Raw genomic sequence first — 56729 nt, 5'->3', positions numbered from 1 at the left:
AGACCCGGCGGCTGTAAGGAGTCGACGGGTCAGCTCGCTACGCGTACGGCGAGCGCGTCGCCGATCTCGTCGGTGGTACGGGCAGCCGCCGCCGGGGTGTCCCGGCCGGCGAGATCGGCCACGACGGCCTCCTCGATCCGGCCGGCCTCGGCGTCGAAGCCCAGGTGGCGCAGCAGCAGGGCGACGGAGAGGACCGTGGCGGTGGGGTCGGCCTTGCCCTGGCCCGCGATGTCCGGCGCCGAGCCGTGGACCGGCTCGAACATGGACGGGAACGTACGGTCCGGGTTGATGTTCGCGGACGCGGCCAGGCCGATGCCGCCGGTCACGGCCGCGGCCAGGTCGGTGAGGATGTCACCGAAGAGGTTGTCGGTGACGATCACGTCGAAGCGCTGGGGCTGGCTGACGAAGAAGATCGTCGCGGCGTCGACATGCAGATAGTCGGTGGTGACTTCGGGGTACTCGCGGCCGACGCGGTCGAAGATGTTCTTCCAGAGGTGGCCGGCGTAGACGAGGACGTTGTTCTTGTGGACCAGCGTCAGCTTCTTGCGCGGACGGGCGTCGGCCCGCGCGTACGCGTCACGGACCACCCGCTCCACGCCGTAGGCCGTATTGACGCTCACTTCGGTGGCCACCTCGGCGGGCGTACCGGTGCGCAGGGAACCTCCGTTGCCCGTGTACGGGCCCTCCGTCCCTTCCCGTACGACGACGAAGTCGATGTCCGGGCTGCCCGCCAGCGGAGTGGCCGTATGCGGGTAGAGCTTGGACGGGCGGAGATTCACATAGTGGTCGAAGGCGAAGCGCAGCTTGAGCAGCAGCCCGCGCTCCAGGACACCGGACGGCACGGACGGGTCGCCGATCGCGCCGAGCAGGATCGCGTCATGGCTCTTGAGGGCCTCCAGCTCCGAGTCCGGGAGGGTCTCCCCGGTACGGTGCCAGCGGCCGGCGCCGAGGTCGTACTCCTTGGTCTCCAGCTTCACATCCTGGGGCAGGACGGAACGCAGGACCTTGAGGCCCTGGGCCACGACCTCCTGACCGATGCCGTCACCGGGGATCACTGCGAGATTGAGGCTGCGAGACATGACGGCACCCTACTCCGCGTCCCAGCCCATGACATGGCGCGTCCACTTAGTGGACAGGCCGCGTTTCGTTCGCCGCGTGTACGCCGAGGGTCCACCCGTGGGCCACTCTCCGGTGTCACATTCTGTCCATGGATACCCCTCGCGTCGGGATCCCCGACGGTCTCGCCTCCCGGATGAGCATGGCGGAACAGCACGAGTATCTGCGCGGGCGGATCGGGCGTGGTCGCTTCGGGGGTACGGGCGGGGGCTCCGGGGCCGGCTTCGGTCGGCGCGGTCTGCTGCGGGCGGGGTCGGTCGCGGTGGGTACGGTGGCGGGGGCGGGGCTGCTGGGTTCGAGCGCGGCGCCGGTCGCGGGCCCTGTGTTCCTGCCTTCATCGGCTGCTGCCCGGGTGGACGGATCGTTGGTGGCCCCGTTCGGCCGGCATCTCGCCTTCGGCGCGGACCCGAAGACACAGATGACGGTCTCGTGGCAGGTGCCGTTCCCGGTGCGGAAGCCGTTCGTGCGCGTGGGGCTGAAGCCCTGGGAGCTGAGCCGGAAGATCGAGGCGGAGGTACGGCCGCTGCACACGCCGTCGCTGACGGACGAGCTGCCCGCGGTGGACCAGTACTACCTTCATGTGCCGCTGGAACGGCTGCGCCCGGGCACGACGTACTACTACGGCGTGGGCCACGAGGGCTTCGACCCGGCCGACCCGCGCCATCTGACCACGGTCTCGACCTTCCGTACCGCACCGGCCGCGGCCCGTACCGATGCCTTCGTCTTCACCGCCTTCGGCGACCAGGGCGTCTCGTACGACGCGCTCGCCAACGACCAGGTGATCCTCGGTCAGAACCCGGCCTTCCATCTGCACGCGGGCGACATCTGCTACGCGGACAGCAGCGGGCAGGGCGACTCGTCCGACACGTATGACGCGCGGGTCTGGGACCAGTTCCTGGCGCAGACCGAGACGGTGGCCTCTCGGGTGCCCTGGATGGTGACCACCGGCAATCACGACATGGAGGCGTGGTACTCCCCCGACGGCTACGGCGGCCAGAACGCCCGCTGGACCCTGCCGGGCGGCGGCCTCGACCCGGTGAAGTCGCCGGGCGTGTACTCGTTCACGTACGGCAACGTGGGCGTGGTCGCCCTGGACGCCAACGATGTCTCCCACGAGATCCGCGCCAACACCGGCTACACGGACGGCACCCAGACCCACTGGCTGGACCGCCGCCTCGCCGCCCTGCGCGCGGACCGGGACATCGATTTCATCGTGGTCTTCTTCCACCACTGCGCCTTCTCGACGACCAACGCACACGCCTCGGACGGCGGCGTACGCGAGGCCTGGGTCCCCCTCTTCGACAAACACGGCGTCGACCTGGTCATCAACGGCCACAACCACGTCTACGAACGCACCGACGCGCTCAGGTCGGGTACGGTCCGCCGCCGCGTCGACATCGGCGCGAGCGTGGACTCCGTACGGGACGGCATCGTGTACGTCACGGCAGGTGGCGCGGGCAAGGCGCTGTACAGCTTCCCGGCCCCGGACAGTTACGAGGGCAATGCGTCCGAGGTCGAGAGCGTCTCCTCGTACCACTGGACCGAGGACGGCACCAAGACCTCGGAGACGGTCGAGTGGTCCCGGGTCCGCTACACGGGCTTCTCGTTCCTGGCGGTGGAGGTGACGGCTGGGACCCGACCGAAGCTGGAGGTCACGGCCCTGGCCGAATCGGGCGCGAGGGTGGACCACTTCAGGGTGACCCGGTAGGGACGGATGCGACCCGGGCGCCGGATCTTGGTGCCGGCCGCGTACGCCAACGGCCTGCAGATGAACGTCCTCGACGTCGTCCCCTGAGCAGGCTGGTGGCGCTGCGGAAACGCCGTGCCGCTCCCGCAGCGCCACAGTCGGCCGGCCAACAGGCCCAAGTACCAGTGCCACTACCGCGCCCTGGCGCGGTGAGCACGGCACGTAGACTCCCTGACCCATGAACGTGCTGATCTCTGTTGACATGGAGGGCATCTCGGGGATCGTGCATCCCACCGAGACGAATCCGGATCGCTACGACTACGAGCGCGGCCGGGCGTTGATGACGGCCGAGGCGAACGCCGTGATCGCCGGCGTCCTGGAGGCCGAACCCACCGCCGCAGTCCTTGTCGCCGACGCACACGGGCCTTTCCGTAACCTGCTGCCGGAGGAACTCGACCGACGGGCACGCCTGGTACGCGGCAAACCGCGCCCGCTGGGCATGCTCGGCGGGCTCGACGAACACACCGACGCCGCCATGTTCATCGGCTACCACGCCCGCGCCGGCGGCGGGCCCGCCGTGCTGGCGCACACCATGAGCGACAGCATCCTCGATGTGCGCGTGGCCGGACGTTCCTTGGGTGAGATCGGTCTGAACGCGGCCATGGCCGGGTACTTGGGCGTACCGGTCGTGCTGCTCAGCGGCGACGACAGCGCCTGCGCCGAACTGACTGATCTGGTCCCGTCCGCGCTCACCGTCGCGGTCAAACAGGCCCTCGGCCAGGCCGCCGCCATCGCCCTGCACCCCGAAGAAGCCCGGGAGCGCCTGCGCCAAGCGGCGGCGGAAGCCATCACGCAACGTGCCCTCGTCTCGCCGCTGACCATCGCCGGACCGCTGGACGTCGAGGTCGACCTTTCCGGGCCGTACATGGTTGATCTGGCGACACTCGTACCAGGCGTCTCACGCGCCGACAGCGGCCGTACGATCGCCTTCACCGCCACCGACATCGCCGAGGCCTACCGGCTGATCCTGCTGCTCGTACAACTCTCCGGCATCAAGCCTGGCTAGGGCCTTGTCCGATGGGTCTCTTGGGGCGCCTCTCAGTGCCCCGGGAGGGTTGAATGCCCGGTTACTTGACGGTGAAGCGCGCCGCCTTTGTGGCCAGGGTGGTCGTGCCGTCCTCGGCGGTGGCGAGGACAGCGACATGCCAGGGACCGTGAGGGGAAGACTCGGCCTCGGCGCCGGGCACCGCGATCGTGTAGACGCAGCGCGTAGTGTCTTCGCGGGCGGGCTCGCAGGTGGCCGACTCCGCAGCGGCCATGTCCTTGGCGGTCAGCTCCTGCTGGGCGAAGGCGGAGTCAGCCGGCCAGGCCAGGACCTTCAAGCTCTTGACGCCGGAGGACGCCGTGACGTCGGTGGTGAAGGTGAACGAGCCGTCGCGGTCGCCGTCGGGAGCGATATAGCGGGCGGTGCTGTGCGCCAAGGCGGGGGGCTGCTCCCCGGCATAGGCGATGGCGAAGGCTCCGGCGCCTCCGAGGACGACGACACCGGCGGCTACGGCCAAAGCGATACGTCGGGACATTAGAGGTTCTCCGCAACTGTCTCAGATGGATGAGATCGGCGCTCTCGGCTGCGCCGCTGCGACCATGCTCGCGGCGCGGGATGCGCCGGGCATGAGCACATGTGCTCAGCTCGACCTGAGTAGGCGGATCCGTGAGAAGTGGCCAAGTACCACTTCCGGTGGGTCGACGCGACCGGAGCCCCCTCCGACGACCTGTCGGACCTCCTCGAACCCGTGGATCAGTCCGCGGACGGCCTCGCGTCCGATCTCCGCACGCGCCGTGTGACGGCCGCGGTCGCCCACGCCCTGCAGACCCCCGGAACCGCGCAGAACCGGATCCGACCGGGCCGTCTCGCTGCTGCCCGAGATCATCGACGACAGAGACGTCCGCACAACCGCGGAGGCGTTCATCCACGTCCTGTGCACACCACATCAACAGGTCCAGGCTCTGGACTGATGCGGCAGGCGGGTCAGTGGATGCGGAGGCTCGGGGCCGGCGCAGCCCGCCGAAGCAACGGCGTCAGTGGCCCGTCGCGCCGCCGTTGTCGCGGCGGTCGAGGGCGCGCTGGAGGGCGGCCGCGGCGTTCTTGCGGTCGGATTCGCTCGTACGGGAGGTGTGGCGGACGCGGCGGACGGTCGTCTCGGCCATGGTGATCGACTCCTTGAGATAGCTGAACCACGCGGTGGGGTCACGGGATGCATCTACGAGGCGCCGGGTGGGGCGGGGGGCGTACGCCGCAGGGGTTGCCTGCCAGGGGCGGTGCCCGCGTCCGCCATTCGCTGGATGGAGCGAGACGTTCGGCTCATTCCAAGCTAAGCGAGCGGCGCCGCCCTGTCTCTATATTTACTCGGACTTCCTACTATCTGAGACGGGACCCCCTCCGACCTGCGGTGTCACTCACGCTTGCGGCGGTATCGACGGACCGCCGGCCGGGCGGACCCTCCAGCTCAATCGGCCGCCACCGCGCGGCGGACGCTCTCGCGCAGCAGGGCTCGGCGTTGCTCGTGCACCTCGGGAGGCTCATCGGCGGTTGCCGCGTAGACGTTGCTGACCGGGGACCAGGCCATGGACATGGCGATGACCATGGTCATCACGTCGAACGGGTCGCCCTGGCGCACCAGGCCGGCGGCCTGGGCTTCGGCGATGGCGCGCAGTTTGCGGTCGTCGCGGCGGTCGCGGCTCTCCACCAGGTGGCCGGACGGGCGGCGCTCCAGGCGTACCCAGGTGGCCAGCCGGATGAGTTCGGGACGGCGGAGGTATTCGTCGTACAGGCGTACGGCCCAGTCCGCGAGGTCGGTGGCGTTGATCGGGACGACGTTCACGATCCGCTCCAGCGAAGCGAAGAAGATGGCGTCGAAGAGCCCTTCCTTGTTGCCGAAGTACGCGTAGAGCTGCGCCTTGTTGGTGCGTGCGGCGGCCACGATCCGCTCGATGCGTGCCCCGGCGATCCCGTGCTCGGCGAACTCCTGGGTCGCCGCATCGAGGATGCGCCGGTACGTCGCCGCTCCACGCGGGTTCAGGGGCAGCTCAGCCATGCCGTCACGCTACCAACATGCGGCCCAGCTGCCAAACAGAACAGTTGGTTTGCCCGGCGGGGCAGATGCGTCTACTGTGAGGCAGACCGAACAGTCTGTTTAACAGTCTGAGGAGATGTTCTGTGCGGACCACAACTGGCTGGCAGGCGGACGGCGCGACAGCGACGCTGCGACGCACGGCGCTGAAGCGGCGCGACCTGCGCCCCGACGACCTCGCGATACGGGTGGACTACTGCGGCGTCTGCCACACCGATCTGCACGCCGTCCGCCGCCACGACGGCGGCAACGGTCACGACAGTCACAACGGCGGAGAAAGCCGTGCCTTGGTACCGGGGCACGAGTTCACTGGCGTGGTGACCGAGACCGGGCCCGCGGTCACCCGCTTCTCCGCCGGCGACCCCGTGGCCGTCGGCAACATCGTCGATTCATGCGGCGAGTGCGCCATGTGCGTGGCCGGCCAGGAGAACTTCTGCCACACCTTCCCGACCCTGACCTACGGCGGCACCGACCGCCACGACGGATCGACCACCTTGGGGGGCTACTCCCGCGAGTACGTCGTCCGTGACCGGTTCGCGTACCCACTTCCCGCCGGTCTGGACCCGGCCGCCGCCGCTCCCCTGCTCTGTGCCGGGATCACTGTCTGGGAGCCCCTGCACACCCTGGGCGTGGGCCCCCACAGCCGCGTCGCCGTGGCCGGACTGGGCGGCCTGGGGCATCTGGCGGTCAAGATCGCCGTGGCGCTCGGCGCCGACACCTCGGTCATCAGCCGCTCACCCGGCAAGGCCGACGACGCCCGTCGTCTCGGCGCCCACGGCCTCGTCGTCTCCACGGACCCGGAACAGATGGCCGCGGCCCGTGACCGGTTCGACGTCGTCATCGACACCATCTCCGCCCCGCACGACCTCGGCCCGTATCTGCGCCTGGTCGCCATGGACGGCACGCTCAGCCACCTCGGGCACCTCGGCCCCGTCACCGTGGAGACCATGGACCTGCTCCTGGGGCGCAAGAAACTCAGCTCCGCGGGCAGCGGCGGCACGCCCGCGACCGCCGCCATGCTGGAGTTCTGCGCCGAGCACGGCGTCACCGCCGATATCGAACTGCTCCCCTCGGCGCGTGTGAACGAGGCCCTCGACCGGCTCGGACGCAACGACGTCCGCTACCGTTTCGTACTCGACATGTCTGACCTGAGTTGACCGCATGTCCGACCTGAGTTGACCGCGAGGCCGCCCCGGAGCAACGCGGCCCAGGAGCGCATCAAAGCGTCAGAGCACGTCCCCCTCACGCCAGTCGAAGACCAGCGCCCCCGCCGGGCCGGGCAGCGGACGCCCCGCGGCCGGCCACAGGAACGCGGAGCCCTCCTCTTCCGGAAGGCGCACCACGCCGCCCGGGGCCAGGGTTTCGATCGTGCCCTGCCACTGGTGCCAGCCCCTCGCGCGGTACAGCCGCTCGCCGTCGTCCGAGGCCGAGAGCGCTCCCAGCTCGTACGCTCCGTCGATCACGCGCTCCAGGGCGGCCATGACCCGGCCGCCGAGTCCCTGCCGATGGTGGTCGGGCCGTACCGCCACGGCCTCGACGAAACCGACGCGGTACGAGCGGCCCCCGTACAGCACCCGCCGCTGGATCACGCTGCCGTGCGCGAGGAACGTACCGTCCGGTTCGCGTACGTACGCGTGGACGCCGCCGAGTCCGTGATCCCAGTCCTCGTCGGTGAATCCGCCCCGGAACGCCTCGTCCATCAGGGCGCGGATCCCGGCGAGGTCGGCCGGGTCCAGTTCGAAGGTGTGCGCTGTACGCAAGGGCTCCGTCATACGCGCCACTCTCGCAGGGCGGGGCCGGCGGACGTGGATCGCCCCCGTACCGGAAGGGGGAGCCGGTACGGGGGCGGGTCTGTGGGGCGGAAGCCGGGCAGCCGGCGCCAGAAGCGCCGGACCTCAGGCCTCAGCCCATGTGCGGGCAGCGGCAATCAGCCCATGTGCGGGTAGCGGTAGTCCGTCGGCGGCACCAGCGTCTCCTTGATCGAGCGCGTCAGCGTCCACCGCATCAGGTTCTGCGGCGCCCCCGCCTTGTCGTTCGTACCGGAAGCGCGCCCGCCGCCGAACGGCTGCTGCCCGACCACCGCGCCCGTCGACTTGTCGTTGATGTAGAAGTTCCCGGCCGCGTACCGCAGCTTCTCCATCGCGTCGGCCGCCGCCGCCCGGTCGTTCGCGATGACCGAGCCGGTCAGGGCGTACGCGCTCACCGACTCCATCTGCGCGAGCACCGACTCGTACTCCGCGTCGTCGTACACATGCACCGCGAGGATCGGGCCGAAGTACTCGGTCGTGAAGACCTCGTTCTCCGGGTCGCCGCACTCGATCACCGTCGGCCGTACGAAATAGCCGACCGAGTCGTCGTACGTACCGCCCGCGACGATCGTGCACGTCGGGTCCGCGGCCGCGCGGTCGATCGCCGCCTTGCTCTTGGCGAAGGCACGCTCGTCGATGACGGCGCCGATGAAGTTGGACAGATCGGTGACATCGCCCATGGCGATCCCGTCGGTCTCGGCGGCGAACTCCTCCTTGAAGCCGTCGTTCCAGATCGACGCGGGAATGTACGCGCGCGAGGACGCCGAGCACTTCTGGCCCTGGTACTCGAAGGAGCCCCTGGTCAGCGCGGTCTTGAGGACGGCACGGTCGGCGCTCGGGTGGGCGACCACGAAGTCCTTGCCGCCGGTCTCGCCGACGATCCTCGGGTACGAGTGGTACTTCTCGATGTTGGCGCCGACCGTCTTCCACAGGTGCTGGAACGTCCTGGTCGAGCCGGTGAAGTGGATACCGGCCAGGTCCGGGTGGGCCAGGGCCACCTCGGAGACTGCGATGCCGTCGCCCGTCACCAGATTGATGACGCCCTTCGGCAGCCCGGCCTCCTCCAGCAGCTCCATCAGCAGCACGGCGGCCAGCGTCTGCGTCGGGGACGGCTTCCAGACCACGACATTGCCCATCAGCGCGGGCGCGGTGGGCAGATTGCCCGCGATCGCGGTGAAGTTGAAGGGCGTGATCGCGTAGACGAACCCTTCGAGCGGGCGGTGGTCGAGCCGGTTCCAGACACCCGGCGAGTTGGCCACCGGCTGCTCGGCGAGCAGGTCACGGGCGTATGCGACATTGAACCGCCAGAAGTCGATCAGCTCGCAGGGCGTGTCGATCTCGGCCTGCTGGGCGGTCTTGGACTGGCCGAGCATGGTGGCGGCGGCGAGCGTCTCGCGCCAGGGGCCCGCCAGCAGTTCGGCCGCGCGCAGGATGATCGCGGCGCGGTCGTCGAAGGCCATCGCGCGCCAGCCGGGGGCGGCGGCGAGCGCGGCGTCGATCGCGTCCTTGGCGTCCTGCTGGGTGGCGCCCGCGAACGTACCGAGCACGGCCCGGTGGTTGTGCGGCTGTACGACATCGACGCGCTCGCCGCCGCCCATCCGCTTCTCGCCGCCGATGGTCATCGGCAGGTCGACGGGGTTCTCGGCCAGCTCCTTGAGCTTGACTTCGAGCCGGGCGCGCTCGGGCGAGCCGGGCGCGTAGCTGTGCACCGGCTCGTTGACCGGCGCGGGAACACGGGTCACAGCGTCCATGGTTGCCGAATCTCCTTCATCAGTGGGTCAGTCGGGGGCGGGTGGGCGGTCCGGGCGCGCGATTCGGCGCCCTAGCCGCGGCTGACCAGCGAGCGCAGGAAGAACGCGAGGTTGGCGGGGCGCTCGGCGAGGCGGCGCATGAAATATCCGTACCAGTCGGTGCCGTACGCGATGTAGACCCGTATCCGGTGTCCCTCGGCCGCCAGCCGGTTCTGCTCGGCCTCGCGGATGCCGTACAGCATCTGGAACTCGTACTCATCGAGCTTACGTCCGGCGCGGTGCGCGAGATCCTGGGTGATCGCGATGAGGCGCGGGTCGTGGGTGCCGGCCATGGGGTAGCCGGAGCCGTTCATCAGGATCCCCAGACACCGGACGTACGCCCTGTCGACCTCGGCCTTGTCCTGGTACGCGACGGAAGCGGGCTCCTTGTAGGCGCCCTTGACCAGGCGTACGCGCGAACCGGCGGCGGCGAGCGCGCGGCAGTCGTCCTCGGTGCGGAAGAGGTACGACTGGACGACCGCGCCGGTCTCGGGAAAGCGTTCGCGCAGCTCGGCGTGGATGGCGAGCGTCGAGTCGACGGTGGTGTGGTCCTCCATGTCGAGGGTGACCGTGGTGCCGATCTCGGCGGCGGCCTCGACGACGGCGGTGATGTTCTTGAGGGCGAGGTCGTGCCCGCCGGGGAGTGCCTGGCCGAAGGAGGAGAGCTTGACGGACATCTCGGCGCGGGGGCCCAGTTCGAGGGGGGTGAGGGCCTCGATCAGACGGAGATAGGCGTCACGGGCGAGCAGGGCCGCGGCCGGGTCGGTGATGTCCTCGCCGAGGACATCGAGGGTGACCTCCAGGCCGCGGGCGGCCATCGCTTCCACGACGGGGGCGGTCTCCTCGATGGACTCACCTGCGATGAAACGGTTCACCACGGGCTTGGTGACCGGAGCCGCCGAGACGACACGGCGCATTCTGTCGCTGCGCGACGCGGCAAGGATCACGGGACCCAGCACTGGGCACCTCCACGGTGGCACGGTGAGATCGAGGGTGGAGACGGCGGGCTTTCGGGGGCCGGCGCGGTATGGCGGGTCACGGAGAGCCACTGTGAAATTTACGGATCGTCCCGATCGTCGACCATCGACAGGTGTCACGCATCCGTGGCCGGGATCTCAGACATCTGTCTGAAGGCGGTGCGAGAATGGCTGGATGAAGGGCGATTACCAGGAACTGGTCGACGAGATCACGGCGCTGCTCGGCGTGCCCGCGACGCTGGAGAACCGGGATTTCGGGCTGATCGCCTTCGGCGCGCACGACAGTGACGACGACTCGGCGATGGACCCGGTCAGGACGCGCTCGATCCTGACCCGGAAGTCGACACCGGCGGTGCGCGCGTGGTTCGAGGGCTTCGGCATCACCCGGGCGCGGGGTCCGGTCCGTATTCCCGCGGCTCCGGACGCGGGTGTCTACCGTGGCCGGATCTGTCTGCCCGTACGGCACCGGGGCGGGGTCCTCGGGTACGTCTGGCTCCTCGACGACTCCGATCCTGGACCCAGCGATGCCCGGCTGGCGGCGGCCATGGAGGTGACGGCCCGGATAGGCGACCTGCTGGCGGAGGAGGCGAAGGCGGGCGCGGACCTGTCCCGCGAACTCCACGCGGCGCTGACGGCGGAACGCGGCTGGCAGCGCGACATGGCCCTGACGACCCTCCGCACCACCTTGGGCCCGAGCGCGGAAGGCCTGCATGTCCTGCTGTGCGTGGCCCCGTGGCGGAACGAGACCCCGGCGCTACGAGCGGTCCCGGGCACGGCGGCGGTGTGCGGGGTGGCGTACGGGGGGTGGGGCGGGGCGGCACCGGCGGGCAGCGGGCCGGGCGATGGGTCCGGTCGCGTGCAGGGCTCTGTGGGCGGCGGAACTGACCGTACGTACGGACTCCACGACACCGCGCCCTCCGGCCACGCGTCCGCGCCCGCACAGAACGACGTACCGCGCGCGGCCGAGCCGATGGGCCGTATGCCCTCGGGCTCGGAGCACGACGGACCGCCGCACCCGGCGACGAGCGGCGCCGGAGCCCGGCGCACCGCCGCAGACGCACGAGCCCACTCGGCACCCGGCGAACCAGCGCCTGCGGACGGGCCGACCGAACGGGCGGCGATCGCCGGTCCGGCCGGGCCGGTCCCCGCGGGCAGGCCGACGGGGCGGGCGGTGGCGGACGGGCGAGCCGGCCGGGAGCACGCCGGTCCGGAGACCGTCGGTTCAGCCGCCCGCGCAGCGGCGTTCGGCGCGGGCTCCGAGTGGGCCGAGGGCGGCGCGGAAGCTGTCGCGCTGCTGGTGCGGCTTCGGTCGGGGGACGCGCTTGCCGCTGTGCTCGCCGCCGTCGCGCGCCTCTGCGAGGGGGCCGGGCCGGCGGTCGCCGCAGGCGTGGCCGTGCCGCGCCAGGGGCTGGGCGGGCTGGCCGACGCCTGGCGGGAGGCGGTCGCGGCGGCCCGGGCGGCCCGCGCCCAGCCCCGGTTCGGGCCGGTCGCCGAATGGGCCTCGATCGGCCCGTACCGCCTGCTCACCGCCCTCCCCGCCGCCCCCGACCCCGCCGTCCGCCCGCTCCTCACCCCGGCCCATACCGAACTCGCCCACACCGCCGAGGAGTTCCTGGACCACGCGGGCCAGGCCGGCCGTACCGCCGCCGCCCTCGGCATCCACCGCCAGACCCTCTACTACCGCCTCTCCCGCATCGAACAGCTCACCGGCCTCGACCTCGACTCCGGCGAGGACCGCCTCCTCCTCCACATGGCCCTCAAAGCCGCCCGCCTCTGACGCCCTCGTAAGGTCTGTTCGTTCAAGTGAGCACGGCCGGAGGGCCGTTCAGGGAGGGGACACATATGAACGACGCGACGGCGGGGGACAGATCATGGTCGCTGACCGACGAGGAGGGCGGGGTGCTGTCGGCCCGCTGGTGGAAGTGGGCGCTGTCGGCTCCTAGGAGGCGCAGCCCGGTCCTGGACCGGACCGGCGAGCACGCCGGCTGGAAGCAGCCGAAAGATCTCTGGTTCCTCGCCGGGACCTACGGCGGCCGGGTGGAGCGCCGGTGTGAGGTGCCCACCGACCGGCCGGTCTTCTTCCCCGTTCTCAACGTCCAGTATCTCCGGCAGACTTCGCGGAAGCCGCTGACTTTGGCGGTCGCGCGGGCCGAGGCGTATCTCAACGGCGCCCCGCTCCCCCTGCGGGAGTTCACCGCCAAGCCGTTCTGGGCGGCACTGACCCCTCGCGACGGGTGGGGTATCTGGGCGGGCATCGCGCCCCTGGCTCCGGGCCAGTACGTCCTGGAGATCAAGGCGAGCACAGTGGAAGGCTTCTGGGTCGACACGACGTACCACCTGAGCGCCACGGACCGCTGAGGCCCGTCAGCCACCTCGTCCCGTACGGCCGCCGGGGAACAGCCGTCGCCCGGCGGCCGGCCGTGGTCAGCCGTCACCCATGATCGCCCGCAGACCGTCCGTCAGGTCCTGTGCGCTGGGGGCCGTTTCCGGGTCGATCAGGCACTGGGCCATGACGCCCACCAGCATCGCGTGGTAGACGATGCCGACCACCCGGGTCTTCTCCGGGTCGTCCTTGACGTCCGCGCCCTGGAAGCTCTCCGCGAGACCGGTGCGGCCCTCGATCTGGGCGCCGGCCAGGGCCGCCTTCAGTTCGGGTTCCTGGTCGAGACGGGAAATGATCTCGAACTGGAGCCTCCACAGCGGTCTGCTCGCCTCGAACGTACCGACGATCCGCTCCCACAGCTCACGGAAGCGTTCCAGCGGTTCGTCGGGCAGGGGCTCCCCCGCCCGTTCCTGGTCGATCGAGTCGCCCCAGTCCTCCGTCACCGCGAGAACGGCCTGGTTGAGCAGGGCCTCCTTCGAACCGTAGTGGTAGCCGATGGAGGCCAGATTGGTGCCGGACGCGGCCACGATGTCCCGGGCCGTGGTCCTGGCGTACCCCTTCTCCAGCAGGCAGCGCTTGGCGCCTTCGAGCAGATCCTCACGGTGTCCCATGAGCGGCAGCCTAGCGCGCGTGCATACGCCCGTCACAGACGAACGTCCCACACAGGCGTCACACACAGATGTCCCACACAGGCGTACTACACATTCGTACTAGACAAGCGTTTATGACGTCCGTACAGTCCTGTCCATGACGCATCCCACGCCCAGCTCCGCCCCCACGCCCGCCGCAGCCCCGCGCGTCGGCCGCCGCGAATGGACCGCGTTCGTCGTCCTCCTCCTGCCGCTCCTCCTCGTCTCGATGGATGTCTCCGTCCTCTACTTCGCGATCCCGGCCATCAGCAGGGAGCTGGACCCGAGCAGCACCCAGCAGTTGTGGATCTTCGACATCTACGCCTTCGCCCTGGCCGGGCTGCTGATCACCATGGGCTCGCTCGGCGACCGCATCGGCCGCCGGAGGCTGCTGCTCATCGGCGCCGCCGCCTTCGGTATCGCCTCGGTCGGCGCGGCATACGCGCAGAGCGCCGAGATGCTCATCGCCGCACGGGCGCTGCTCGGGATCGGCGGGGCCACCCTGATGCCGTCGACGATGGCGCTGGTGCGCAACATGTTCCGCGACGACACGCAACGCACCCGCGCGATCGGAATCTGGTCGGGCGCCATGGCCGGCGGGATCGCGCTCGGCTCGGTGCTGGGCGGGTTCCTGCTGGAGCACTTCTGGTGGGGCTCGGTCTTTCTGATCAATGTGCCCGCGATGGCGCTGCTGCTGGTCCTGGCACCGCTGCTGGTACCGGAGTTCAAGGATCCGGCGCCCGGCCGGTACGACCTGCTGAGCGTGCCCCTGTCCATGGGGGCCGTCCTGCCGCTGGTGTACGGGCTGAAGCAGATCGCCGCCGACGGCCTCACCACGGCGGGGGTGCTGTGCGTGGCGGCGGGGTTCGTGGTGGGGGCGCTGTTCGTACGGCGTCAGCGCGGCCGGGACGACGCGATGATCAGCCGCGCGCTGTTCCGAAGCGGGGCCGAGGACGGGGACGGAGACGAGGGCGGAGGCAAGGGCCTGGGCCGAGGAATGAACCGGGGCCGGGGAAAGACACAAGGGAGAGGCCGGGGCGGGGTCTTCGGCTACGGGATCGTCCTCAACACCCTCGCCACCTTCGCCATGATGGGCTCTGCCTACTTCACCACCCAGTACCTCCAGTCCGTCCTCGGCATGGACTCCCTGGAGGCCGCGCTGTGGAGCCTGGCCCCTTCGCTCGTCGTCGGCGCCGCCGCACCGGCCGGCGCCGCGATCGCCGTGAAGGCCGGCCGGACGCAGGTCATCGCGGCCGGATTCCTCATCGGCGCGGCCGGGTTCGCCCTCATCGCGCTGGCCGGTACGGACTCGCTCCGGCTCGTCCTGAGCGGCGCCGAGCTCCTGGGCTGTGGCATCGTCGTCGTGATGACACTGGTCTCGGACATGGCGCTGACCGCCGCGCCCGCGGAGAAGGCCGGTTCGGCCGCCTCACTGCTGGAGACTGGCCAGGAGTTCGGCGGCGCGCTGGGCATGGCGGTCCTGGGCAGCCTCGGTACGGCGGTCTACCGGCAGGACCTCGCGGACTCCACCCCCGCCGGACTGTCGGCCGACGCGCTGGAGACCGTACGGGAGACGCTGGGCGGGGCCACGGTGGTGGCGGCCCAACTGCCGGGAAAAGCAGGGGAATCGGTGCTCGAACTGGCCCGCGAAGCCTTTGTGCACGGGATGCGGATCGCCTCGGCCGGCGGGGCACTGCTGCTGATCGCCGCCGCCGTACTGGCCGCCACCCTGCTCCGTACGGCCGTCCCGAGCGCCACAGCGCAAGCGGAAGCGCCAGAACCGACGCCAACACACTGACCGCACGGCACTCGCTGACCGCACAGCACCCGGAAAACACGAAGGGCCCGGCAAATACCGGGCCCTTCCCCCTTCAACCCCTCAACTCAGCCCCGCGACAGACCCGCTCAGTCCGCCAGATTCACCGAGCGCGCCGAAGCCGCCCCGATCTCCTGCGCGATCTCCGCGAGCACAGCCGGCGGTACGGTGTCGTCGACCGTCAGCACGACCAGCGCCTCGCCGCCCTCCTCGGCCCGCGAGACCTGCATCCCCGCGATGTTCTGCCCGGCCTCGCCCAGGATCCGGCCGACCGTGCCGACCACCCCGGGGCGGTCCTCGTACCGCATCACGATCATGTGGTCCGCCAGCGCCAGATCGATGTCGTACTCCCCGATCGCGACGATCTTCTGGAGGTGCTTGGGGCCCGCCAGCGTGCCGGAGACCGAGACCTCCTCGCCGTCCGCGAGCGTGCCGCGCACCGTGACCACATTGCGGTGGTTGGGCGACTCGCTCGACGTGGTGAGCCGCACCTCCACACCGCGCTCCTGCGCGAACAGCGGCGCGTTCACATACGACACCGTCTCGGCGACGACATCCTCGAACACGCCCTTCAGCGCGGACAGTTCGAGCACCTTCACATCGTGCTGGGTGATCTCGCCGTACACCTCGACATCGAGCCGTACCGCGACCTCGCCCGCCAGCGCGGTGAAGATACGGCCCAGCTTCTCGGCGAGCGGCAGCCCCGGGCGTACGTCCTCGGCGATGACGCCTCCCTGCACATTCACCGCGTCCGGCACCAGCTCGCCGGCGAGCGCGAGCCGTACGGACCTGGCGACCGCGATACCCGCCTTCTCCTGCGCCTCGTCGGTGGACGCGCCGAGGTGCGGGGTGCAGACGACCTGGTCGAACTGGAAGAGCGGGGAGTCCGTGCAGGGCTCCTTCGCGTACACATCAAGACCGGCGCCCGCGACGCGGCCCTCCTTGAGGGCGGAGGCCAGCGCCTCCTCGTCCACGATCCCGCCGCGCGCGGCGTTCACGATCCGTACCGTCGGCTTGACCTTGTGCAGCGCCTCGTCGCCGATCAGACCCAGAGTCTCGGGGGTCTTCGGCAGATGGACGGTGATGAAGTCCGACACTTCGAGCAGTTCGTCGAGCGTCAGCAGCTTGACACCCATCTGGGCGGCGCGGGCGGGCTGCACATAGGGGTCGTACGCGACGATCTTCATACCGAAGGCGGACATGCGCTGGGCGACCAGCACGCCGATCCGGCCCAGACCGACCACACCGAGGGTCTTCTCGCTCAGCTCGACGCCCGTGTACTTGGAGCGCTTCCACTCGCCGTTCTTCAGGGCGGAGTTGGCCTGCGGGATATTGCGGGCGGTGGCGACCAGCAGACCGCAGGCCAGCTCGGCGGCGGTGACGATATTGGACGTCGGCGCGTTCACCACCATCACGCCGGCCTTGGTGGCGGCGGCGACATCCACATTGTCCAGGCCGACCCCGGCCCGGGCGACGACCTTGAGCTTCGCGGCCGCGGCCACCGCCTCGGCGTCGACCTTGGTCGCGGAACGGACCAGAATGGCGTCCACATCGGCGATGGCGGGCAGCAGCTCCGCACGGTCGGCGCCATTGCAGTGCCGGATCTCGAAGTCCGGACCGAGCGCGTCGACGGTGGCGGGCGAAAGCTCTTCGGCGATGAGTACGACAGGTTTCGAGCTCACGTGAGTCCTCACAAGTCCCATTGCGGACGGCCGTCCCGACGGCCGCAGGCGGTGGAGGGGTCCTAGGGCACGCCCGGTCGGCATGACGGACAGGTCCTAGCCGCGTGGAAGACGCACGACATTGTGGGCCTGACGCGTATGTGCTGTGCAGTGTAGTGCTGTCACGGGGCGCGTGATCCTCCCGAGCAGCAGGATCACTCATACGTGCGTACGGGGCGGCCCCGGCCGTCGGCCGGTCTTCCGGAAGGAGGACCGAAGACGACCGGAACCGCCCCGTGAATGTCACGCGTCGTCGTTGTCGACCCAGCTCATCAGCTTGCGCAGCTCGGCGCCGGTGGTCGCCAGCAGGCTGTCGCTGTCGGCCTTCTTGTACTCGTTGTACTTCTTCAGACCGCCGTGGTACTCGTCCATCCAGTTCTGGGCGAACGAGCCGTCCTGGATCTCGGCCAGGATCTTCTTCATCTCGGCCTTGGTCTGGTCGTTGATGATCCGCGGGCCGCTGACGTAGTCGCCCCACTCGGCGGTCTCGGAGACCGACCAGCGCATCTTCTCCAGGCCGCCCTCGTACATCAGGTCCACGATCAGCTTCAGCTCGTGGAGGCACTCGAAGTACGCGATCTCCGGCTGGTAGCCGGCCTCGGTCAGCGTCTCGAAGCCAGCCTTGACCAGCGCGGCCGTACCGCCGCAGAGCACGGCCTGCTCACCGAACAGGTCGGTCTCGGTCTCCTCCTTGAAGGTTGTCTTGATAACGCCAGCGCGGGTGCCGCCGATGGCCTTCGCGTACGAGAGGGCCAGCGCGAAGGCGCCGCCGGAGGGGTCCTGCTCGACGGCCGCGATACACGGAACGCCGCGGCCCTCCTCGTACTGGCGGCGGACCAGGTGGCCGGGGCCCTTGGGCGCGACCATCGCGACATCGACATGCGCCGGGGGCTTGATGAAGCCGTAGCGGATGTTCAGGCCGTGGCCGAAGAAGATGGCGTCGCCGTCGTCGAGGTTGTCCTTGATGGACTTCTCGTACACCTCGGCCTGGATCGGGTCCGGCACCAGGATCATGATCACGTCGGCCTCGGCGGCGGCCTCGGCGGGCGTCACCACGCGCAGGCCCTGCTCCTCGGCCTTGGCCTTGGACTTCGAGCCCTCGTGCAGGCCGACCCGGACGTCGACACCCGAGTCACGGAGCGACAGCGCGTGGGCGTGGCCCTGGCTGCCGTAACCGATGACCGCGACCTTGCGGTTCTGGATGATGGACAGGTCGGCATCGTCGTCGTAGAACAGCTCGGCCACTGGGTCTTCTCCTTGGTGTGCACTTCTGTGAATTCGCAGCTTGCGTCCCACCGTACGGCGGGGCGGGCGGGGGCGGGTGTCCGGTCTCGCCATACGGTCCCGGCTCCCCGGTCAGGGGCGGCAGGGCGGTCTACGCGCTGCGGTCGAGCGCGCGCAGGCTGCGGTCCGTGATGGACCGCGCGCCACGCCCTATGGCGATCGTCCCGGACTGCACCAGCTCCTTGATGCCGAACTGCTCCAGCATCTTGAGCATGGCGTCGAGCTTGTCACTCGATCCGGTGGCCTCGATCGTGACGGCCTCGGGCGAGACATCCACGGTCTTGGCGCGGAAGAGCTGGACGATCTCGACGATCTGGGAGCGGGTCTCGTTGTCGGCGCGGACCTTCACCAGGACGAGCTCGCGCTGGATCGCGGCGCCGGGCTCGAGTTCGACGATCTTCAGGACGTTCACCAGCTTGTTGAGCTGCTTCGTCACCTGCTCCAGGGGCAGTTCCTCGACATTGACCACGATGGTGATGCGGGAGATGTCGGGGTGTTCGGTGACTCCGACGGCGAGGGAGTCGATGTTGAAGCCGCGGCGGGAGAACAGGGCGGCGATCCTGGCGAGGATGCCGGGGGTGTTCTCCACCAGGACGGAGAGCGTGTGCCTGGTCATGTGTGGGTCTCTTCTCTCGGGCTCTCGTTTTCTCGGGCTCGCGGGTTCCGGGGCTCGCGTGCCGCGGCTCAGTCGTCGGCGCTGTCGCCGAAGTCGGGGCGGACGCCCAGGGCCGCCATGACCTCGTCGTTCGAGGTCCCAGCGGCGACCATCGGCCACACCTGGGCGTCCTCGTGGACGATGAAGTCGACCACGACGGGCCGGTCGTTGATCGCGTTCGCCTTGGCGATCACCGCGTCCAGCTCGGCGGGCGACTCGCAGCGCATCGCGACACACCCCATGGCCTCGGAGAGCTTCACGAAGTCGGGGACGCGGGTGCCGCCGCTGGGGCCGCCGTTCGTGTCCTCGCCCGAGTGGAGCACCGTGTTCGAGTAGCGCTGGTTGTAGAAGAGGGTCTGCCACTGGCGGACCATGCCCAGCGCGCCGTTGTTGATGATCGCGACCTTGATCGGGATGTTGTTGACCGCGCAGGTGGTCAGTTCCTGGTTGGTCATCTGGAAGCAGCCGTCGCCGTCGATCGCCCAGACGGTACGGTCCGGCTGTCCGGCCTTGGCGCCCATGGCGGCCGGGACGGCGTACCCCATGGTCCCGGCGCCGCCCGAGTTCAGCCAGGTGGCGGGCTTCTCGTACTGGATGAAGTGCGCGGCCCACATCTGGTGCTGGCCGACGCCCGCGGCGTAGATGGTGTCCGGCGGGGCGAGCCGGCCGATGCGCTCGATGACCTGCTGCGGGGAGAGGCTGCCGTCCTCGGGCTGGTCGTAGCCGAGGGGGTAGGTCTCGCGCCAGCGGTTGAGGTCGGTCCACCAGGCGCTGTAGTCGCCGACGTTGCCCGCGGTGTGCTCGGCCTGGACGGCCTGCACCAGATCGGCGAGGACCTCCCGGGCGTCCCCGACGATCGGCACATCGGCGGCGCGGTTCTTGCCGATCTCGGCCGGGTCGATATCGGCGTGGACGATCTTGGCGTACGGCGCGAAGCTGTCGAGCCTGCCGGTGACCCGGTCGTCGAAGCGGGCGCCGAGGGCGATGATCAGGTCGGCCTTCTGGAGCGCGGTGACGGCGGTGACCGAGCCGTGCATACCGGGCATGCCCACATGCAGCGGGTGGCTGTCGGGGAAGGAGCCCAGCGCCATCAGGGTGGTGGTGACGGGGGCGCCGGTCAGCTCGGCGAGGACCTTCAGCTCGGCGGTCGCGCCGGCCTTGATGACACCGCCGCCGACATAGAGCACCGGCCGTTTGGCCTGGGTGATCAGCTTGGCGGCCTCGCGGATCTGCTTGGCGTGCGGCTTGGTCACCGGGCGGTAGCCGGGCAGGTCCTGGGTGGGCGGCCAGGAGAAGGTCGTACGGGCCTGGAGGGCGTCCTTGGCGATGTCGACGAGGACGGGTCCGGGGCGTCCGGTCGAGGCGATGTGGAAGGCCTCCGCGATGGTGCGCGGGATGTCCTCGGCCTTGGTGACCAGGAAGTTGTGCTTGGTGATCGGCATGGTGATGCCGCAGATGTCCGCCTCCTGGAAGGCGTCCGTACCGATGGCCTTGCTGGCGACCTGGCCGGTGATCGCGACCAGCGGCACGGAGTCCATGTGGGCGTCGGCGATCGGGGTGACGAGATTGGTGGCGCCGGGGCCGGAGGTGGCCATGCAGACCCCGACCCGGCCGGTGGCCTGGGCGTATCCGGTGGCCGCGTGGCCCGCGCCCTGCTCATGGCGGACAAGGACGTGCCGGACCCGGGTGGAGTCCATCATCGGGTCGTAGGCCGGCAGGATCGCGCCGCCGGGGATGCCGAATACCGTGTCGGCGCCCACTTCCTCAAGAGAACGGATCAGGGACTGCGCGCCCGTGACGTGCTCAACGTTGGAGGGCGTCGATCCGCCGTTACGGGCCCGCGGCTGCGGATGGTGGGCCCCGGTGGCCTGCTCGGTCATCGGCATTCTCTTCTCGAAGCTGAGGGTCATCGCGTGAGGGTTTCGCGAGGTTTGCGGTGTGCCGGTGCAACAAAAAACCCCTCGTGCCGTGAGGCAAGCGAGGGGAGCGCGTCGGTGCGGTCTGCAGAGCGGGTGAGGGGCTCTGCTTCAGCCGACGCGCTTTCCAAGTACGAGGATTCGGGTGCGCATGGCTCAGACCCTCCCTCCGGCGCGCCCCGGCTGTCAAGCGGGTGGGACGGGAGTCTCATTATTTGAGCGGATCGAGGGGTCGGGGGATCCGGTCGGAGACCTGCTGCCGGGTGTGCCGTACGGGCAGGGCGCTGCCAGTTAGGACGGGCAGCGCGCCACCGCTGGGGAGCTTGTACGGGCCCGCCCCCAGGGTGCGGCGGAGCCGGTACTCGTCGAGCGGTCCGGAGAAGGCCATGCCCTGCCCATGGGTGCATCCCATGGCGCGCAGGGCGAGCACCTGCTCGGGGACGTCGATGCCGTCCGCGACCGACTGCATGCCCAGGTCGCCGGCGATCCGCAGCAGCCCGGCGGTGATCTTGTGCAGCCGGGCGGACTCCACGACGCCCTCCACCAGTCCGCGGTCCAGTTTCAGTACGTCGAGGGGGAGCCTGCGCAGGGCGTTTATCGCCGCGTAGCCGCTGCCGAAGCCGTCGAGCGCGATCCGTACGCCGAGCCGGCGCAGCGCCACGAGGCGGCGCTCCAGCTCGTCCAGGGAGGCGCGCGGATCGGTGTCGGCCAGCTCGATCACCAGGGCTCCGGAAGGGAGCCGATGGCGGGTCAGCAGGGTCTCGATGGAGCCGAGCGGCATGGATCTGTCGAGCAGCCTGCGGGCCGGGAGCCGGACGGCCACCGGCACGGAGAGCCCGGCCCTGGTGCGGTCGGCGGCCTGGGCGACGGCCTCTTCGAGCAGCCAGCGGCTGAGTTCCGCGGTGCGGTCGTTGTCGTCGGCGACACGCAGGAACTCGGCGGGGGTGAACAGTATCCCCTGGGCCGACCGCCAGCGGGCCTGGGCGGCGACGAAGGAGACCCGGCCGCTGGCGAGATGCACCACCGGCTGGTGGACCAGGGCGAACTCGCCGTCGTGCAGAGCGGTGCGCAGCCGGGCGGCCAGCTCGGTCCTGCGGACCACATCGGCCTGCATCTGCGGCGCGTACAGCTCGACACGGTCCTTGCCGCCGGCCTTGGCGCGGTACATCGCGAGGTCGGCGTTGCGCATCAGATCGGTTGGGGTTATGCCCGGTTCGGCGAAGGCGACCCCGATGGAGGCGGCGACCCGGACATCGTTGCCGTCGATGCGGTACGGCTGGGAGAGCTTGAGGCGGAGCCGGTCGGCGATCTCATGGACCTGGTACTGGCGGGCGGTCCGGTCGGGGTCGCCGTCTCCGAGGACGATGGCCGCGAACTCGTCGCCGCCGAGCCGGGCCGCGGTGTCCCCGGCCCGTACCGACTCCTGGAGCCGGTGGGCGGCGAGGATCAGCAGCTCGTCCCCCGCCTGATGGCCCAGCCGGTCGTTGACGCCCTTGAAGCCGTCGAGGTCGATGAAGAGCACGGCGGTGCCCGCGTCGGTCGTACGGCGGCCGGCCAGGGCCTGGCGGACGCGCTCGGTGAACAGGGCGCGGTTGGGCAGGTCGGTGAGCGGGTCGTGCTCGGCGTTGTGCTGCAACTGGGCCTGGAGGCGCACCCGTTCGGTGACGTCCCGGCTGTTGAAGATCAGCCCGCCCTCGTGGCGGTTGACCGTGGACTCGACATTGAGCCAGTCGCCGACCCCGGACCTGAAGCGGCACTCGATCCGGGTCGTGGGCTCCTCCGAGGGCGGAGCGGCCAGGAACCGGCGCACTTCGTGCACGACCCTGCCCAGGTCGTCCGGGTGGATGATCGAGGCGAGTTCCGCGCCGACCAGGTCCTCGGCCTCGCGTCCGTACACCCCCGAGGCGGCGGGGCTGACATAGCGCAGTATCCCGGAGGGCGCGGCGATCATGATCACATCGCTGGAGCCCTGGACCAGGGAGCGGAAGTGGTTCTCCTTCTCGGCCAGTTCATGGGTGAGCGCGATGTTGTCGACGAGCATGATGCCCTGCCGTACGACCAGGGCGAGCACGACCGTACAGCCGGTGAGGACCACGACCCGGTCGACCTGGCGGCCCTCGATGACGTTGTACAGGATCCCCAGGGTGCAGACGGCCGCGGCGAGATACGGGGTGATCGCGGCCAGCGAGCCCGCGATCGGGTGGCCGGAGTGGCGGCTGCTGCGGCTCTGGCGGGGATGCGGCGCGTTCTCCGGGATCCTGCGCACCCCCCAGGGCGCGTAGGCGAGGAGCAGCGAGCCGGCGAACCAGCCGGCGTCCAGGAGCTGCCCCGAGCGGTAGGTCTCCCGCAGCAGCGGGGAGGTGAACAGGGCGTCGCACAGCACGGTCAGGGCGAGCGCGGCGATCGCGGTGTTCACCGCGGAGCGGCTGCCCGTGGCCCGGCGGAAGTGCAGCGCGAGGACCATGCTGACAAGCACGATGTCAAGCAGGGGGTACGCGAGGGAGAGCGCGGCCTGGGTGACGCTCTCGCCGTCCCTGACCTGGGTGGTACGCGCGAGGGCGAGGCTCCAGGAGAGGGTGAGCAGCGAGCCGCCGATCAGCCAGGAGTCCAGCGCCAGGCAGACCCAGCCGGCTCTGCTGACCGGGCGTTTGGCGAGGACGAGCAGGCCCACGATGGCGGGCGGCGCGAAGCAGAGGAAGAAGAGATCGGCGAGGGAGGGGCTGGGCACGGGCTCGTCGAGCACAACTTCGTACCACCCCCAGACCGCGTTCCCGCCGGAGGCCATCAGCGAGGAGAACGAGAACAGCAGCCAGGCGGGCCGGAACCGGCCGTCGCGCCCTCGTGCGTAGAAGAAGCAGGAGACGGCGGCGATCATGGCGGCGAGACTCAGCCCGAAATCGCCCATGAACAGGGCCAGTTTCTCCGAGCCCCAGCCGAGCGCGGCCCCGGCCGCGTACCCTCCGCAGATCAGGGCGAGGAGGAGCTGGGCGAGCAGCCCCGTACCGCTGCCGGGGACCGTCCGCCGGCCGATGACCACGCCCTCGGCGCTCACCGGATCGCCCCAGAAGTCGTCGCCGTCACCGCCGGCGGGACCGGGGCCGGCCGCTTCGCCGGGATGTCCGGAGGCCGCCGACGGCGTCCCTGCCGCGTCGGATCGCTGGTCCATCGGCCGTGCATCGCCCGTCGCCCCCCTCGGATTCTGATCGCTCCGCCGCGCCGTGCCAGGCGTGGCGCGGCCCCCAGATCGGGACGATACACCAGTCTCGTCACTCAGGGACATAGTTCTTCTACTCTCCGTGACGACCTGGTCTGTTGTCGGCCACGAGGGTGTCCGTACGGCTGCGAAGAGTGGCCGAAGACCGGTAGGGCCGGTTCCGGGGTCCTTCCGCTTACGGGGTCCTTGGGCGGGGGCTCATCCGGTGATGAGGACGGTGTTGAGCGGCTCGTCCCCGGCGGCGAACCGGGTGAGCTGCTCGGCCAGGAGACGCTTGGCACGCGGCAGGAAGGCCGAGGTGGATCCGCCGACATGGGGGCTGATGAGGACACCCGGAGCATGCCAGAGGGGATGGCCCGCGGGGAGGGGTTCCGGATCGGTGACGTCGAGGGCGGCCGTGATCCTTCCGCTCTCCACCTCCGCGAGCAGCGCCTTGGTGTCGACGACCGGCCCGCGCGCGACGTTCACCAGCAGCGCGCCGTCCTTCATCCGGGCCAGGAAACCGGCTCCGGCCAGGCCTTTTGTCCCCTCGGTGAGCGGGGTCGAGAGAATCACCACATCGGCTTCGGGGAGCAGCGCGGGCAGTTCGGTGAACGCGTGCACCGCCCCGCGCTCCGTAGTGCGTGCGGAGCGCGCGACGCGCGCCACCCGCGCGCACTCGAAGGGCGCGAGCCGGTCCTCGATGGCGGCGCCGATCGATCCGTACCCCACGATCAGTACGGATTTGTCGGCGAGCGCGGGATAGAAGCCGGAGCGCCACTCCTCGCGCTCCTGGCCCCGGACGAAGCCGGGGATCCCGCGCAGGGAGGCGAGGATCAGGGCGAGGGTGAGTTCCGAAGTGCTGGCCTCGTGAACGCCCTTGGCGTTGCAGAGGCGGACTCCGGCGGGCAGTGAGCCGAGGCCGGGGGCCACATGGTCGGTCCCGGCGGAGAGGGTCTGTACGACGCGTACGGAGGTCATCGCGGCGAGCGGCCGTATCGCGACTTCGGGGCCCTTCATGTACGGCACGACGTAGAAGACGCAGTCGGCCGGGTCGCCGGGGAAGTCCTGGGCGCCGTCCCAGAAGCGGTGGCTGAGCCCCGGTGGCAGCCCTTCGAATTCGTCGGCCGGAAACGGGATCCACACGTCTGAAGTCATGGTCAGGAGGCTATGCGAAGCGTGCGCGACGATGCGGTTAGCTTGAGGAGGGCACAGGGAGGGGTACGGCGTTGGAGCGCAGGACAATCGGTGCGGCGGCGCTGGAAGTGGGAGCCGTCGGGCTCGGCTGTATGCCGATGCACTGGGCGTACACCGGCTCGCAGCAGCGCGGCGACCGCTCGTTCCGTACGGTGCACGCGGCGCTGGACGCCGGTACGACCCTGCTCGACACGGCGGACATGTACGGTCCGTTCACCAATGAGCTGCTGCTGGGGCGGGTGCTGGGGCAGCGGCGCGCGGACGCCTTCGTCTCGACCAAGTGCGGGCTGCTGGTGGGCGATCAGCACATCGTCGCCAATGGCAGCCCCGGTTATGTGCGGCGGGCCTGCGACGCCTCGCTGCGCCGGCTCCAGACCGATGTGATCGATCTGTACCAGTTGCACCGCGCCGATCCCGAGATCCCGGTCGAGGAGACCTGGGGCGCGATGGCGGAGCTGGTGAGCGCCGGGAAGGTGCGGGCGCTGGGGCTGTGCGCGGTGGGTGCGCGCGCGTCCCGGCGCAGATCCGGCGCGCATCTGCACGAGGCGACGATCCGGCAGCTGGAGCGGGTGCAGCAGGTGTTTCCGGTGAGCGCGGTGGAGGCGGAGCTGTCGGTGTGGTCGCCGGAGGCGCTGGAGCGGCTGCTGCCGTGGTGCGAGGCGCGAGGCATCGGTTTTCTGGCGGCGATGCCGCTGGGCAATGGTTTCCTCACGGGCACGCTCACCCCCGGGCAGGGGTTCGAACCGGACGATCTGCGGGCCCGGCATCCCCGGTTCACGGCGGAGATGATGGCCGCGAACCAGCCGCTGGTGGCCGGGCTGCGGCGGACAGCGGAGCGGCACGGGGCGACTCCGGCGCAGGTGGCGCTGGCGTGGGTGCTGAGCCGGGGGCGGCATGTGGTGCCGCTGCCGGGGACGAAACGGGAGCGGTGGGCGGTGGAGAACGCGGGGGCGGCGGGGGTGGAGCTGACGGCGCGGGATCTGGCGGAGATCGCGGCGCTGCCGCCGGCGCGGGGGTCGTGGGACTGAGACCCGGGGGCCTTGTCACAGGCTTCCCGGCGGGCGGCGCGGTGCGCGGCGGATTGGCCGGATCCGCATGATCGGCCGGGCGCGGCCCGTCAGTTGGCCCCCCGGACGGCGCGCCGGGGTAAGAACGGCGGTGTAAGAACAGGGGTGACGCCGTCGTCGAAGGGATCGGAACCGTGCATCGTTCAGCGCTGACGGCCGTGGGGGCCGCCGCCGCTCTTCTTGTGGTCACCGGCTGCTCCTCCGACGGCGGTGGTGCCGTTCCTGTCCCGGGGCTGAGCACCGCGCCGAAACCGGCCGCCTCGCCCGGGGAAGGGGCGCCCAGCCCGTCGGCCGCGCCCGCGAAGGGCTCGGTCAGGGTGGTGTCGACCCTGGCCGAGGGGCTCAACTCGCCCTGGGGGCTGGCCGCCCTGCCCGACGGCGATCTGCTGGTCTCCTCGCGCGACGAGGGGACGATCACCCGGATCGACGTGGACAGCGGGAAGAAGACCCTTGTCTCGACGGTCCCCGGGGTCGCGGCGGCGGGCGAGGGCGGGCTGCTGGGGATCGCGCTCTCCCCCACGTACGCCTCGGACCATCTCGTGTACGCGTACTTCACCACCGAATCGGACAACCGCATCGCCCGCATGGTCTACGACGAGAAGAAGCCGTCCGGGCTGCAGATGGGCGCGCCGGACACCGTACTGCGCGGTATTCCGAAGGGGACCGTCCACAACGGCGGGCGGATCGCGTTCGGACCGGACAAGATGCTGTATGCGGGCACGGGCGAGACCGGTGACGCGGCGCTCGCCCAGGACCGGAAATCGCTGGCGGGCAAGATCCTCCGGATGACTCCGGACGGACAGCCCGTGCATGGGAATCCGGAGGCCGATTCGATTGTGTATTCCTACGGTCACCGCAATGTGGAGGGCCTGGCCTGGGACTCCGAGCGGCGGCTGTGGGCTTCGGAGTTCGGCGAGGACAAGTGGGACGAGCTGAATCTGATCGAGCCCGGGAAGAATTACGGCTGGCCCGAGGTCGAGGGGAAGTCGGACAGGCCCGGCCTGACGAATCCGGTCGCCGAGTGGCCGCCGAGTGAGGCGTCACCCAGCGGAATCGCCTATGCGCGGGGATCCATCTGGCTGGCGACGCTGCGCGGTGAGCGGCTGCTGCGGGTTCCCCTGGCGGGACGGGAATCCGCGGCGCCTTCCCAGGCGTTCCTGAAGGGAAAGTACGGCCGCCTGCGCACGGTGCTTTCGGTGGGCGGCGACAAGGTGTGGCTGGTGACGAACAATACGGACGGCCGGGGCACACCGAAGCCGGGGGACGACAGGATCCTCCTGCTGGAGGTCGCGTAGCGACACGGAGTCAGAGGTGAACCGTCTGTGTTCAATATGATCGAGGAGATCTTCGCCCCGGGCCGTAAGCACACCGATGACGAGAACAAGCGGCTGGAAGTCAGCCGGGTCGATGTCGATGACAACGACCCGGGCCGGGGCCCGATAGATCTGGCTTCCGGGAAGGTCACGATCAGGGTCCCGGTGGAATCCCCGGAAAAGCCGCAGGCCCCGGCGGAATCCGAAGACTGAGCCACCGGCCTGAGGACCGGCCTGAGGAATGCGGGCGCCTCAGGAATTCCTGGGCGCGTCCGCCAGGTCGGGGAAGAGGCGCAGGCGGTGCGAGAGCGCCGCCGCTTCCGTACGGCCCGAGACACCCAGCTTGGCCAGGATGTTGGACACATGGACGCTCGCGGTCTTGGGCGAGATGTACAGCTCGGTGGCGATCGCGCGGTTGCTGTGACCGGCCGCGACCAGACGGAGGACATCCTGCTCACGGGGCGTGAGGCCCAGTGAGCGGGCGGGGTCCTGCCCGGGGCCGGCGGCTGTGTCCGGCGCCTGGGCGGTGCCGGCGCCCTGACCTGCGGAGAGGCTGATACGGGCCCGGCCCGCGAGCAGCGCGAGGTCCTCGGCAAGAGGCCGCGCCCCGAGGCCCAGGGCCGTTTCATGGGCCTGTACGAGCAGCCGCGCCGCCTCCGCGCGGTCACCGTGCGCGTCCAGCAGGGCGGCGGCCAAGCGCCCGCGGGCCAGCGCCAGTTCATAGGGGCGCCCGGTCTCCTCGAAGGCCTTGACGACCCGCGCCCACGTCTCCGGAGCCGCGGTGCCCGCCGCGCGGGCCAGCTCGGCCTCCAGCATCACGCCGTACGCACGCCAGACCGGTACGAGCGTGGGCAGCCGCTTGCCGTGCGCGCGTATCGACGCGAGCACCGCGGGCCGGCCGGCGTCGGCACCCGGCAGGCCCCTGGCGTCCGCCTCCATGGCTGCCGCCGCGCACAGCAGCGGAAGCGCGTACCGCTGGGTGCCCGGCGGGAAGCCGCTTGCGCCATTCTCGGTTATCCGCTCCAGCTCGGCCCTGGCCTCGGCCAGGGCGCCCCGCGCGGCGGCGACACCGATCATCACCCGGGCCGGGGTGATGAAGTGCTGCGGCTGCCGGTCATGGGTCCCGATGAAACCGCGGCCCAGCTCCACCTGCCGCGCCGCCTCGTCGAGTTCGCCGCGGGTCAGGGCCAGCTCCGCGCGGCGTACGGCGACGATGCCGCGCGCCTTGCCGGAGTGGGCGAGCCCGGCCGCGATGTCCAGGACGGCGTCCGCCTCGGGCCAGCGGCCCAGGGCGTAGAGCGACTGGGCCTGATTGCCCCGGACCCAGGCCTCCGTGTCGGCAAGCCCGCGCTGATGGGTGACGGCTATGCCCCAGTCCGCCGCGGCCACCGCCTCCTCGGAGCGGCCCATGCTCTCCAGGGTGGAGGGCAGATTGATGCTGGCGCGGCCCAGGACCGCGACCGCGCCCAGCTCGTCGGCCCGGTCGCGCACCTCGTACATCTCGGCTATGCCCTCGTCCACTCCCCCGGCGTCGGCGGTGAGCCAGCCGCGGGTGAGCCGGGCGTGCAGCTCGGTGTGCCCGGCGCCGACCAGCCTGGCGTACTCGACGGCCCGGTTGGCGGCGACCAGGCTGTCGGGCCCCGGCCGGTGCAGCGCGCCCCACGCGGCCACACTGGCCAGAACCTCCGCGTGCACGGCAGAGGGCTGAAGGCCGCGTACGAGTTTCTCGGCGATGGCGAGTTCCGGCCAGCCGTCGCCGCGCGAGAGGTCCTGCATCAGCTTGGAGCGCTGGATCCAGAACCAGGCCGCGCGCAGCGGATCGCCCTCGCCGTCCTCCCCGTCCAGGGCGCGGAGGGCCTTCTTGGCTATCGCCAGGGCCCGTTCGCGCTCGCCACCGACCCGGGCGGCGACCGTCGCCTCCGCCATCAGGTCCAGATACGTGAGCGGATTGGACGGGGTGGCGGCGCAGAGCGGATAGACCTCGGTGTCGGCGTCGTCCGGTGGCCGCAGGGTGTTCCGTACGGCCTCGGGGGCGTCGTCCCACAGCTCCATCGCCCGCTCCAGCAGCCGCAGTTGCTCGGAGTAGGCATACCGCTCCCGCGCCTCGACGGAGGCCTTCAGGACGGCGGGGAGCGCCTTCGCCACATCGTGCGCGTGGTACCAGTGGCTGGCCAGCCGGGTGGCGCGCTCATCGGCCCGTACGAGCGAGGGCTGGGCCTCCAGCACCTCCGCGTACCGCCGGTTGAGCCGGGACCGCTCGCCGGGCAGCAGATCGTCGCTGACCGCCTCGCGGACGAGGGAGTGCCGGAAGCGGTAGCCGTCGCCGTCCGCGGTGGGCAGCAGGATGTTGGCGCCCACGGCTGCCCGCAGCGCCTCGATCAGGTCGTCCTCGGCGAGCCGGCCCACCGCCAGCAGCAGCGGGTACTCGACGGTGGTGCCGCCCTCGGCGACGATACGGGCGACCCGCTGAGCGTCCTCGGGCAGCGCCTCGACCCGTACGAGCAGCAGATCGCGCAGCGAGTCACTCAGCCCGGAGCCGCAGCCGAGGGAGCAGGCCAGCTCCTCCACGAAGAAGGCGTTGCCGTCGGAGCGTTCGAAGATGTCGTCCAGCAGGGCGGGGTCCGGTTCGGCGGCGAGGATGCCGGTGAGCTGGCGGAGCACCTCGGTCCGGGTGAACCGGGACAGCTCGATGCGCCGGACGGACCGCAGCCGGTCCAGCTCGGCGAGGAGCGGGCGCAGCGGATGGCGGCGGTGGATGTCGTCGGCGCGGTAGGTGGCGAGTACGACGAGCCTGCCGCGGCGCAGCGCGCGGAAGAGATACGCGAGGAGATGGCGGGTGGAGGCGTCCGCCCAGTGCAGATCCTCCAGGACGAGCACGACCGTACGATCGGCCGCCAGCCGCTCCAGCAGCCGCGCGGTCAGCTCGAACAGCCTGGCCGTGCCGTCCTCGCCGAGCGCGCCCCTGTCGGGCAGGCCCAGCTCGGGCAGGATCCTGGCCAGCTCGGCCTCCTGGCCCTCGGCGGCCGCCGCCAGTTCGTCGGGCAACTGGCGGCGCAGGGAGCGCAGCGCGGTGGAGAAGGGCGCGAACGGCAGCCCGTCCGCGCCGATCTCCACGCATCCGCCGACCGCGACGACCGCCTTCTCGGCGCATGCCACAGCGCACAGCTCCTCGACGAGCCGGGTCTTGCCGACCCCGGCCTCCCCCGCGATGAGCAGCGCCTGGGGCTCGCCCGCGGTGGCGCGGGCGAGCGCTTCGGTGAGCGCGGTCAGCTCGCCGGCCCTGCCGACGAACACCGGGCTGACGGACCTGGTCTCCACGGGCCAGAGCATCGCACAGGGGTCTGACAACGCGGCACTCGTTATCGGGGCGGCCGGGACGGCCGCGATCCCGGCGCCGGTGACCGGGGCGCTGGTGACCGAGGTGCCGACGACCGAGGTGCCAGCGACCGGAGCGCCGACGTCCGGAGCGCCGGTGGCCGAGGTGCCGGTGATCGCGACGGGTCTGGCTCGCATGGCGTCAGGCCGCGCGGACGAACCGGTCGCCGGGCCCGTCCTGTCGGCCCTCCGGGCCCTGGGCCGTGTCCTCGGCGGTCCGGCCGGCCCGTCGGCCGGCCTGTCGGCGGGCCTCTCGTCGGGCCGCACGGACCTCGCGTACGAGCCTCTCGCGCTCGGCACTGCGGATCAGCTCGGCGACCCGGATCTTCTGGAGTTCGTACTCGAACATCGGGTTCCCCCTGGTGCGAAGGTGTTTCTGATGTCTTGAAGACACCTCCACCTTGGACTCCCAGGGGGTACCGCCGCATCGGGAGAGTTCCGCATCTCAGCGGACCCCAGGACCTTAGAAAAGGGGCCGGGGAAGGTAAGCGGCCCTAAGGCCCTAAGGGTTTAGCCGGCCGGAGCAGCCGGAGCAGCCGGCAGGGCCGCGAAGAGATCGAAGTACATACCGACCGAGACCAGCAGTCCGAGGAAGCCGAGGATGGCTGCGGCCAGCGCGAAGGGGCGTACCCAGGCGACGCGCTGGGGCAGGACCAGCACGACCACTCCGATGAGCAGCGCCAGCAGCGCCACAACGCCGTTGACCGCGGCGGTGGCGTGCCAGGCGTCGCCGTAGATCTCGGAGATCTGCTGGTCCGCGGTGGCGGACTGGCCGATGGTGATCTGGCCTACGAGGGTCTCGCGCTCGGCGACGACCCGGCCGGTCCAGGTACCGGACAGGGCGATGATGCTCAGGCAGACCGCGACGACGGCCGCGGCGGCGGCACCGAGACCGGACGAGCGGTGCGCGGCGAGGTCGTCGTCGCCATCGTCCTCGCCATCGTCGAGATCGTCGTCGTCCAGGTCGTGGACGCCCTCGGCATCGGCGGACTCATCGGTGGCGTCGGCGGCCGGGGAATCGGCCTTCTTGAGCGACGGGGCCTCGGACTCCGACCTGGAGTCGGATATGACCTCGGTCGCCTCGGTGGTGGAGGCCTCGGCCGTCTCCGGCTCGGGGGTCTTGGTCTCGGGGGTGGGGTTCATACCGCGCACGCTAGGTGCCCCGTCTGAGAACTTCCTGAGAACGGCGGAACGTCCGTGAACAGCCTGGGTTCCACCGTTCCGTACCCGGAAGGCCTGTGCCCAAGCCCGGGCCCAAGCCCAAGCTCAGCGGGCCGGCCGTGCCCGGCGGGCAGGCACGGCCGGGCCCAGGCTGCGGGCTCAGCCCGCGTTCGGCTTCCGCTCGCGCCACTCCGGCGCCAGCACCGACCAGATCTCGGTGCTCTGCCGCACCCCGTCATAGGGATAGCCCTCGCGCAGCACGCCCTCCCGGGTCATCCCGAGCCGCTGCGCGACCCTGATGCTCGGGGTGTTCGCGGTCGACACCCGCCACTCGACCCGGTGTATCCCGCGCTCCTCGACCGCCCAGTCGATCAGCACCCGCGCGGCGCGCGTGACCAGCCCGCGCCCCGTCCCCGCGGGCTCCAGCCAGCAGCCGACCTCACAGTTGCCGCTTTCGGCGTCGAAGACCCGGAACAGCACCCCGCCGACCAGAGTGGAGTCCAGCCAGATCCCGTAGATCCGGCCGCTGTCGTCGGCCTGCTTCCTGGCGTACGACACGAGCACCGCCCGCGCCGAGTCGAGATCCGAGGCCGCCCGGGCGAGCGGGATGTGTTCGTCGACCAGGTCCCTGGCCCGGTCCATATGGGCCAGGAACTCCTCGGCCTGCCACGGCTCCAAGGGGCGCAGCTCCGCCCCGTCACCCAGCGGTATCGCGAACATCGGACTCCTTCTCCGTACGGTTCCTCACCGCACGAACCGTACAAAGCCGCCGCTCACCCCGGAACACCGCTCGCCCCGGAACACCGCTCACCCGGAGACGCTGGGACGCCCGTTCTCGATGTGGCCCATGAGCCGACGGCGGAAGCGCGCCGGGGTGTCCCCCGTGCCGGCGCCGTGCGCCGACGGTTCCGCGGTGACCTCGACGTCGTACCAGCCGTGCGCGTCGGCCGCCGAGTGCACCACATTGCGGCTGCGCCCCGGCTTGACCGTGATCCGCCGGGTCCAGCCGTGCAGATCGGCCTCGTCGACGTACCCCAGGGGCCGCACCGTGAAGGTGACCGGCAGGTCGCCGTTGTTGCGCAGGGTGAGATGGAGATCGCGGTCGTGGTGGTCGACGGACGAGGCGACCTCCGCGCCATGGCCGGTCACCGGGCCCGCGAACTCACGGCGGAAGCCGTTGGGCCCGGTGATCGTGAAGCGGTACCCGTCCCCCTTCACTCCGGTAAGGGGCACCCTCCATTGCGCCGTGCCCCTTACATCGCGGTGCTGCGGTATCTCGAACTCACCGGCGTACGGATAGAGCGCGAAGTGCGCACTGGCGCGCCCCGTGTTGCTGAGCGCGACCGTGAACGCCCGCCCGTCCGCGTCGAGATGACCGTACGCGTCGGTCTGGTACGGCAGCGGCCTGGCGGGGCGCGCGCCCGGCTCCTGTACGGGCATGGTCTGGTGGGCCGGCGGTACGGGCACCCAGCGGCCGGTGAACGGCGGGACGGCGCCCGGCTGTTCGACCTCGGGCTGGGTACGGCCGCGCTGGAAGTCGAACGCGGAGGTCAGATCGCCGGTGACATTGCGCCGCCACGCGGTGATGTTGGGCTCGTCCACGCCCGTCCACTTCTCCAGGAAGCGGATGACCGAGGTGTGGTCGAAGACCTGCGAGCAGACATAGCCGCCCACGGTCCAGGGCGAAACGACCAGCAGCGGCACCCGCACCCCGAGCCCGGTCGGCCGTCCCTGCCAGCGCTCGGCGGAGCCGGTGGGCCCCTCGGCGGGCGGCACGGGCGGCGGTACGTGGTCGAAGAAGCCGTCGTTCTCGTCGTAGTTGATCAGTACGACGGTATGCCGCCAGACCTCGGGATGGGCGCCGAGCGCGTCGAGCACCTTGTAGATCAGGGTGGCGCTGGCGATCGGCGACGAGGAGCCGGGGTGCTCGGAGTCGATCGCGGAGGGCACCAGATACGACACCTCGGGCAGCGTCCCGGCGGCCACATCGGCACGGAACCGGTCGGCCAGCGTGCCGCTCTCGACCCGGCGCAGCCCGCGCTCGAACAGCGACCGCTCGTGCTCGGTCAGCGTGGCGACGCCCTCCTCCAGCGCGTCGAGCAGCCTCGCGCGCTCGGCGGCGTCGTCGGTGTCGCGTACGGCGGCGTAGAACGCCTCCATGAAGGTGAAGCCGGCCGCCCCGGGCCGGCCGGGCAGTTCGCGGGCCTTGGCGAGCGCCTTGCGGGCGATGTCCTTGAAGGTGGTGAAGAACTCGATGTTGTTGTCGGTGAAGTTCTCCCACTCCGTGTACGTCTGCCAGGTGCGGCCCGCCCGCTCCAGCCGCTCGGCGTACGTCGGCCACGGGTAGCCGGGGTGGGTGTCCTCCTCGTACGCGTCGTTGTCCACGGCCCGGCGCCCGTCGGCCTCGTAGCCGGTCCAGCCGCTCCAGAGGTGGTTGCGGTTGGGGCTGGTCGAGGTGTGGACGGACGAGTGGTACGCGTCGCAGACCGTGAAGGTGTCCGCGAGTTCGTAGTGCAGCGGGATGTCGCGCCGGTCGTAATAGGCCATGGTGGCGGCGGTCTTGGCGGAGACCCAGCCGTCCATCCAGCCCTTGTTCCAGGCCTTGTACCCGCCGTCCCAGGAGTGGTCGAGGGCGCCGATGTACTGGAGGTCCTTGCGCTGCGCCTCGGCGGCGTCCCGTACCGGGAACGGCAGGACGGTGGTCAGCGGGCCCGGCTGCTCGAACACGGGCTTCCCGGAGGGCAGCTCCACCGCGTTGCGGTCCCCGAAGCCGCGGACTCCGCGCAGGGTGCCGAAGTAGTGGTCGAACGAGCGGTTCTCCTGCATCAGGATGACCACGTGCTTGACCGCCCGCAGCCCGCCGGGCGCGGGCTCCGCCGCGAGAGCGGTCTGCAGGGAGGGCGGCAGGACGGACCCGGCCGCCGCCGCGCCGAGGGCGCCTGTACCGAGGGTGAGCATTCTTCTCCGCGATATTTCCGCTGACATGCGACCGGACGGTAATGAGAGCGCATGGCAGCGGAGAGTCCCCGGGACGACTACGAGGTGAACGTCCCCGGGGGCCCGTACGGCGAGATCACCGGGGGCCCGGGCGGCCGGCCCGTAACGCGCGTGGTGGGCGTACGATGAAAGTAACCACCTAGTCAGTTACTTTTTCGGGAGGCCCCCCATGTCACAGGTCTGGTTCATCACCGGCAGTTCGCGCGGGCTGGGCCGCGCCATCGCCGAGGCCGCGCTCGCCGCCGGGCACCGCGTCGTGGCGACGGCGCGCAAGCCAGCCCAGCTCGACGATCTCGTCCGTACCTACGGCGATCAGGTACGCGCGGTAGCGCTCGATGTCACCGACGCGGAGGCGGCGCGCGACGCGGTCAGGGGCGCGGCCGAGACCTTCGGGCGGCTGGATGTCGTCGTCAACAACGCGGGGTACGGCGATATCGCCGCCGTCGAGGACGTCACCGACGCCGATTTCCGCGCCCAGATCGACACCAACTTCTACGGCGTCTACCACGTCACCAAGGCGGCCGTACCGATCCTGCGCGAGCAGGGGTCCGGGCATATCGTGCAGATCTCGTCGAGCGGGGGCCGGATGAGCACCCCCGGACTGGCCGCCTACCAGAGCGCCAAGTGGGCGGTGGCCGGCTTCTCCGAGGTGCTGTCGCGCGAACTGGCCCCACTGGGGGTACGGGTCACCGTCATCGAGCCGGGCGGTCTGCGCACCGACTGGGCCGGGTCGTCGATGACGATCCCGGAGATCAGCGAGCCGTACCGGGGGACCGTCGGCGCGATGGCGGAGATGGTGCGCGGTATGGACGGGCAGCAGGCCGGCGACCCGGCGAAGGCCGCGCGGGTCATCCTCGGCCTGCCGGAGATGGCCGAGCCGCCGGTGCATCTGCTGCTGGGCAGTGACGCGTACAACTACGTGACCGAGTCCGACCGGGCCCGTACCGAATCCGACGCCAAGTGGCGCGAGCTGACCGAGTCGATCGACTACGACGCCCCGAGCACGACGGCTTCCTGAGCCTGCTGCACCGGCCGAGTCGCTGCTCTACGGCCACACCAGCAGCACCGGGCACTCCGCGTGGTCGACCACGAAGCGGGTGGCGCGCCCGATGCTGTGCGGTCCCGGGTGTCCGCGCTCACCGTCCCGTGCGCAGATCAGCAGATCCGCGCCGGCCGCCGCCCGTACCACCTCGTGCTCCACGCGCCCGTGGTGGTCGAGGAGTTCGCAGGGCCGCCCGAGCCGGTGCGCGGCGGCCTCCAGCAGATCGGCGGCGGCCGTCCCCGACAGGGCTTCGAGGCGGGCGCCGGGGTCGCGCTCCGGGCGGTGGCCCCGGCCGAGGAGCCCTTCGTAGGCGTGGTGCGCGGCGGCGGCGACCTCGTCGTCGCTGACATGGAGCAGCACCACGGCATCGTCGGGGGCGCGTTCGCGGGCCGCGTCCACACAGGCCGGCCAGGTGGACTCGGTGATCCAGACGAGAGCGGTCCGCGGCCGCCCGGCCTCCGGTGGACCGCTCGCCGGCGGATCACTTTCCGAGGCGCCGGTCTCCGACGGATCGTGCCCCGGCGGTCCGGCCTCCGGCGGGTCCGGCATCGGTACGGTCACAGGGTCAGCCTCCGGCACGGGCTCGTCCGACACGGGGTCAGCCTCCGATCACTCGCAGCGTGCCCCACAGTGCCACGGTCGACGCGGCCAGCGCGGCAGGCACGGTCAGCAGCCCGAGCCGGGTGAAGTGCCACAGCCCCGGCTCGGTGTCGTGCTCGTGCAGCACGCGCCGCCACAGCAGGGTGGCCAGCGAGCCGACGTACGTCAGATTGGGCCCGATGTTGACGCCGATCAGCGCGGCGAGCACCGGCCCCGGCCCCGCGGGCGCGACGACCGGCAGCAGCGCCAGGATCGCCGGGAGGTTGTTGATCAGATTGGCCAGTACGGCGGCGACCGCCGCGATCGCCAGCAGCGAGGGCAGCGACGAGCCGTCCGGCAGCAGCTTGCCGATACCGGTGTCGAGCCCGTTGTCGACGACCGCCTTGACGATCACGCCGAGTGCCAGGACGAAGAGACAGAACAGCGGTGAGGCGGCCCGTACCAGCCCTTTGACCGTCGTACGCCGCTGACCCAGTGCCCGTACCGCGAGGACGGCCGCGCCGGCGAGCGCGGCCCACAGCGGTTCGGCCCCGGCCAGCGAGGTCACCGCGAATCCGGCCAGCGTCAGCCCCAGCACCACCAGCGTGAACACCGGTACCCCGCGCCCCTCGCCCGGCCCCGGGCCCCGCGGGCCGGGCGCCTCCGCGGCCGGGTCGGCAGCCAGGTCGGCGGCGAAGAAGCGGCGGAAGACGGCGTACTCGACCGCGATCGCGGCCAGCCAGGGCAGCGCCATCAGCGCCGCGAACCGGGTGAAGGTGAGCCCGCTGGCGGTGAAGGCCAGCAGATTCGTGAGGTTCGAGACCGGCAGCAGCAGCGACGCCGAGTTCGCGAGATGCGTGCAGGCGTAGACATGCGGCAGCGGGCGCGCGCCCACGCGGGCGGCAGTCGCGAAGACCACCGGGGTGAGCAGGACGACCGTGGCGTCCAGGCTCAGTACGGCGGTGGTGACGGCGGCGACGGCGAAGACACCGCCCAGCAGCCGCCGCGGCCGGCTGCCGCAGACCCGCGCCACCAGCTCGCCCGCCGCGGTGAACAGCCCTTCCTCGTCGCAGAGCTGAGCCAGTACCAGTACCGCAGCGAGAAACACCACCACGGGCAGCAGGGTGTGCGTCTGCTCCCAGGCGTCCTGGGGCGAGACCGCGCCGAGGGCGACGAGCAGCAGCGCCGCGGGCACGGCGGCGAGTGCCTCGGGCAGACCGCGCGGCCGGAGAACGGCGAACGCCAGCACGGCGAGCAGCAGACCGACGGAGACGGCCTCGGCGACGACGGCGTTCAGGCCGGCGCTGTGCACACTGGCGCTGTTCAGACTGGCGCTCCGGGTTCCGGGGGACGGACGGAGGCGGCGCACCGTCAACGGTGCGCCGCCCCTTCGGCATACGCCTCACGACACGCGCCCCCGGCATTGCGGGGCAGGCGTCCTCAGGACCGTACGCCGCGAAGTTCGACGGACAGGACCTACTCCGCCGGGGCCAGCCGTTCAAGGATCAGCTCGCGCACCCGCGCCGCGTCGGCCTGGCCGCGGGTGGCCTTCATTACCGCGCCGACCAGCGCGCCCGCGGCGGCGACCTTGCCCGCCCGGATCTTGTCGGCGACGGCCGCGTTGCCCGCGATCGCCTCGTCCACGGCCGCGCCCAGCGCGCTGTCGTCGGAGACGACCTTGAGACCGCGCTTCTCGACGACGGTGTCCGGGTCGCCCTCGCCCGCGAGCACGCCCTCGATCACCTGGCGGGCCAGCTTGTCGTTGAGATCGCCGGACGCGACGAGCGCGGCGACCCGGGCGACCTGCTCGGAGGTGATGGGCAGCTCGTCCAGCGCGCGGCCCGTCTCATTGGCGTGCCGGGCCAGTTCGCCCATCCACCACTTGCGGGCCTGGTCCGCCGGGGCGCCCGCGCCGATCGTGGCGACGATCGGCTCGATCGCGCCCGCGTTGAGGATCGACTGCATGTCGTGCTCGGAGATCCCCCACTCCTCGCGCAGCCGGTTGCGGCGTACGCGCGGCAGCTCGGGCAGCCCGGCGCGCAGCTCCTCGACCCACTCCCGGGGGGGCGCCACCGGTACGAGGTCGGGCTCCGGGAAGTACCGGTAGTCCTCGGCCTCCTCCTTCACCCGGCCCGCGGTGGTGGAGCCGTCCTCCTCGTGGAAGTGGCGGGTCTCCTGGATGATCGTGCCGCCCGAGCCGAGCACCGCGGCATGGCGCTGGATCTCGAAGCGCGCGGCGCGCTCGACGCTGCGCAGCGAGTTGACGTTCTTCGTCTCGGAGCGCGTACCGAACTTCTCCTGGCCGTGCGGGCGCAGCGAGAGGTTCACATCGCACCGCATCTGGCCCATCTCCATCCGGGCCTCGGAGACGCCCAGCGCCTTGATCAGCTCGCGCAGCTCGGCGACATACGCCTTGGCGACCTCGGGGGCCCGCTCGCCCGCGCCCTCGATGGGCTTGGTGACGATCTCGATGAGCGGGATACCGGCGCGGTTGTAGTCGAGCAGCGAGTGCGAGGCGCCGTGGATACGGCCGGTGGCACCGCCGACATGCGTCGACTTCCCGGTGTCCTCCTCCATATGGGCACGTTCGATCTGCACCCGGAAGATCTCGCCGTCCTCCAACTGGACGTCCAGATAGCCGTTGTAGGCGATCGGCTCGTCGTACTGGGAGGTCTGGAAGTTCTTCGGCATGTCCGGATAGAAGTAGTTCTTCCGGGCGAAGCGGCACCACTCGGCGATCTCGCAGTTGAGCGCGAGACCGATCTTGATCGCCGACTCGACGCCGATGGCGTTGACGACCGGCAGGGATCCGGGCATGCCGAGGCAGGTCGGGCAGGTCTGCGAGTTGGGCGCGGCCCCCAGGCCGGTCGAACAGCCGCAGAACATCTTGGTCTTCGTGCCGAGTTCGACATGGACCTCCAGGCCCATGACGGGGTCGTACGCCGCGAGGGCGTCCTCGTACGGCACGAGTTCAATGACGGTCACAGTGAAACATTCCCTCTCAGCCCAGCAGGACGTCGTCGTCGCCCAAGCGCTTCAGCTCACGTACGAGCAGGGCGAGGCTCGTGGCGATGGCGGCGGCGGAGATGACCGCGTCGACCAGCCGGAGCGTGTCGTTGTCCTGGCGGGCCGTCCTGACCTGCTTGGCGACGCCGATCGCGCCGAACACGGTCGTCCCGATCGACAGATACGTGCCGGCCTTGGACTTCTTGAACCCCTTGGCCTTGCTCATTGCACTGGTCATAGTGACGGTGCCTCCTCCAGCAGCGGGTGTCCCCACCTTTCCACGAAGGCCGCCTCGACGGCGGCACCGACCTTGTAGAGGCGGTCGTCCTTCATGGCGGGGGCGATGATCTGGAGACCGACCGGCAGGCCGTCCTCCGGCGCGAGGCCGCAGGGCAGTGACATCGCGGCGTTGCCGGCCAGGTTCGCCGGGATGGTGCACAGGTCCGCGAGATACATCGCCATCGGGTCGTCGGCGCGCTCGCCGATCGGGAAGGCCGTGGTCGGGGTGGTCGGGGAGACGATCACCTCGACCTGCTCGAAGGCCTTCTCGAAGTCGCGGCTGATGAGGGTGCGGACCTTCTGCGCCGAGCCGTAGTACGCGTCGTAGTAGCCGGAGCTGAGCGCGTACGTACCGAGCATGACGCGGCGCTTGACCTCGTCCCCGAAGCCCGCCTCGCGGGTCAGGGCCGTGACGTCCTCGGCGGACCTCGTACCGTCGTCGCCGACCCGCAGGCCGTAGCGCATGGCGTCGAAGCGGGCGAGGTTCGAGGAGCACTCGGAGGGCGCGATCAGGTAGTACGCGGCGAGCGCCAGGTCGAAGGACGGGCAGTCCAGCTCGACCACCTCGGCGCCGAGGCCCTTGAGCAGCTCGACCGACTCGTCGAAGCGCTGGACGACCCCGGGCTGGTAGCCCTCGCCGCGGAACTGCTTGACGATCCCGATCCGCATCCCGGCCACCGAGCCGCTCCGCGCGGCCTCGACGACCGGCGGGACCGGGGCGTCGATGGAGGTCGAGTCGAGCGGGTCGTGGCCGGCGATCACCTCGTGCAGCAGCGCCGCGTCCAGGACCGTACGGGCGCAGGGCCCGCCCTGGTCGAGCGAGGACGAGAACGCGACCATGCCGTAGCGGGAGACGCCGCCGTAGGTGGGCTTGACGCCGACCGTGCCGGTGACGGCTGCGGGCTGGCGGATCGAGCCGCCGGTGTCGGTGCCGATCGCGAGGGGCGCCTGGTACGAGGCGAGGGAGGCGGACGAGCCGCCGCCGGAGCCGCCGGGGACGCGGGTCAGGTCCCAGGGGTTGCCGGTCGGGCCGTACGCGCTGTTCTCGGTGGAGGACCCCATGGCGAACTCGTCCATGTTGGTCTTGCCGAGGATGACGACGTCCGCGGCCTTGAGCCGCTTGGTGACGGTCGCGTCGTAGGGCGGGATCCAGCCTTCGAGGATCTTGGAGCCGACGGTCGTCGGGACGCCCTCGGTGGTGAAGATGTCCTTGAGGGCGAGCGGCACACCGGCCAGCGGCCCCAGCTTCTCGCCCGCCGCGCGCTTCGCGTCCACGGCGCGGGCCTGGGCCAGCGCGCCCTCGCGGTCGACATGCAGGAAGGCGTGGACCTTCTCGTCGACCGCTTCGATACGGGCGAGATGGGCCTCGGTGACCTCGACGGCGGTGAGTTCGCCGGAGGCGATCTTCGCGGCGATCTCGGCGGCGGTGAGGCGGATACAGCTCTCGTGCTTGGTCATGGCCGTCATGTCGGTTTAGTCCTCCCCCAGGATCTGCGGCACCTTGAAACGCTGCTGCTCCTGGGCAGGGGCACCGGAGAGCGCCTGCTCGGGGGTGAGCGAAGGACGGACCTCGTCGGCGCGCATGACATTGGTCAGCGGCAGCGGGTGTGAGGTCGGCGGTACGTCTTGGCCGGCGACCTCGGACACGCGGGCGACCGCGCCGATGATGTCGTCGAGCTGTCCGGCGAAGTGGTCCAGCTCTTCGGCCTTCAGCTCCAGACGCGCCAGCCGGGCGAGGTGGGCGACCTCCTCGCGCGTAATGCCAGGCATGCAGCGATCCTCAGGGGTGAGTGTGATGGGCTTTGGCCCAATCCTATGGGGCCGGGCCCCCTCCCCACGAAACGGTTACGCTCCGCCCGCCGCCGGAAGCGGCCGGGCACCGCTCCGGCCCGGCTACTGGACGACCTGGCCCGACTGTTCGCGGCGGGCCGCCTCCAGCTCCGCCGGGCGCTGCCAGCCGCGCTTGCCCCGGGCCAGCAGCCAGGCCGTCGCCTCGGGCGGCGGCATCGCGGCGGCCACCAGCCAGCCCTGGACCGCGTCACAGCCCAGATCCCGCAGCCGCTCCCAGGTCTCGTCGTCCTCGACGCCCTCCGCGACGACCAGGAGGCCCAGGGAGTGCGCCAGGTCGACGGTGCAGCGGACGATCTCCGCGTCCTCGGTGTCGACGGCCAGCCGGGCCACGAACGAGCGGTCGATCTTCAGCTCGCTCACCGGCAGCCGCCGCAGATGCACCAGCGAGGAGTACCCCGTACCGAAGTCGTCCAGGGACATCTTCACGCCGTGCCCGGTCAGCCCCGCCAGGGTGTCGGCCGCGCGCTGCGGGTCCTCCAGCAGGACGTGCTCCGTTATCTCCAACTGGAGTGAGCCCGCCGGTACACCGTGCCGGGCCAGCCGCGCCGCGACCGCGCCGGCGAAACCGGGGGTGTGCACATCACGCGGCGAGACATTGACGGCGACCGGCACCATCAACCCCTGGGAGCGCCAGCGGGCGACCTGGGCGAGGGCCGTCTCCAGGACGTACTCGGTGAGGTGCGGCATCAGGCCGGAGGACTCGGCGATCGCGATGAACTCGTCGGGAGGGACCCGGCCGCGCTCCGGATGCACCCAGCGCACCAGGGCCTCCAGGCCGGCGACCTGCCCGTCGAAGCGGACCTTGGGCTGGTAGTGCAGCTCCACCTCGCCCGCGTCCAGGGCGCGTCTCAGATCTCCGAGCAGACCGAGCCGGTCGGGGGTGTTGGAGTCCCGCTTGGATTCGTACACCTCGACGCCGGTACGGTCCCGCTTCGCCTGGTACATCGCGACATCCGCGCGGCGCAGCAGGCCCTCGGCGTCGAGCGCGTGCTCGGGGTAGACGGCGACTCCGGCGCTGGCCTCCAGGACCAGGGTGAGGCCGTCGAGGTCCAGCGGCGACGACAGCTCGGCCACGAGATGGCGGGCGACGCGCTGGGCGCTGGTGGTGGAGTCGCAGGTCGGCAGCAGCACCGCGAACTCGTCTCCGCCGAGCCGCGCGGCCTCCGCCCCGCGCGGCAGCGCCAGCCGGAGCCGGTCGGCTATCTGGAGCAGCAGCCGGTCCCCCGCGAGGTGCCCGAGGGTGTCATTGACGGAACGGAACCGGTCGAGGTCGATCAGGACCAGTGCCGACCTGGCGCCGAGCCCTTCCGCGTCCTCCAGCGCCGACCAGGTGCGCTCCAGCAGCCACTGCCGGTTGGGCAGTCCGGTCAGCGGGTCGCGGAGCTGCTCCTCGGCCCGCGCCCGGGCGATCCACAGCGTGGAGTCGAGGGCGATCAGCGGGATGGAGAAGAGCGGCAGCAGCACCGGCAGGGTCATCGCGACCACACAGATCAGCGGGGCGATCCCGAGCAGCGCGACCGCGACCAGCCCCTGGCGGAAGAGCGCCGTACGCGCCACGGTCGGCAGCCCGCCGCCCTGCGGAGCCACCGCGTACCACAACAGCACGCGGGTGACCAGCAGATGGACTCCGGCGGCCAGCACGATTTCCGGGACGGCCTCGATACCCCAATCGAGGGGATTCCAGGGCTTCTCGACGGTGGGCAGCACATCGAACAGCTTCAGCACGAGCGCGGCGGCCCCGATGCCCAGCATGTCCGCCGCGCCGTGCAGGACTCCTTGGCGCCAGCGGTGTCTGCGCGCCATACCGACCAGCACCACCACGGACAGGCTGACGAGGACGGCGGGCACCCAGCCGTACAGCAGCAGGACGGCCAGGGTCAGGGCCGCGCCCGAGCCCGTGCCGCCCCACCACCGGTCGCGGCCGAGCGCCACGAGGTGCCCGACGATGATGCCGGTCAGTACGGCCATGGCCCAGCCGGTCGAGCCGCCGGGGAAGAGCGCGTGACCCGCACGCACCGTACGGATCAGACCGGTGGCCAGCAGGACCACGGCGAGTCCCACCACCAGAGCGGGTGTCCTGGTCGCGATACCCCTGATTCCCGCGAAACCGCGCGGGGGTGAGACCGGGGCGGCGCTCTCGGTCGGTTTCATTCCCGTCCCTCTCACAGCCGGCGGAGCCGATGCCACGCGATGGCACGTTGTCATGCCATCACGGCTGAAACCGCACCACGCAGCCGTGCACGACAGGCGCACATCCCAACAGTAGGCCGCGGAAGGCCTCAACGGGCAGCGCTCTACAGCTCTTGCCCGAATGCGACCCGCCCATCCGTATCCATCTGATATGCGCCGAACGGGTGAGCTTTGGGGCCCTGATCCGGCGCGGCGCACCCTACTCTCCGGGGCTTTCCCCGGCCGCTTCCTGGGCCGTCTCCCCGGATGTCCCCTCGGGGGTCTCCTCCTCGGCGGTCAGCGCGACTTCTCTGGCCGCGTCGGGTCCCTGTCCGAGCAGGATGGTGAAGCCCTCCTCGTCCAGCACGGGCACCTTGAGCTGCATCGCTTTGTCGTACTTCGAACCGGGATTTTCTCCGACCACGACAAAGCCGGTCTTCTTCGAAACAGCCCCCGTTACCTTCGCACCGAGGTTCTGAAGCGCCTCTTTCGCGCCATCCCTCGTGTACCGCTCCAGGGTGCCGGTGACCACCACCGTCAGACCCTCCAGCGGCCTCGGCCCCTCGTCCTCGCCGGTGCCCTCCTCTTCCATCCGGACCCCGGCGGCACGCCACTTGCGCAGGATCTCGCGGTGCCAGTCGACCTGGAACCACTGGGTGAGGGAGGCCGCGATGGTCGGTCCTACGCCCTCGACGGCCGCCAGCTCCTCCTCCGTGGCCTGCTCGATCCGGTCGATCGAACGGAACTCCCTGGCGAGCGCCACGGCCGCGACAGGCCCCACATGCCGGATGGAGAGCCCGGCGATGATCCGGGCCAGCGGGCGCTCCTTGGCCGCGGCGATATTCGCCAGCATCGCCAGCGCGTTCTTCTTCGGCGCGCCCTCCTGGTTGGCGAAGACCGTGGCGATCTTCTCCTCGCCGGTCTCCGGATCGCGCTTGGGCAGTCCGCTGTCCTGGTCGAGGACATACGCCTTGATGGGCAGAAGCTGATCGACGGTCAGGTCGAACAGATCGCCCTCGTCCAGCAGGGGCGGGGTCTCCGGCTCCAGCGGCTTCGTCAGGGCGGCGGCGGCCACATAGCCGAAGTTCTCGATGTCCAGGCACTTGCGGCCGGCGAGATAGAACAGCCGCTCACGCAACTGGGCGGGGCAGCTACGCGCGTTGGGGCAGCGCAGATCGACGTCGCCCTCCTTCATGGCCCGCAGCTCCGTGCCGCACTCCGGGCACTTCTTGGGCATCACGAATTCGTACGCGTCGTCGGGGCGCAGATCGATGACCGGGCCGAGGATCTCCGGGATCACGTCCCCGGCCTTGCGCAGCACGACGGTGTCGCCGATCCACACGCCCTTGGCCTTCACCACGTCCTGGTTGTGCAGGGTGGCGAACTCGACCTCGGAACCGGCGACCGTGACCGGCTCCACCTGCGCGTACGGGGTGACGCGGCCCGTACGGCCCACGCCCACCCGGATATTGACCAGCTTGGTGTTGACCTCCTCCGGCGCGTACTTCCAGGCGATCGCCCAGCGCGGGGCGCGCGAGGTCGAGCCGAGCCGGCCCTGGAGCGGGATCTCGTCGAGCTTGACGACCACTCCGTCGATCTCGTGCTCCACGGAGTGGCGGTTCTCCCCGTAGTACGCGATGAACTCCCGGACGCCGTCGAGTCCTCCGACCACCTTGTTGTGCCGGGCGGTGGGCAGGCCCCATTCGCGCAGCAGGCCGTACGCGTGCGAGAGGCAGTCGATGTCGAAGCCCTCGCGCGCCCCGATGCCGTGGACCACCATGTGCAGCGGGCGGGTCGCGGTGATCTTGGGATCCTTCTGGCGCAGCGAACCCGCCGCCGCGTTGCGCGGGTTGGCGAACGGCTTGTCCCCGGCCTCCACGAGCCGTGCGTTCAGCTCCTGGAAGGCCTCCATCGGGAAGTAGACCTCGCCGCGGATCTCGACGAGGGCGGGCACGCGCTCGCCCGCGAGGCGGTGCGGGATCTCGGCGATCGTACGGACGTTGGGGGTGATGTCCTCGCCCGTGCGCCCGTCGCCGCGGGTGGCGGCGCGGGTCAGCCGGCCGTGCTCGTACGTGAGGTTGACCGCGAGGCCGTCGACCTTCAGCTCGCACAGGAAGTGGTAGTCGGGGGTGCCCACGTCCTTGGCGATCCGGTCGGCCCACGCGGCCAGTTCCTCGTCGTCGAAGGCGTTGTCGAGGGAGAGCATCCGCTCGCGGTGCTCGACCGCGGTGAACTCCGTCTCGTACGCCCCCGCGACCTTCTGGGTCGGCGAGTCGGGCGTACGCAGCTCCGGATACGTCTCCTCCAGCTCCTCCAGCGACCGCAGGAGCCGGTCGAACTCCCCGTCGCTGATGACCGGCTGGTCGTTCACGTAATACCGGAAGCGGTGTTCCTCGATCTGCTCGGCGAGTTGGGCATGCCGATCCCGTGCCTCCGCGGGCACGGCCGATCGCGCTTGCGCCGGTACTGCGGTCCGCTCTTCGCCAGCCACCGTCTCGTCCTCCCGTTCACCCATGACCCGTCACCCGGGATCGTCACTCAGGGTTGTCCGCGAGGGATCTCGCGGCCCTGACACAGTGCGCCTGCGCAGCGTGCGCGTACGCGGGTGAAGCGCCCGCGAGCCCGCACGACGGGGTGAGCACCACGGACTCCGCGAGAGTCCCCGGATTCAGCCCCAGCCTGCGCCACAGCGTTCTGACACCCATGACGCTACCTGGCGGGTCTGACAATGGGCCCTCCGTGCCCGGGACGATCCCCGCGAACAGCTTCGTACCGCCCTCCACCGCCTCCCCGATCTGCTCCTCGTCACGCTCGGTGAGCAGCCCGAAGTCGAAGGAGACACCGGCGGCGCCCGCCCGCCGCAGTAGCGCGAACGGCACGTCGGGCGCGCAGGAGTGCACGACCGCGGTGCCCCCGCTCACCGCGGTCACCTCGCGCAGCGCGCCCTCCACGATCTGCCGGTCCACGGCCCGGTATGTGCGGTAGCCGCTGGCCGTCCTGACCTGGCCGCGCAGTACGGCGGTGAGGGACGGCTCGTCGAGCTGGAGCACCGGTACTGCCCCCGGCACCCGGCGCCGTACCTCCGCGAGATGCCCGGTCAGCCCCTCCACCAGCGATCCGGTCAGATCCCGGCAGGCCCCGGGGTCGCCGAGCGCCGCCTCGCCGTTGCGCAGTTCCAGGGCGGCGGCGAGCGTCCAGGGCCCGACGGCCTGGATCTTGAGCGGGCCCTCGTACCCCTGGGTGAACTCCTCCAGCGCGTCGAGGTCCTCGCCCAGCCAGGACCTGGCGCGCCTGGTGTCGCGCCCCGGCCGGTCGCCGATGCGCCAGCCGCTGGGCTCCACCCGCGCGTAGACCTCGACGAGGAGTCCCGCCGTACGGCCGATCATGTCGGCACCCGGGCCCCGGGCGGGCAGTTCGGGCAGGTACGGGAAGTCCTCGAAGGTCCCGGTGACGGCTTTGGCGGCCTCCCTGGCGTCGCCGCCGGGCATCGAGCCGACGCCGGTGGCGGGCCCCCAGCGGAGACCGTGCGCCTGCTCCGTACCGCTCATCGGCCCGGCCGTACGGTCAGATTGTCGATCTGGGCGTCGCGCGGCAGGTCGAGCGCGGTGATGATCGTCGTGGCCACCGACGCAGGGTCCATCCAGAGCGACGGGTCGTACTCCTTGCCCTCCTGCTGGTGCACCCTGGCCTGCATGGGGCTCGCCGTACGGCCCGGATAGACCGAGGTCACCCGGACCCCGTTCGGCTTCTCCTCGTGGCGCAGCGCGTCGGCGAGCGCCTTGAGGCCGTGCTTGGAGGCGGCGTACGCGCCCCACTCGGCGTGGGCGTTGAGCCCGGCCCCGGAGTTGACGAAGATCACCTGGCCCCGGGAGATCCGCAACTGGGGCAGCAGCAGCCGGGTCAGCTCGGCCGGGGCGACCAGATTCACCTGGAGCTGGCTCTGCCAGACCTTGGGGGTCAGCTCCGCGATCGTGCCGAGGTCGACGATGCCCGCGATGTGCAGCAGCGAGTCGAGCCGGTCGGGCAGCGTCTGCTGGGCGAGCGCCCAGGAGAGCCGGTCGGGCGCGGCGAGGTCGCCGACGAGCGTACGGGCGCCGGGGAAGTCGGCGCCGAGTTCCTTGGCGCGGCCGGCGTCGCGGGCGAGAAGCAGCAGGTCGTCGCCGCGCTCGTGCAGCCGGCGCGCGACGGCGGCGCCGATGCCCGAGCCCGCACCGGTGATGAGATGGGTTGCCATGCGGTCATGGTCGCATCACGGGGGACCCGGTCCCGTACCGGGAAGAGAGCGGGCCCGGTCGGCGCACGCTCGCGCCCGCTCCCCGGCCGGTTCGGCGCACGCCCACGGTCTCCTGTCAGCGCACGCCCAAACTCTCCTCCAGATGCGCGAGCGCGCCGACTCCGTCCTCCGCGAAGAAGACCAGGTCGGCAAGCGGAACGGGCAGGAAGCCCTCCTCGTCCATCCGCCGGAACTGCTGCTTCAGACCGTCGTAGAAGCCCGCCGTGTTGAGCAGCACCACGGGCTTGGTGTGCAGGCCGTGCTTCTTCAGCTCCATGATCTCCGTGGCCTCGTCCAGCGTGCCCGTACCACCGACCATGATCACGACCGCGTCGGACTTGGCCAGGAGCAGCGCCTTCCGCTCGGCGAGATCCTTGGCGATCACCATCTCGTCGGCGCCGGGGCGCGCGAACTCGCCGAGGAAGTCCACCGAGACCCCGACCAGCCGGCCGCCGGTCTCCTGCACGCCGTCGGCGACGACCTTCATCAGCCCGCTGTCGGAGCCGCCCCACACCAGGGTGTGGCCGCCCTTGCCGATGAGTTCGGCGAATTCACGGGCCGGCCGGGTGTAGCGCTCGTCGAGATCGGCGGCGGAGAGGAAGACACAGATATTCATGGGGCAACGATAGGGGCCGGTCCGACCCTGCCGAGAAGCCTGGAAGCCTGTCCTGCCGGGAAGACTGTGCGCCGGTCCGTTGCTGAAGGAAGTGGCACGAGGCCGAAGAGAGTGGCACGCGCCGGAAACGCATGACCGGGAACACCGAAGGGACCGATCACCATGGCCACGGGACACACCATCACCGTCGAGCAGGGCACCGAGCATGTCCGTGTCGTACGGGACGGACAGGTGCTCGCCGAGAGCCGCCGTCCGCTGGTGCTGCGGGAGACCGGCAGCCCCGTCCGCTACTACCTCCCGCCGGAGGATGTGCGTACGGATCTGCTGACACCGTCCGAGACCACCACGCACTGCCCGTTCAAGGGCGACGCGGCCTACTGGTCGCTGCCGGGCGCCGAGGATCTGGTGTGGGCCTACCCCACGCCCAAGGACGAAGTAGCCCCGATCAAGGACCACTTCTGCTTCTACGAAACCGAAGTCGTCGCGGCCTGAGAAAAAGCCCTGGCCTGCGGAAAGACGGGCCGAAAAAAATCTCCCCGGTTGAGCGATGAGTTGTGCGGCGCCCGCCGGTCTCCCCCACCATGGACATGATGTCTACTGCCATATCGGGGGACGGCACCCCTGTCGCCTATCGCCGCACGGGCGAGGGACCGCCGGTGATTCTGGTCGGTGGCGCGCTCAGCACGGCGGAGTCGCAAGGACCGCTGGCGAAGCTGCTCGCGCCGGCCTTCGAGGTGCTCGTCTACGACCGGCGCGGGCGCGGCGGCAGCGGTGACACCGGTCCGTACGCGGTGGAGCGGGAGATCGAGGATCTGGCGGCCCTGATCGCGGAGGCCGGCGGCAGCGCCTCGGTGTACGGCATCTCCTCGGGCGCCGCGCTCGTCCTGGAGGCGGCGGCCGCCGGTCTGGCGCTCACTCAACTCGCGCTGTATGAGCCGCCGTACGCCATCGATCCGGCGGATCTGGAGGCGTACACGGCCTATGCGGAGCGCCTCGGCAAGCTGCTGGACCGTGAGTTGCGCGACGACGCGGTCGAACTGTTCCTGTCGGTGGTGGGCGTTCCGCCCGAGGCGGTCGCCGGAATGCGGCGGTCCCCGATGTGGGCGGATCTGACGGCCCTCGCGCACACACTCGCGTACGACAGCGCGGTGCTGGGCCCCGGCGGGGTCCCCGCCGAGCGGTTGAAGGGCATCAGGACGCGCGCCATGGTCGTGGACGGCGGGTGCAGCCCGGTGCTGCTGCGGAACGCGGCCCGGTCGGTGGCGCGGGCCCTCCCCCGGGGCCGCCACCGCACCCTGACGGGCCAGACCCACGATGTGGCGCCGCATGTGCTGGCGCCGGTGCTTGAGGAATTCTTCACGGCGTAGGACGCATCGCCGCGCGGCCTGGGCCGCCTCGCTCCGCCCTGCGAGAATCGCTCAACCCCGTTTCAGGGAGCGGCACTTGGCAGGGTTGACATGAGCATGACTCACCGATAGGTCTGTCGTTCAACGGGCGTAGACCCGCCTCCGCTCACGCGGAGACCGTCGAACAGACCGACCAGGAGGAAGCATGTACCGACGATCGACGCCAGGGAGACGGACGGCGCTGTCCGCGCTCGGCGCCCTGATCACCACGGTGCTCATCGCCACGGTCCAGCCCGCCGGCGCCACGCCTGCTCCCGTCGGCCCGGCCCAGGGCGACACCGTGGGCCGCGACACCATGAGCCGGGCCTTCGGGCAGGCCGCGTCGGAGTTCGGCGTACCGCGGGACCTGCTGGTGGCGGTCGGGTACGGCGAGACCCATCTGGACGGGCACAACGGCGAGCCCAGCCAGGCGAACGGCTACGGGGTCATGCACCTCGTCAGCAATCCCAGCAGCCGCACCCTGGAGCGGGCCGCCGAGCTGACGGGCGAGCCGCGTGCCGAGCTGCGTGAGGACACCGCGGCGAACATCCGCGGCGGCGCCGCCGTTCTGCGTTCGTACGCCGACGGGCTGGGGCTGGACGCGGCGGAGCGCCGGAGCGTCAACGCGTGGTATCCGGTGGTGGCGCGGTACGGCGGGGCCACCGACCCGGCCACCGCCCGGCTCTACGCCGACACCGTCTACACCTTCCTCGCCGAGGGCATCAGCGCGCCGGTCGCGGGCGGCGAGCGGGTCACCGTACGGCCGCGCGCCGTCGCGCCCGAGCGCGGCTCCTACGCGACGGCGGGCACGCGCGAGGGACGCGCCGCGCTCAGCCCCGACTATCCGCCCGCCGCATGGGTCCCGGCCAACGCGGCCAACTACTCCGCGGGCCGGTCCGCGTCGATCAGCACGGTGGTCGTCCATGTCACCCAGGGCTCGTACGCCGGGACCATAAGCTGGTTCCAGAACCCGTCCTCGAAGGTCAGCGCCCACTATGTGGTGCGCTCCTCGGACGGTGCGATCACCCAGATGGTCCGGGACAGCGACACCGCCTACCACGCCCGCTCGGCCAACTCCTCCAGCCTGGGGATCGAGCACGAGGGGTTCATAGCCGACCCGAGCTGGTTCACCGACGCGATGTACCGGTCCTCGGCCGCGCTGACGAAGTATCTGTGCGAGCGGTACGGCATACCGAAGGACCGGGCGCACGTCGTCGGCCACGCCGAGGTGCCGGGCAACGACCACACCGATCCGGGGCCGAACTGGAACTGGACCTACTACATGCAGCTCGTGGGCGGCAGTTCGGGCGGCGGGGGCGTACAGCTCGACTTCGCCTCGTACTCCACCCTCAGGAGTGGTTCCACCGGCGCACAGGTGACGGCGGCTCAGACCCTGCTGAACCAGCAGGGGTACGACGCGGGCACCGCTGACGGCGTCTTCGGCTCCAGGACCACGAGCGCGGTCTCGGCCTTCCAGTCCGCCCGGGGGCTGACCGCCGACGGGGTGATCGGCTCCCGCACCTGGACGGCGCTGCTCTCGGCGGGCGCTCAGACCGTCGTACGGGAGGGCAGCTCGGGCGCGGCGGTGCAGCGGCTCCAGCGGGCGCTGACGGCCGCGCTGGGGCGGACGGTGTCCATCGACGGACAGTTCGGGTCCGGCACGGCCCAGGCGGTACGGGACTACCAGAGCAGCCGGGGCCTGACCGCGGACGGCATCGTCGGGGCGGGCACCTGGACGGCGCTCCAGGCCGGCCGCTGACCCACGCGGCGCTGACGCCCACAGCAGTACAGGACCCGCCGTAAACGGGTCGGCCTTCTTAAAGAAGCCTCGTCAAAGAGCCTTGAAGAGCCCTTCTTCAAAGAGGCCGGCCCGTTCCGTCAACCGGCCAGAGCCGCCTTACGCCGTCGGGTGGTCGCGATCGTCGCCGAGCCGACCACGCGCGTGCCGTCGTACAGCACGATCGCCTGCCCCGGCGCCACGCCCCGTACCGGCTCCTCGAAGCTCACCAGCAGCGTGCCGTCCGGCGTCAGCTCCGCCGTCACCGGCGTCTCACCGCCGTGGGCGCGGAGCTGGGCGGTGTAGCCGCCGGGTCCGGTGGGCTCGGTGCCGCACCAGCGGGGCTTGATCGCCGTCAGCGCCACAACGTCCAGCGCGGCGGCGGGACCGACCGTCACGGTGTTGTCGACCGGCGAGATGTCCAGGACGTAGCGGGGCTTGCCGTCTGCGGCCGGGCGGCCGATGCGCAGGCCCTTGCGCTGGCCGATGGTGAAGCCGTACGCGCCGTCGTGACTGCCCACCTTCGTACCGGACTCGTCCACGATGTCGCCCTCGGCCCGGCCCAGCCGCTTCGCGAGGAAGCCCTGGGTGTCGCCGTCCGCGATGAAGCAGATGTCATGGCTGTCGGGCTTCTTGGCCACGGCCAGACCGCGCCGCTCGGCCTCCGCCCGGATCTCGTCCTTGGTGGTGAGGGTGTCACCGAGCGGGAACATCGCGTGCGCGAGCTGCCGCTCGTCCAGGACACCCAGCACATACGACTGGTCCTTGGCCATGTCGCTGGCCCGGTGCAGCTCGCGGGCGCCGCCGGGACCGGTGACGACCGTCGCGTAGTGGCCCGTGCACACGGCGTCGAAGCCGAGCGCGAGCGCCTTGTCGAGCAGCGCGGCGAACTTGATCTTCTCGTTGCAGCGCAGGCACGGATTGGGCGTGCGGCCCGCCTCGTACTCCGCGACGAAGTCCTCGACGACATCCTCACGGAACCGCTCGGCGAGGTCCCAGACATAGAACGGGATGCCGATCACATCGGCCGCCCTGCGCGCGTCGCGGGAGTCCTCGATGGTGCAGCAGCCGCGCGCGCCCGTACGGAAGGACTGCGGGTTCGCCGAGAGCGCCAGATGCACCCCGGTGACATCGTGGCCCGCGTCGGCGGCGCGGGCGGCGGCGACTGCGGAGTCGACGCCGCCCGACATGGCGGCGAGCACGCGGAGGGGACGCTGAGCATTCCGCTCGGGATTGTGAGTCATAACCTCACCAGAGTACGGCCCGGCGGGAACCGGAGTCGCTCCGGTTTGCGTTGACGATCACATGGGCGACTACACACCGGGGACGACCGGCGGCGGGGAGGCCTGCGGACGCCATCGCGGCGCTGCGGACGCGGGGGAGATCAACCGCAGGACGGTGCTGATCGGCGGTGCCGCGGCGCTGCTCGGGGGCGGCGTGCTGGCGCGGGAACAGGTCTCACGGGTGTGGTGGCGGGTGCCCGGCATCAACAAGCCGCGCAAGGAGGGTGAGCTCGATTACGCTCCGGCGCAGTGGATCGCGGCCTCCCCGGCGAACTGGCGGCGGGCGGACCGGCCGGACGACTATGCGGTGGACCGCGTGGTCATCCATGTCGTCCAGGGCAGCTATCAGGTGGCGCTCAAGGTCTTCCGTGACCCGGCCCACGGCGCCGCCTCGCACTATGTGGTGCGCAAGGACGGGCATGTGGCGCAGATGATCCGCGAGCTGGATGTGGCGTATCACGCGGGCAACCGGCTCTACAACGAACGGTCCATAGGCATCGAGCACGAGGGCTTTGTGGACGAGAAGTCGTCCTTCACGGACGCCATGTACCGCTCCTCGGCGCGGCTGACCGCGGGGATATGCGAGCGGTACGGGATCCCGGTGGACCGGAAGCACATCATCGGCCATGTCGAGGTCCCGGGCACGGACCACACGGACCCGGGGCCGTACTGGGACTGGGACCGCTATATGGAGCTGGTACGGGAAGCGGGTACGGCGGAGCCGGGCGCGGCCTGAGCCGGGCCCGGTGAGACCGGCAACAGGAGCGCGGCCCGACGCACTCAGCGAGTGCTCAGGTCAGTCCCGCGTTTCTGGCGCGGTCGACCGCCGGGCCGATGGCCTTCGCGACCGCCTCCACGTCCGCCCGGGTGGAGGTGTGGCCGAGCGAGAAGCGCAGGGTGCCCCTTGCCAGATCCGGGTCGCTGCCGGTGGCCAGCAGGACATGGCTGGGCTGCGCCACACCCGCCGTACAGGCCGAGCCGGTCGAGCACTCGATGCCCTGGGCGTCGAGCAGCAGCAGCAGTGAGTCGCCCTCGCAACCCGGGAAGCTGAAGTGCGCGTTGGCGGGGAGGCGGTGGACCGGGTCGCCGCCGAGGACCGCGTCCGGGACGGCTTCCCGTACGGCCGCGATCAGTTCGTCCCGCAGCGCGCCGATGTCCCGGGCGAACTGCTCGCGCCGCTCGGCGGCCAGCCGCCCGGCCACGGCGAAGGCCGCGATCGCCGGCGTGTCGAGCGTGCCCGAGCGCACATGCCGCTCCTGCCCGCCGCCGTGCAGAACGGGTACGGGGGTGTACTCACGCCCCAGCAGCAGCGCGCCGATGCCGTACGGGCCACCAATCTTGTGGCCGGAGACGGTCATCGCGGCGAGTCCGGATCCACCGAAGTCCAGCTCTGTCTGGCCGAAGGCCTGGACGGCGTCGGAGTGCAGCGGAATGCCGAACTCCGCGGCGACCCCGGCCAGTTCGGGGACCGGCAGGATGGTGCCGATCTCGTTGTTGGCCCACATGACCGTGGCGAGGGCCACATCCGCGGGATTGCGCTCGATGGCCGCACGCAGGGTCTCGGGCGAGACCCGCCCGTACGAGTCGACCGGCAGATATTCGACGGTCGCACCCTCGTGCTCGGCGAGCCAGTCCACCGCGTCGAGAACGGCGTGGTGCTCGACCGGGCTGGCCAGCACCCGGGTCCTGGCCGGATCGGTGTCGCGGCGGGCCCAGTACAGGCCCTTGACGGCGAGATTGTCGGCCTCGGTGCCGCCCGAGGTGAAGACCACCTCGCTGGGCCGTGCGCCGAGGGCTTCCGCGAGGGTCTCGCGGGCCTCCTCGACGGTACGGCGGGCCCGGCGCCCGGCGGCGTGGAGCGAGGAGGCGTTGCCGGCGAGGGCGAACTGGGCGGTCATCGCCTCGATCGCCTCCGGCAGCATCGGAGTGGTCGCGGCGTGGTCGAGGTAAGCCATGGTGGGCACGATTCTACGAGTCAGGGGAGCCACATACGCGTCCGGTCCAGGCCAGGCCCTGGCCGACCCCGCACGCACCGAGCGCCGGACGGAATCAGCCCGTCCGGCGCTTGACGACAAAGCACAGCGCCCGTCCGGCGCCTGAGGACAAGACACAGCACCCGGCCGACGCCTGAGGACAAAGCACCGCCCCGTCCGGCGCTTCAGGAACAGAGCACCGCGCCCAGCCGGCGCCTGAGCGCACCGCCGGGTCGTCACCCGCGCGGCGCTACTCGCGCGGCACGCGGGCGAGTTGGCGCGACTGGGTCACCAACCGGTCCGCGCTGTCCCAGATCTCCGCGTCCTCCTCCAGGAATCCCCCGGCGAGATTACGGGTCGTAAGGGCGACCCGCAGCGGCCCCGGCGCCGGCCGGCAGCGGACATGCGCGGTCAGCTCGACCGTCGGGGTCCACCCCTTGAGCCCCAGCTCGAACGCGGTCGGCGGCAGCGCGTCGACCGCCAGCAGCAGCGACAGCGGATCGGCGTCCCGGCCGTCCTCGAACGCGAACCAGGCGCGCATCTCGCCCCGCCCGGACGGCGCGCCGACGGCCCAGCCCACCGTGGCGGGGTCGAGCCGCAGGGCCAGCCGGTCGATCATCGAGAAGTCCCCGGGCGGCGTGGGCCCGTCGGCGGCGCTGATACAGCGTTCCAGCGGCGGCATCTCGGGCGGCTTCGCGGCCGTCCGTACGTCGTCGGACAGCGCGTCCAGATCGCCGTACGAGGCGACGACCCTGATCCGCTCGACCTCGGTGCCGTCCTCCGCGGTCTGGTAGAGGGACGCCTGGCCGGTGGAGAGCGTACGGCCGGACCGTACCGCCTCCGTACGGATCACGGCGGGACCGGGTGTCGACGGCGTGAGGTAGTGCGCCGAGACTGCGAACGGGTCGGAGTGCGGGAGGGCGTCACCGAGGGCGCGCCCGATCACCGCCAGCAGATAGCCGCCATTGAGGACGTTCATGATCGTCCAGCCCGGCGCGAGCCGGGTCTCGTAGACGCCCGCCGCACGCGCGGTAACGGCGGTGTCGCGGTCGAACTCGCTGTCCCCGATGGACGCGATGGATGCCTGTGCCATGGAACGCAACACTACAAGAGGATTTTACTAAGCGGTAGCTTACAAAGGTCGTGACAAAGCCGGCCCCCGGACCCGCGGGTCCCGGGGCCGGCCAGCCTCCACGACACCCTCCCGAGCCGCGATACCTCCTCCTCAGTCCCGGCCTCCGGCGCGTCACCCGTCAACACGGCCCTCCGCGCGCTCTCGT

The 56729-nt window shown here is 70.9% G+C and carries 47 protein-coding genes; 14 read left to right on the top strand and 33 right to left on the bottom strand.

What is annotated here, in order from left to right:
- Positions 1 to 29 precede the first annotated feature (29 nt).
- On the bottom strand, positions 30 to 1079 hold the full coding sequence (locus tag ACFU9P_RS15540; protein WP_384080709.1) for a 3-isopropylmalate dehydrogenase: 1050 nt from the start codon (positions 1077 to 1079) through the stop codon (positions 30 to 32).
- A gap of 128 nt (positions 1080 to 1207) precedes the next feature.
- Here ACFU9P_RS15540 and ACFU9P_RS15535 point away from each other — a divergent pair, with 128 nt between their 5' ends.
- Positions 1208 to 2824 (top strand): purple acid phosphatase family protein, encoded by a 1617-nt coding sequence (locus tag ACFU9P_RS15535; RefSeq protein WP_384080706.1) that lies wholly within the window; start codon positions 1208 to 1210, stop codon positions 2822 to 2824.
- A gap of 217 nt (positions 2825 to 3041) precedes the next feature.
- Positions 3042 to 3869 (top strand): M55 family metallopeptidase, encoded by an 828-nt coding sequence (locus ACFU9P_RS15530; protein ID WP_384080704.1) that lies wholly within the window; start codon positions 3042 to 3044, stop codon positions 3867 to 3869.
- Between the two features lie 61 nt (positions 3870 to 3930).
- Here ACFU9P_RS15530 and ACFU9P_RS15525 read toward each other — a convergent pair whose 3' ends face one another.
- The 3 genes from ACFU9P_RS15525 to ACFU9P_RS15515 form a co-directional block, all read right to left on the bottom strand.
- Entirely contained in the window at positions 3931 to 4383 is a 453-nt protein-coding gene (locus ACFU9P_RS15525; protein WP_376371483.1) for a DUF5707 domain-containing protein, read from the bottom strand.
- 499 nt (positions 4384 to 4882) lie between these two features.
- A complete protein-coding gene (locus ACFU9P_RS15520) occupies positions 4883 to 5011 on the bottom strand; it encodes a hypothetical protein (protein ID WP_106409672.1) in 129 nt (42 codons plus the stop codon).
- Positions 5012 to 5310: 299 nt separating this feature from the next.
- Positions 5311 to 5898, bottom strand: coding sequence for a TetR family transcriptional regulator (locus ACFU9P_RS15515; protein ID WP_384080700.1), 588 nt, complete (start codon positions 5896 to 5898; stop codon positions 5311 to 5313).
- A gap of 122 nt (positions 5899 to 6020) precedes the next feature.
- Between ACFU9P_RS15515 and ACFU9P_RS15510 the strand changes: the two genes are divergently transcribed.
- Positions 6021 to 7091: an NAD(P)-dependent alcohol dehydrogenase gene (locus tag ACFU9P_RS15510; protein WP_384080697.1), complete on the top strand. Its 1071-nt coding sequence runs from the start codon at positions 6021 to 6023 to the stop codon at positions 7089 to 7091.
- A gap of 69 nt (positions 7092 to 7160) precedes the next feature.
- Here ACFU9P_RS15510 and ACFU9P_RS15505 read toward each other — a convergent pair whose 3' ends face one another.
- The 3 genes from ACFU9P_RS15505 to ACFU9P_RS15495 all read right to left on the bottom strand — a co-directional run bounded on the left by ACFU9P_RS15505 (position 7161) and on the right by ACFU9P_RS15495 (position 10491).
- On the bottom strand, positions 7161 to 7706 hold the full coding sequence (locus tag ACFU9P_RS15505; protein ID WP_384080694.1) for a GNAT family N-acetyltransferase: 546 nt from the start codon (positions 7704 to 7706) through the stop codon (positions 7161 to 7163).
- Positions 7707 to 7861: 155 nt separating this feature from the next.
- Positions 7862 to 9493 carry an L-glutamate gamma-semialdehyde dehydrogenase gene (gene pruA / locus ACFU9P_RS15500; protein WP_384080691.1) on the bottom strand — a complete coding sequence of 544 codons (1632 nt, stop codon included), beginning with the start codon at positions 9491 to 9493 and terminating at the stop codon, positions 7862 to 7864.
- 71 nt (positions 9494 to 9564) lie between these two features.
- Complete coding sequence (locus ACFU9P_RS15495; RefSeq protein WP_376371503.1) at positions 9565 to 10491, bottom strand: proline dehydrogenase family protein; 927 nt, start codon at positions 10489 to 10491, stop codon at positions 9565 to 9567.
- Between the two features lie 193 nt (positions 10492 to 10684).
- Between ACFU9P_RS15495 and ACFU9P_RS15490 the strand changes: the two genes are divergently transcribed.
- Both ACFU9P_RS15490 and ACFU9P_RS15485 read left to right on the top strand, forming a co-directional pair.
- Positions 10685 to 12286, top strand: coding sequence for a helix-turn-helix domain-containing protein (locus ACFU9P_RS15490; protein ID WP_384080687.1), 1602 nt, complete (start codon positions 10685 to 10687; stop codon positions 12284 to 12286).
- A 65-nt stretch (positions 12287 to 12351) separates the two neighbouring features.
- On the top strand, positions 12352 to 12867 hold the full coding sequence (locus tag ACFU9P_RS15485; RefSeq protein ID WP_384080684.1) for a hypothetical protein: 516 nt from the start codon (positions 12352 to 12354) through the stop codon (positions 12865 to 12867).
- 66 nt (positions 12868 to 12933) lie between these two features.
- Here ACFU9P_RS15485 and ACFU9P_RS15480 read toward each other — a convergent pair whose 3' ends face one another.
- Positions 12934 to 13503, bottom strand: a complete 570-nt coding sequence (locus tag ACFU9P_RS15480; protein WP_384080681.1) for a TetR/AcrR family transcriptional regulator — start codon at positions 13501 to 13503, stop codon at positions 12934 to 12936.
- A gap of 136 nt (positions 13504 to 13639) precedes the next feature.
- Here ACFU9P_RS15480 and ACFU9P_RS15475 point away from each other — a divergent pair, with 136 nt between their 5' ends.
- Complete coding sequence (locus ACFU9P_RS15475; protein ID WP_384080678.1) at positions 13640 to 15319, top strand: MFS transporter; 1680 nt, start codon at positions 13640 to 13642, stop codon at positions 15317 to 15319.
- Positions 15320 to 15426: 107 nt separating this feature from the next.
- Here the strand turns inward: ACFU9P_RS15475 and serA are convergent, their stop codons facing one another.
- The 6 genes from serA to ACFU9P_RS15445 form a co-directional block, all read right to left on the bottom strand.
- Complete coding sequence (gene serA / locus ACFU9P_RS15470; RefSeq protein ID WP_046494390.1) at positions 15427 to 17019, bottom strand: phosphoglycerate dehydrogenase; 1593 nt, start codon at positions 17017 to 17019, stop codon at positions 15427 to 15429.
- Positions 17020 to 17301: 282 nt separating this feature from the next.
- Positions 17302 to 18396 carry a ketol-acid reductoisomerase gene (gene ilvC / locus ACFU9P_RS15465; protein ID WP_376371518.1) on the bottom strand — a complete coding sequence of 365 codons (1095 nt, stop codon included), beginning with the start codon at positions 18394 to 18396 and terminating at the stop codon, positions 17302 to 17304.
- Positions 18397 to 18433: 37 nt separating this feature from the next.
- Positions 18434 to 18958, bottom strand: a complete 525-nt coding sequence (gene ilvN / locus ACFU9P_RS15460; RefSeq protein WP_066945691.1) for an acetolactate synthase small subunit — start codon at positions 18956 to 18958, stop codon at positions 18434 to 18436.
- Between the two features lie 68 nt (positions 18959 to 19026).
- A complete protein-coding gene (locus ACFU9P_RS15455) occupies positions 19027 to 20883 on the bottom strand; it encodes an acetolactate synthase large subunit (RefSeq protein ID WP_376372031.1) in 1857 nt (618 codons plus the stop codon).
- Between the two features lie 241 nt (positions 20884 to 21124).
- Complete coding sequence (locus ACFU9P_RS15450) at positions 21125 to 24079, bottom strand: putative bifunctional diguanylate cyclase/phosphodiesterase (protein WP_384080673.1); 2955 nt, start codon at positions 24077 to 24079, stop codon at positions 21125 to 21127.
- A gap of 246 nt (positions 24080 to 24325) precedes the next feature.
- Positions 24326 to 25264 (bottom strand): 2-hydroxyacid dehydrogenase, encoded by a 939-nt coding sequence (locus ACFU9P_RS15445; protein ID WP_384080669.1) that lies wholly within the window; start codon positions 25262 to 25264, stop codon positions 24326 to 24328.
- Between the two features lie 71 nt (positions 25265 to 25335).
- Here ACFU9P_RS15445 and ACFU9P_RS15440 point away from each other — a divergent pair, with 71 nt between their 5' ends.
- The 3 genes from ACFU9P_RS15440 to ACFU9P_RS15430 all read left to right on the top strand — a co-directional run bounded on the left by ACFU9P_RS15440 (position 25336) and on the right by ACFU9P_RS15430 (position 27896).
- Positions 25336 to 26331: an aldo/keto reductase gene (locus ACFU9P_RS15440; protein ID WP_384080666.1), complete on the top strand. Its 996-nt coding sequence runs from the start codon at positions 25336 to 25338 to the stop codon at positions 26329 to 26331.
- Between the two features lie 173 nt (positions 26332 to 26504).
- Positions 26505 to 27665: a PQQ-dependent sugar dehydrogenase gene (locus tag ACFU9P_RS15435; protein ID WP_384080664.1), complete on the top strand. Its 1161-nt coding sequence runs from the start codon at positions 26505 to 26507 to the stop codon at positions 27663 to 27665.
- 36 nt (positions 27666 to 27701) lie between these two features.
- Positions 27702 to 27896 carry a DUF6191 domain-containing protein gene (locus ACFU9P_RS15430; protein ID WP_376372033.1) on the top strand — a complete coding sequence of 65 codons (195 nt, stop codon included), beginning with the start codon at positions 27702 to 27704 and terminating at the stop codon, positions 27894 to 27896.
- A gap of 39 nt (positions 27897 to 27935) precedes the next feature.
- Here the strand turns inward: ACFU9P_RS15430 and ACFU9P_RS15425 are convergent, their stop codons facing one another.
- The 5 genes from ACFU9P_RS15425 to ACFU9P_RS15405 all read right to left on the bottom strand — a co-directional run bounded on the left by ACFU9P_RS15425 (position 27936) and on the right by ACFU9P_RS15405 (position 35204).
- The gene (locus tag ACFU9P_RS15425; RefSeq protein WP_384081026.1) at positions 27936 to 31013 is read right to left on the bottom strand and encodes an AAA family ATPase; all 3078 of its coding nucleotides are present in this window, start codon (positions 31011 to 31013) and stop codon (positions 27936 to 27938) included.
- 187 nt (positions 31014 to 31200) lie between these two features.
- Entirely contained in the window at positions 31201 to 31407 is a 207-nt protein-coding gene (locus ACFU9P_RS15420) for a hypothetical protein (RefSeq protein ID WP_384080662.1), read from the bottom strand.
- Between the two features lie 161 nt (positions 31408 to 31568).
- Complete coding sequence (locus ACFU9P_RS15415) at positions 31569 to 32201, bottom strand: hypothetical protein (RefSeq protein WP_384080659.1); 633 nt, start codon at positions 32199 to 32201, stop codon at positions 31569 to 31571.
- 177 nt (positions 32202 to 32378) lie between these two features.
- The gene (locus ACFU9P_RS15410) at positions 32379 to 32939 is read right to left on the bottom strand and encodes a GNAT family N-acetyltransferase (RefSeq protein ID WP_384080656.1); all 561 of its coding nucleotides are present in this window, start codon (positions 32937 to 32939) and stop codon (positions 32379 to 32381) included.
- An 87-nt stretch (positions 32940 to 33026) separates the two neighbouring features.
- A complete protein-coding gene (locus tag ACFU9P_RS15405) occupies positions 33027 to 35204 on the bottom strand; it encodes a phosphocholine-specific phospholipase C (protein WP_384080653.1) in 2178 nt (725 codons plus the stop codon).
- A 181-nt stretch (positions 35205 to 35385) separates the two neighbouring features.
- Between ACFU9P_RS15405 and ACFU9P_RS15400 the strand changes: the two genes are divergently transcribed.
- Complete coding sequence (locus ACFU9P_RS15400; RefSeq protein WP_384080650.1) at positions 35386 to 36234, top strand: oxidoreductase; 849 nt, start codon at positions 35386 to 35388, stop codon at positions 36232 to 36234.
- A gap of 27 nt (positions 36235 to 36261) precedes the next feature.
- Here ACFU9P_RS15400 and ACFU9P_RS15395 read toward each other — a convergent pair whose 3' ends face one another.
- The 11 genes from ACFU9P_RS15395 to ACFU9P_RS15345 all read right to left on the bottom strand — a co-directional run bounded on the left by ACFU9P_RS15395 (position 36262) and on the right by ACFU9P_RS15345 (position 49031).
- Positions 36262 to 36819 carry a universal stress protein gene (locus tag ACFU9P_RS15395; RefSeq protein WP_376371551.1) on the bottom strand — a complete coding sequence of 186 codons (558 nt, stop codon included), beginning with the start codon at positions 36817 to 36819 and terminating at the stop codon, positions 36262 to 36264.
- Between the two features lie 37 nt (positions 36820 to 36856).
- Positions 36857 to 38149 (bottom strand): SLC13 family permease, encoded by a 1293-nt coding sequence (locus ACFU9P_RS15390; protein ID WP_384080645.1) that lies wholly within the window; start codon positions 38147 to 38149, stop codon positions 36857 to 36859.
- A gap of 164 nt (positions 38150 to 38313) precedes the next feature.
- Entirely contained in the window at positions 38314 to 39822 is a 1509-nt protein-coding gene (gene gatB / locus ACFU9P_RS15385; protein WP_384080642.1) for an Asp-tRNA(Asn)/Glu-tRNA(Gln) amidotransferase subunit GatB, read from the bottom strand.
- A gap of 16 nt (positions 39823 to 39838) precedes the next feature.
- Entirely contained in the window at positions 39839 to 40081 is a 243-nt protein-coding gene (locus tag ACFU9P_RS15380) for a hypothetical protein (RefSeq protein WP_217306484.1), read from the bottom strand.
- A complete protein-coding gene (gene gatA, locus ACFU9P_RS15375; RefSeq protein ID WP_376372036.1) occupies positions 40078 to 41580 on the bottom strand; it encodes an Asp-tRNA(Asn)/Glu-tRNA(Gln) amidotransferase subunit GatA in 1503 nt (500 codons plus the stop codon). The genes ACFU9P_RS15380 and gatA overlap by 4 nt, the downstream gene beginning before the upstream one ends.
- Positions 41581 to 41595: 15 nt before the next feature.
- On the bottom strand, positions 41596 to 41892 hold the full coding sequence (gene gatC, locus ACFU9P_RS15370; protein ID WP_046505185.1) for an Asp-tRNA(Asn)/Glu-tRNA(Gln) amidotransferase subunit GatC: 297 nt from the start codon (positions 41890 to 41892) through the stop codon (positions 41596 to 41598).
- A gap of 123 nt (positions 41893 to 42015) precedes the next feature.
- Positions 42016 to 44124 carry a putative bifunctional diguanylate cyclase/phosphodiesterase gene (locus ACFU9P_RS15365; protein WP_376371557.1) on the bottom strand — a complete coding sequence of 703 codons (2109 nt, stop codon included), beginning with the start codon at positions 44122 to 44124 and terminating at the stop codon, positions 42016 to 42018.
- A gap of 238 nt (positions 44125 to 44362) precedes the next feature.
- Complete coding sequence (gene ligA, locus ACFU9P_RS15360) at positions 44363 to 46657, bottom strand: NAD-dependent DNA ligase LigA (protein WP_384080638.1); 2295 nt, start codon at positions 46655 to 46657, stop codon at positions 44363 to 44365.
- Positions 46658 to 46676: 19 nt separating this feature from the next.
- Entirely contained in the window at positions 46677 to 47690 is a 1014-nt protein-coding gene (locus ACFU9P_RS15355) for a methionine synthase (RefSeq protein ID WP_384080636.1), read from the bottom strand.
- A complete protein-coding gene (locus tag ACFU9P_RS15350) occupies positions 47687 to 48376 on the bottom strand; it encodes an SDR family oxidoreductase (RefSeq protein WP_384080634.1) in 690 nt (229 codons plus the stop codon). Before ACFU9P_RS15350 ends, ACFU9P_RS15355 begins: the two co-directional genes overlap by 4 nt.
- 115 nt (positions 48377 to 48491) lie before the next feature.
- Complete coding sequence (locus ACFU9P_RS15345) at positions 48492 to 49031, bottom strand: TIGR00730 family Rossman fold protein (RefSeq protein WP_384080631.1); 540 nt, start codon at positions 49029 to 49031, stop codon at positions 48492 to 48494.
- Between the two features lie 156 nt (positions 49032 to 49187).
- Between ACFU9P_RS15345 and ACFU9P_RS15340 the strand changes: the two genes are divergently transcribed.
- The 3 genes from ACFU9P_RS15340 to ACFU9P_RS15330 all read left to right on the top strand — a co-directional run bounded on the left by ACFU9P_RS15340 (position 49188) and on the right by ACFU9P_RS15330 (position 52175).
- Positions 49188 to 49523 carry a DUF427 domain-containing protein gene (locus tag ACFU9P_RS15340; RefSeq protein WP_376372038.1) on the top strand — a complete coding sequence of 112 codons (336 nt, stop codon included), beginning with the start codon at positions 49188 to 49190 and terminating at the stop codon, positions 49521 to 49523.
- A gap of 98 nt (positions 49524 to 49621) precedes the next feature.
- Positions 49622 to 50398: an alpha/beta fold hydrolase gene (locus tag ACFU9P_RS15335; RefSeq protein ID WP_384080628.1), complete on the top strand. Its 777-nt coding sequence runs from the start codon at positions 49622 to 49624 to the stop codon at positions 50396 to 50398.
- A 184-nt stretch (positions 50399 to 50582) separates the two neighbouring features.
- Complete coding sequence (locus ACFU9P_RS15330; RefSeq protein WP_384080625.1) at positions 50583 to 52175, top strand: peptidoglycan-binding protein; 1593 nt, start codon at positions 50583 to 50585, stop codon at positions 52173 to 52175.
- A gap of 119 nt (positions 52176 to 52294) precedes the next feature.
- On the opposite strand, the gene mnmA is transcribed toward ACFU9P_RS15330, so the two are convergent.
- A complete protein-coding gene (gene mnmA, locus ACFU9P_RS15325; protein WP_376371575.1) occupies positions 52295 to 53437 on the bottom strand; it encodes a tRNA 2-thiouridine(34) synthase MnmA in 1143 nt (380 codons plus the stop codon).
- Between the two features lie 61 nt (positions 53438 to 53498).
- Here mnmA and ACFU9P_RS15320 point away from each other — a divergent pair, with 61 nt between their 5' ends.
- A complete protein-coding gene (locus ACFU9P_RS15320) occupies positions 53499 to 54212 on the top strand; it encodes an N-acetylmuramoyl-L-alanine amidase (protein ID WP_376371577.1) in 714 nt (237 codons plus the stop codon).
- A gap of 55 nt (positions 54213 to 54267) precedes the next feature.
- On the opposite strand, the gene ACFU9P_RS15315 is transcribed toward ACFU9P_RS15320, so the two are convergent.
- A complete protein-coding gene (locus ACFU9P_RS15315) occupies positions 54268 to 55431 on the bottom strand; it encodes a cysteine desulfurase family protein (RefSeq protein WP_384080620.1) in 1164 nt (387 codons plus the stop codon).
- Positions 55432 to 55699: 268 nt separating this feature from the next.
- Positions 55700 to 56542: a thioesterase family protein gene (locus ACFU9P_RS15310; RefSeq protein ID WP_384080617.1), complete on the bottom strand. Its 843-nt coding sequence runs from the start codon at positions 56540 to 56542 to the stop codon at positions 55700 to 55702.
- Between the last annotated feature and the right edge of the window lie 187 nt (positions 56543 to 56729).

The sequence above is a fragment of the Streptomyces sp. NPDC057617 genome, from assembly GCF_042800555.1.
Classification (GTDB): Bacteria; Actinomycetota; Actinomycetes; order Streptomycetales; family Streptomycetaceae; genus Streptomyces.
The sequence above is the reverse complement of the archived record's forward strand: the minus strand, read 5'-3'. Positions and strand labels throughout refer to the sequence as shown.

What these genes read in the sequence shown, in the direction of transcription:
- ACFU9P_RS15540 (WP_384080709.1), bottom strand. Translation starts at nt 1,079, where the DNA reads ATGTCTCGCAGCCTCAATCTCGCAGTGATCCCCGGTGACGGCATCGGT.
- ACFU9P_RS15535 (WP_384080706.1), top strand. Translation starts at nt 1,208, where the DNA reads ATGGATACCCCTCGCGTCGGGATCCCCGACGGTCTCGCCTCCCGGATG.
- ACFU9P_RS15530 (WP_384080704.1), top strand. Translation starts at nt 3,042, where the DNA reads ATGAACGTGCTGATCTCTGTTGACATGGAGGGCATCTCGGGGATCGTG.
- ACFU9P_RS15525 (WP_376371483.1), bottom strand. Translation starts at nt 4,383, where the DNA reads ATGTCCCGACGTATCGCTTTGGCCGTAGCCGCCGGTGTCGTCGTCCTC.
- ACFU9P_RS15520 (WP_106409672.1), bottom strand. Translation starts at nt 5,011, where the DNA reads ATGGCCGAGACGACCGTCCGCCGCGTCCGCCACACCTCCCGTACGAGC.
- ACFU9P_RS15515 (WP_384080700.1), bottom strand. Translation starts at nt 5,898, where the DNA reads ATGGCTGAGCTGCCCCTGAACCCGCGTGGAGCGGCGACGTACCGGCGC.
- ACFU9P_RS15505 (WP_384080694.1), bottom strand. Translation starts at nt 7,706, where the DNA reads ATGACGGAGCCCTTGCGTACAGCGCACACCTTCGAACTGGACCCGGCC.
- pruA (WP_384080691.1), bottom strand. Translation starts at nt 9,493, where the DNA reads ATGGACGCTGTGACCCGTGTTCCCGCGCCGGTCAACGAGCCGGTGCAC.
- ACFU9P_RS15490 (WP_384080687.1), top strand. Translation starts at nt 10,685, where the DNA reads ATGAAGGGCGATTACCAGGAACTGGTCGACGAGATCACGGCGCTGCTC.
- ACFU9P_RS15485 (WP_384080684.1), top strand. Translation starts at nt 12,352, where the DNA reads ATGAACGACGCGACGGCGGGGGACAGATCATGGTCGCTGACCGACGAG.
- ACFU9P_RS15480 (WP_384080681.1), bottom strand. Translation starts at nt 13,503, where the DNA reads ATGGGACACCGTGAGGATCTGCTCGAAGGCGCCAAGCGCTGCCTGCTG.
- ACFU9P_RS15475 (WP_384080678.1), top strand. Translation starts at nt 13,640, where the DNA reads ATGACGCATCCCACGCCCAGCTCCGCCCCCACGCCCGCCGCAGCCCCG.
- ilvC (WP_376371518.1), bottom strand. Translation starts at nt 18,396, where the DNA reads ATGGCGAGACCGGACACCCGCCCCCGCCCGCCCCGCCGTACGGTGGGA.
- ilvN (WP_066945691.1), bottom strand. Translation starts at nt 18,958, where the DNA reads ATGACCAGGCACACGCTCTCCGTCCTGGTGGAGAACACCCCCGGCATC.
- ACFU9P_RS15455 (WP_376372031.1), bottom strand. Translation starts at nt 20,883, where the DNA reads ATGCCGATGACCGAGCAGGCCACCGGGGCCCACCATCCGCAGCCGCGG.
- ACFU9P_RS15450 (WP_384080673.1), bottom strand. Translation starts at nt 24,079, where the DNA reads ATGGACCAGCGATCCGACGCGGCAGGGACGCCGTCGGCGGCCTCCGGA.
- ACFU9P_RS15445 (WP_384080669.1), bottom strand. Translation starts at nt 25,264, where the DNA reads ATGACTTCAGACGTGTGGATCCCGTTTCCGGCCGACGAATTCGAAGGG.
- ACFU9P_RS15430 (WP_376372033.1), top strand. Translation starts at nt 27,702, where the DNA reads ATGATCGAGGAGATCTTCGCCCCGGGCCGTAAGCACACCGATGACGAG.
- ACFU9P_RS15425 (WP_384081026.1), bottom strand. Translation starts at nt 31,013, where the DNA reads ATGCTCTGGCCCGTGGAGACCAGGTCCGTCAGCCCGGTGTTCGTCGGC.
- ACFU9P_RS15420 (WP_384080662.1), bottom strand. Translation starts at nt 31,407, where the DNA reads ATGTTCGAGTACGAACTCCAGAAGATCCGGGTCGCCGAGCTGATCCGC.
- ACFU9P_RS15415 (WP_384080659.1), bottom strand. Translation starts at nt 32,201, where the DNA reads ATGAACCCCACCCCCGAGACCAAGACCCCCGAGCCGGAGACGGCCGAG.
- ACFU9P_RS15410 (WP_384080656.1), bottom strand. Translation starts at nt 32,939, where the DNA reads ATGTTCGCGATACCGCTGGGTGACGGGGCGGAGCTGCGCCCCTTGGAG.
- ACFU9P_RS15405 (WP_384080653.1), bottom strand. Translation starts at nt 35,204, where the DNA reads ATGTCAGCGGAAATATCGCGGAGAAGAATGCTCACCCTCGGTACAGGC.
- ACFU9P_RS15400 (WP_384080650.1), top strand. Translation starts at nt 35,386, where the DNA reads ATGTCACAGGTCTGGTTCATCACCGGCAGTTCGCGCGGGCTGGGCCGC.
- ACFU9P_RS15380 (WP_217306484.1), bottom strand. Translation starts at nt 40,081, where the DNA reads ATGACCAGTGCAATGAGCAAGGCCAAGGGGTTCAAGAAGTCCAAGGCC.
- gatA (WP_376372036.1), bottom strand. Translation starts at nt 41,580, where the DNA reads ATGACCAAGCACGAGAGCTGTATCCGCCTCACCGCCGCCGAGATCGCC.
- gatC (WP_046505185.1), bottom strand. Translation starts at nt 41,892, where the DNA reads ATGCCTGGCATTACGCGCGAGGAGGTCGCCCACCTCGCCCGGCTGGCG.
- ACFU9P_RS15365 (WP_376371557.1), bottom strand. Translation starts at nt 44,124, where the DNA reads ATGAAACCGACCGAGAGCGCCGCCCCGGTCTCACCCCCGCGCGGTTTC.
- ligA (WP_384080638.1), bottom strand. Translation starts at nt 46,657, where the DNA reads ATGGGTGAACGGGAGGACGAGACGGTGGCTGGCGAAGAGCGGACCGCA.
- ACFU9P_RS15355 (WP_384080636.1), bottom strand. Translation starts at nt 47,690, where the DNA reads ATGAGCGGTACGGAGCAGGCGCACGGTCTCCGCTGGGGGCCCGCCACC.
- ACFU9P_RS15350 (WP_384080634.1), bottom strand. Translation starts at nt 48,376, where the DNA reads ATGGCAACCCATCTCATCACCGGTGCGGGCTCGGGCATCGGCGCCGCC.
- ACFU9P_RS15345 (WP_384080631.1), bottom strand. Translation starts at nt 49,031, where the DNA reads ATGAATATCTGTGTCTTCCTCTCCGCCGCCGATCTCGACGAGCGCTAC.
- ACFU9P_RS15335 (WP_384080628.1), top strand. Translation starts at nt 49,622, where the DNA reads ATGTCTACTGCCATATCGGGGGACGGCACCCCTGTCGCCTATCGCCGC.
- ACFU9P_RS15330 (WP_384080625.1), top strand. Translation starts at nt 50,583, where the DNA reads ATGTACCGACGATCGACGCCAGGGAGACGGACGGCGCTGTCCGCGCTC.
- mnmA (WP_376371575.1), bottom strand. Translation starts at nt 53,437, where the DNA reads ATGACTCACAATCCCGAGCGGAATGCTCAGCGTCCCCTCCGCGTGCTC.
- ACFU9P_RS15320 (WP_376371577.1), top strand. Translation starts at nt 53,499, where the DNA reads ATGGGCGACTACACACCGGGGACGACCGGCGGCGGGGAGGCCTGCGGA.
- ACFU9P_RS15315 (WP_384080620.1), bottom strand. Translation starts at nt 55,431, where the DNA reads ATGGCTTACCTCGACCACGCCGCGACCACTCCGATGCTGCCGGAGGCG.
- ACFU9P_RS15310 (WP_384080617.1), bottom strand. Translation starts at nt 56,542, where the DNA reads ATGGCACAGGCATCCATCGCGTCCATCGGGGACAGCGAGTTCGACCGC.